This window comes from Salipiger sp. 1_MG-2023 (assembly GCF_030547555.1).
Classification (GTDB): domain Bacteria; phylum Pseudomonadota; class Alphaproteobacteria; order Rhodobacterales; family Rhodobacteraceae; genus Salipiger.
The window spans coordinates 1-56436 of the sequence record NZ_JAUOQN010000026.1 but is presented as its reverse complement, the minus strand read 5'-3'; the positions used below and the strand labels follow the sequence as shown (position 1 = coordinate 56436).

Sequence of the window (56436 nt, the reverse complement as noted above, 5' to 3'; positions counted from 1 at the left end):
TGGCATTTCGAACCCGCTCATTGCCGATTCATCCAGCGCATCGCCAGCCACAGGCCAAGCGCCGCGCCCAGCATTGTCAGCGCCGCTGACAGCATGATCCCGCTACCCAGCAGATGATCGAGCCAGTTGCCGACGATCACCCCCAGCATCATCGGCCCCACGATCACCCAGCCCAGCACGCCGATCTGGCCAAAGCGCTTTGCAAGCGACGGTTCGGGGTCGCGCAGTGCGGCGGCGTCGCGTTCGCGGCTGCGTTTCGCGGCATTGGCAATCTTCTCCCGTCCGGGTTCGCTCATCGGAAATCCTCCGCAAGGGGGCGTCCCGCGTGAGAGGTGCCCAGTTGCCGTATCAGGCTGCGGATGGCAGTGGCGTGCAGGCGGGTCTGCTCGGATCGGGCCTGACGCGCCGCGTCGATCTCATCGTCGATGGTCTGCCAGACCAGCGCCTCGAGCGAGGCAAGGTCGTGGCCTCGCACCGCCTCGCGGCAGGCCACATCGACCGTCGTGCCGCCGTGCATTTGCAACACGCCCCCGCGCAAGGCGCAGTATTCCCACGGCCCGGAAGATTTGCGCCAACGCAGAACCGACGCCCCCAGTATCGTGAGAAAATCGGCGTGCCCCGGCAGCAGGCCGAAGCCGCCGCTGCGATCCTCGGCGCGGATCGAGGTCACATCGGTTTCACAAACCGCAACGGCAAGCGGCGTGGTCACTGTCAATGTGACGGCCTGTGTCATGCCGGGGCCTCCTTGCGCTTTGCTTCGCGGGCGCGCGCCTCGTCGAGGGTGCCGATCATGTAGAGCGATCCTTCGTCCCAGTCGTCACACTCGCCCGCAAGGATGGCGGCGCAGCCAGCCACGGTTTCCTTGAGTGGCACAGAGCGGCCTTCCATCCCGGTAAAGGCGGCGGCGACAAAGAACGGCTGCGTCAGGAAGCGCTGCAAGCGCCGGGCGCGCCCGACGAGCAGGCGTTCCTCACGGCCCAGTTCCTCGACCCCCAGCAGCGCGATCACGTCGCGCAGTTCCTGATAATGCTCGATCAGTTCGCGCACTTGGCCCGCCACGCGGGCGTGCTCTTCGCCCACCACCAGCTTGTCGAGCAGTACCGAGGTGGTGGCGATCGGGTCGATGGCGGGATAGATGCCCTCGGAGGCCAGTTGCCGCGACAGAACCACCGTGCTGTCGACATGCGCGCTGATCGCGGCGACGGCAGGGTCGGTGAAATCGTCGGCGGGGACATAGACCGCCTCGATTGCGGTCACCGAGGCGCGCCCGACCGAGGCAATGCGTTCCTGCAGATCCGCCACCTCGGTTTCCAGCGTCGGCTGGTAGCCCACGCGTGAGGGCATGCGGCCCAGCAGCCCCGACACCTCGGCCCCGGCCTGCACAAAACGGAACACGTTGTCCATCAGCATCAGCACGTTGCGGCCCTGCTCGTCACGGAAATACTCGGCGATGCTCATCGCGGCCAAGGGCACGCGCCAGCGCGCGCCGGGCGGCTCGTTCATCTGGCCATAGACCAGCACGGTCTGGTCCAGAACGCCGCTGTCACGCATTTCGTTCAGCATCTCGTGGCCCTCGCGCGAGCGCTCTCCGACGCCCGCAAACACCGAGATGCCGTCATAGCCCGACACCATCGAGCGGATCAGTTCGGTCACCAGAACCGTCTTGCCGACGCCCGCACCGCCGAACATCGCCGATTTGCCGCCACGGGCCAGCGGCGCCAGAAGGTCCAGGACCTTGATCCCGGTGGAAAAGATCTCTGTCTGGCTGCGCTGCTCGGCCAGAGACGGCGCTGCGTGGTGGATCGGGCGGCGCGGCGTGTCCGCCGGAAGGGCGCCCCTGTCGTCGCCGATCCGGCCCATCACATCAAGAAGTCGGCCCAGCACCGCCGGGCCAACCGGAACGCTGAGCGGAGCGCCGGTCAGCCGCACGGGGGTGCCGCGCGCGATGCCTTGGGTGGATTGCAAGGCGATGACGCGGGCGTGATGCGCATCCAGATGCGCCTGAACCTCGGCAAAGACGACATGGTCATCTGTGCCGATTTCCACGGCGTCATGGATGGCCGGCAACGCCCCGTCGACGTGCAGGTCCAGAACCGGCCCGCGCACTGCGGTGATGGTTGCCCGGTCAGTCAAGGTGAATGCTCTCGTGCATCTTGGGGCAGCGCGTCGCCAGCCCCTTTGCCTCCAGCGCCTTTTGCAGATGGCTCATGCCGCGGTCAGGGTCTCCATGGACGATGAAAGTTTGTTTTGGGCGGCCAGTATGCGCATGCCACGCCAGAAGCTCTGCCTGATCCGCATGGGCCGAGAAGCCGTTGATGGTGAAGATCTCGGCCTTCACCGCAACGGTTTGCCCGTAGATCTTCACGCTTTGCGCCCCGTCGACAAGGCGGCGGGCCAATGTGCCCTCGGCTGCATAGCCGACAAGGATAATGCCGCAGTCCTCACGCCATAGATTGCGTTTCAGATGATGCACGACCCGCCCGCCTGTGCACATCCCTGATCCCGCGATGATCACGGCCCCCGAGGGAATCTGGTTGATTGCCATCGACTCGTCGGCCCCGCGGGTGAACCGCAAGCCTTCGAGGCCAAAGGGATCGCGCGCCGCCATGGTGTCGCGGAACTGCGGCTGAAAGGCATCTGGATAGCGCCCGAAAATCTCGGTCGCGGATATGGCCATGGGCGAGTCCAGAAACACCGCAAGGTTTCTCGGAAGCTCTTCGTGTCGCACCGCCTCGGACAGGACGAAGAGGATTTCCTGTGTCCGCTCCAGAGCAAAGCTTGGAATGATGGCGTTTCCGCCGCGACTGTGAATTTTCCGGATGGCCTCGACGATCTCGGTCCGCGACTCGTCGAAACTGCGGTGCTCACGGTCGCCGTAAGTGCTTTCGATCACGACGTAATCTGCCTCTGGCGGGGGGGCTGGGTCGGGCAGAACCGGCCGCCCGCCGTTGCCGAGATCGCCGGAAAACACGATCCGGCGGGCATCTGGGCCAGACCCCGCCTCGATCACGATCGACGCCGAGCCAAGGATGTGGCCGGCCTCGATGAAGGTTGCCCGGATGTCGCCGCCAAGATCGATCGGCTCGTCAAGCCGGGCGACCCGGCCAAAGGCATCCAGCGCCCGCAGCGCATCCGGGATGCCGTACAGCCGGGGCAGGGGGGGTTGCCCGCGTCGGCGCTGGTATCGGGCTTGGCGTTTTGCGTCCTCTTCCTGAATATTGGCTGAATCGAGCATGACGATGCGGGCAAGTTCGCGGGTGGCGGCGGTGGCAATGATCTCGCCCCGGAACCCCCGCCGGATCAGAAGCGGAATGCGCCCGCAGTGGTCCAGATGGGCATGGGTGAGCAGCAGGACGTCGATCTCTGACGCATCGAAGCCAAACGCGCCGGCGTTGTCTTCGGCGGCGTCGTGCGAGCCTTGGAACAGGCCGCAGTCGATCAGGATGCGCTGGCCGTCATGTTCGAACAGATGGCATGATCCGGTCACCTGCCCGGCGGCGCCGTGAAATGAAATCTGCATGAACGCACTCCCATTCGTAGGGGTCAGCCAAAAAGCGGCGTGCCCAGATTGCGGTACCAGTTTGCGATGTGGTCAAAGGCCTCGTCGGCGGTCTCGACAAAGGAGAACAACGCGCGGTCGCCGCGCGAAATCACGCCCTGCTCTTGCAGAAACCCGAAATCCACCGCGCGCGACCAGAAGTCGCGACCGACCAGAAGGATTGGCAAAGGGGCGATCTTGCGGGTCTGAACCAGCACCAGCGTCTCGAACAATTCATCGAAAGTGCCGAACCCGCCGGGAAACGCGACCAGCGCCCGCGCGCGCAGCAAGAAGTGCAGTTTGCGCATCGCGAAGTAGTGAAGCTGGAAACACAGCCCTTCGGTCAGATAGGGGTTGGGGGCCTGCTCTTGCGGCAGCGCGATATTCAGCCCGACCGACTGCGAGCTCAGATCCATGGCGCCGCGATTTGCGGCCTCCATCAGCCCCGGGCCACCCCCCGTCATGATGGCGATCTTATCGCCGTTCTGGCCATCGCCCGCTTCGGCGATCCGGCGCGCAAAGGCGCGTGCAATTACGTAATAGCGGCTGTTCACGGCGATGCGCTCTGCGAGGGCATGGGCGGCTTGCAGATCCGCATCCTGCGGGGCGGCATCCCGCGCCTGTCGCGCGGCGTCAAGCGCCCGCTGCGCGGCGGCGGGCTCGGGAATGCGGGTCGATCCGAACACGACGACGGTATGGGCGATCTCATGCGCGGCAAGCCCATGTTCGGTTTTCAGATAATCGAGCTCCAGACGAACGGCGCGCAAATCCTGACCCCCAACGAAATCGGGATCGGCCTCGGCAAGGCGATAGCTTGGATGGGTCACGGCGCTGCGAACGCGCTCGCGGGCGTCGGGATGCGCCTGGCCGCTGGCAGGGGTGTTGGGCGTCATGTAAGCCATCCTTTCAAACCCCGGGCCGGCGCTGTGCCCATCCCGGCATGCCGGACGGCCCGCGCCGGAGGGAACATCGGCGCGATGGCTCTTGCGGCGCGGCGACGACGCCAGCGACAGGGGGGCGAACCTTGGGCGCCCCCGGCACGGGCGGCAGAGCGTCTCGTGAGCCGTGATCCGGGGGTTGGTGTCAGTCTCTGCCGCGACCTTTCGGGCGCAAGACAGCGGCCTGTCGCCGCGATCGCATACCGGGATCATGCGGGCGTCTTTCCCGGGTAAAGACCGCAGCCGTGTAGCGCCGGAGCTGTTGCCTCGCCGGAGCTCCGTCGCGCAAACCCGATCAAGGGGGAGGCCAAGGCAGCGTGGAGCGTTGCTGTCTTGATCAAGGATGACAAAACGTTCTGGTGCTGCTGCATTCCTGTTCAACCATTGCCAAGATCGGCCCTGCGACGTCGCGCAAAAAGCGCCCTTTCGCTGGCGTGAAACCGTTGTCCTGAGTCCGGACTATCCTTGCGCGCGCCGGGTTTCCTTGATCTCGCTCATGTGCCAGCATTTGCCGAGTGCATCGCCTCGCTGCCCGGCGCGCCTTGCTGAATCTTTTCACAGCTGCACTGCGAGAAAGAGCCGTTTGCGTGTTCCGTTGTCTGCGCCGGGCAGCACCCCTGCCTTGAGATCAGCACCTGACCCTGATGCCTAGCCTTTGGCGAGTGCTCTAGCGCTCGAGAACGTAGGACCCCGGCGCGGCTCCAAGCACCGGGAAGCCCTTGTCAGGCGCAGCCATCCGGGGTGGGTCGGTCTTGTCGCTGCTGTGCATGGCCAGCCAATCGATCCATTGCGGCCACCACGAGCCCTCGGTCCGGGAGGTTCGGGAAAACCACGTATCCGGATCGACATACAGATCGTCCGGCGCGCGATGGCCGATCCGGTAGTGACGGCCCGGATGGCCGGGTTCGGACAGGATGCCGCCGTTATGCCCGCCCTTGGTCAACACGAAGGTCAGGTCCGCGTCGGTGAACAGCCGTGTCTTGTAAACAGATTTCCACGGCGCGATGTGATCGGATTCGGTGGCGATCACGAACAGCGGCACGTCGATGTCCTTGAGCACGATGACCCGTCCCTCGACGGCGAAGCGCCCGGCTGAAAGGCGGTTCTCCAGAAACAGGCCGCGCAGGTATTCGGAATGCATCAAGGCCGGCATCCGGGTCGTATCGGCGTTCCAGACCCCGATATCGCTTGGCAGGTCGTCCTGGCCCAGGAAATAGCGGCGCACGGCCCGGGTCCAGATCAGGTCTTCGGCGCGGATGGATGCGAAGGCGCGGGCCATTTGCGGGCGATCAAGATAACCCTGCGCCCACATCATGTCTTCAAGGAAGGCCACCTGACTCTCATCGAGGAACAGCAGCAGTTCGCCTGCTTCGGAAAAGTCCAGCTGCGCCGCCATCAGCGTCACCGAGGCGAGCCTGTCATCGCTGTCCCGCGCCATTGTCGCCGCCGCAATGGCCAGAATCGTGCCGCCCAGACAATAGCCGTTGGCGTGGATCTTCTGCCCCGGAACGATCGCGTTGATCGCATCGATTGCCGCCATGACGCCGCGAAGGCGGTAATCTTCAAGCGACAGGTCGCGCTGGGCGGCGCTAGGATTGCACCACGAGATGGCGAAGACGGTAAAGCCCTGACCGACAAGGTAATTGATCAGCGAATTCTTCGGCGACAGATCGAGTATGTAGTATTTCATGATCCATGCGGGCACGATCAGCACCGGTTCGGCCTGCACCCGATCTGTCTGTGGGCTGTATTGCAGCAATTCGCAGATATCGTTGCGATAGACCACTTTGCCCGGAGTGCAGGCCAGATCGGTGCCGATCTTGTAGCCGTCGGGCGGTGGCGCGCGGGTCTGGGTCACGGTGCGCAATACATCCTCGGCAACATGGGACAGGCCCTCAAGCAGATTGCGTCCGCTCGTCCTGACGGTCTCGTCGATGATCTCGGGATTTGTCGCCGGGAAATTCGACGGCGATGCCATGTCCAGCATCTGGCGCACAAGAAACCGGGCGCGGTCTGAATCCTGCGGGTGCAGACCGCGCAGCCCTTCTGTCGCGTGATCCCACCAGTCCTGAGTCGCAAGGAAAGACTGCTGCCACAAGCAGAAGGGGGGCTTCTTCCAACCCGGATCGGTGAAGCGGTGATCGTAGGCTTTCGGGGCAAAGGGCGGCTCTGGCGCTGTTCCCGAGACTGTCCTTGCGGCAAAGCCCATCAGCTTTGCGGCGTTCTTGCCCGCGTGTTCGGCAAGCTCGAGCTGCCGTCCGGGGGCGCGGGCCATATGAAGGGCCCAGTCCGTCCATGTCTGCATCATGGCAAGAGGCGACACGCCGCCTGTCGCAACGGCATAGGCCCCGCGCAGCGCACGGTCGAGATCGGCGTAGGGATGCGGGTCAGACTGGGGCACGACGGCAGGAAGCATTGGCTTGGCCAAAGGCTCCGGCGGCACGTCTGGCCTGATTGGTCGCTTGGGCATTCGGAACCGGTTCTTTCTGCGCATCACGCCGGGGGCGCGTCCCGCGATCCCAGTATGGAGGTAGAACCCCGCGATCGCCTTGACCTGTCTCAATTGCGCAGTTCGGGGGGCTGCAACGGAGTCCTTGCCTTGGCAATCCGCGCGGCAAGTCGCGTATGCGGTTCGCTCCGGTCTCATGCCAAGCCGGTATGCCGGTGTCTGGCGGGCCGCGACCTGCCGTTTTATTGATCGACGATGGCGGCCTTTTCCCGGATGGCCTTCTGGATGCGCAGACGCACGTTTTCGGGTTCGCGCTCCACTGCGTCCAATACCGCCCGCAGGCTTCCTCGCACGCCATGCAATTGATCGATCAGCGAGATGACGATCCCGAGGGCATCGAGATGCAGGTCGAAATCCTCCGAAAGCTCGCAGAGCAACTCGATCCGGGCAAGATCGACCTGACGAAATACCGGCCCGGTGTCGGTTTGCGTTGGCGTGATGACTTCGGCCTCGACAAAGGATCGAAGCTGGACGATCGTCAGCCTGTCAACGGACGCGATCGCTTCGGCTTCGGTGTATTTCCGGCTCATGGCATCAGTCCCTCCCGCGGGTTGTATGGGTGGCTCTTGCGCCAGCTCTGCATAAACGCCGCCAGCTCGCTGTCGATCTTCTCCGGCGCGACGATCCTCAGCTCAACCCGCTGATCGCCTGCGTTTGCCTGTCCTGCCGGTTTCACGCCGCGACCGCGCAGCCGCAGGATCTGGCCGCCGCTGGCCCCCTTGGGAATGCTGAGTTTGACCGGCCCGTCAATTGTCGGCGCCTCGACCTTGCCGCCGAGGATGGCCTCGTCGAAGGTGATCGGCAGGGTGATGATGATGTCATTGCCCTCGCGGCGAAAGACCGGATGGGCCTTGACCGTCAGCGTCACCAGCGCGTCGCCCGGTGGGCCATCGCCCATCCCGGGGCCCCCTTTGCCGCGCAGGCGAATGGTCTGGCCATCCTGCACGCCTTGCGGAATTTTCACATCCAGCGTGTCGCCGTCGGGCAGGGTGATCCGCGTCGTGCCGCCCTTGACCGCGTCCATGAACATCACCTCGAGCGCATAGCGCCGGTCGGGGCCGGGGGCATGGAAACCGCCGTGTCGTCCACCATGGGTCCCTTGGCGCTGACCTTGCTGGCGCATGAACTCGGCGAACAGGTCCGACGCATCGCCAAACCCTTCGAAGCCGCGTCCCGACTGGTAAGGGTTCTGTGAAGCCTCGGCATAATCGCGATAATATTGCCGGTCCGGACGCTCTGCGCCGGTGGCATCGATGTCTCCGCGATCAAATTTGGCGCGGGTCTCGGGATCTTTCAGCAGCTCATAGGCCTGTGATGCGGCCTTGAAACGCGCCTCTGCGGCTTTGTCGTCAGGGTTCAGGTCGGGATGGCACGATCTTGCCAGCTTGCGATAGGCTGACTTGATCTCGTCTGCGCTCGCCGTTTTCGCAAGGCCGAGAATGTCATAGGGATCGTCGCTCATTGGTTTTGGCTCGGTCTGACATCGCCTGAGGCAGACCCGGCCCGGACCCGCAGAGCACGGCGCGCCGTGAGCCTGACACGGCCCGCCAAACCTCTGGTGCGCGCCCGTGCGATCTGGTCTGCCAGCCATCCCAAGTCATCATATCTGATCATTGCTGTCCTGCTCCTGTTCTGGCTGCGATGGCACGGCGTCTCGGCTTGGGCGTGCGAGGCGTTTTCCTGATCGACTATACAGCAAGAGGTGCCCGACGATTTGATCCTGCTCATTTGGATCGGGTCACAGCGGGCTATCGTTCGGTTGAGAGAAAAGGGTGGCCGCGGATTGGACACGGATGTCTTGTCATATGGAACACGGGGGCCGTGCAGTTCGATATTCATCGCCTGGCGTAGGGGTCTGGGCGCGGGACCCCTTGATTTACTCGGGATGGCGCGATTCACGTTCCGAAAACGGGCGGTGAACATGTTTGATCTGTTCTGGCTGACCGACGCCCAGATGGCGCGTCTTGAGCCATTCTTACCCAAGTCCCACGGCAAGCCTCGCGTTCACTGCCCCGCAGGGCAGTGCGCGGCACTGTCCCGAGAGAGATGATCGCCACGTGCAGATCGGTATTATTTTGTTCAATGGCAACGTCTTAATAGTTCTGGTTGCGACCATTTGGACGTTGTTGCACAAATTCAGCGAAATCAAATCAGGTGGCCGACAAAAGGTGATGTGGGTAGCCACGTCCAAGTTCGCGCGTCGCTTCCTGATCTATGTTCTGCTCGGCGGGTTTCGCCGCATCCGCCACTACGGCCTGCTGTCCAGTTCGACCCGCAAGGCCAGCATCACACAGATCCTCGCCTTGCAGTGCCTCCGACGCCTTCAACAGGTCAAGGCGAGATCATACCACTAAACCTGCGCGAACCATGCCCCTGCTGCGATGGCCCCGTTCGCATCATCGCAATCTATCGATGAGAGCAGCAACCAATGTTGCGGGCGCCAACGAGGGAACAGGCCGCATGATAAATCGCCTGTCATCGACTCTCTTTTACAGAATGGCACCGGATGCTCCCTGCAAACCCAGATCGCGCCGGCCGTCACTGGCCAGACTGCGTGGGTATTTTTTCCCACAATCTCTCCACGCAGTTGGGGCGATCAGCGAAGGGATCGGTCGCACATCACGCTGCCAGCCGTGCTCGGATCCAATGGTCGCTCCGACGGGCCGCACACTTTACTCATAGCCTGAGCCAAGCCCTCCGCGGCTTCCTCATTCCGAGGTTTGTCGACGCGGGCCGCCACCCCGGGATGGTCACCGGTGTGCCACAGCCAGCTTTGGAAAACCTTCAGGAGAGAACCAAGTCCGGATCACGGTCATGAACGGTTACACCGCCCTCGGCTTTTCTTTGGCGTTGCTGCGCAAATCCAGAGAAATTCATCTGGACCGCAATATTTGATCCTGACAAGCCCTTCAGGAACGCGGGGCTTTTGGTTTTCCGGGGCTTTTCCTTCAGAGGCTGGTCATTGATCCATTGGAAAGAGGTGTGACCTGCTGGGCTGCGCAGGTCTGCAAGCCTCGGGCGACACACCGAGGCGAGGGGCCTTGGCTGACTGCCCGGAGGCAGCGCCTTGGTGCCGCATTTAAACCTAGGCTTGGGCGCGACTGACGCCGCCCCATCGCTCACTGTGTGTGTTCGAGAAGCAGATCGAGGAACACCTTTCCGGGCTGCGACAGAACCTGCGACGCCGGAAGCACCAGCTTCAATTCGCAAGGAATGCTCGGGCTGAAAGGTCGGATGTCGATCGCTAGCCCCGAATAGGCATCAGCGGTCAGTTTATCCATGATCGACACGCCCATGCCATTGGCGACAAGACTGCAGATCGGGCCGGTATATGTGGAGTTTAGGATGACATTGGGGGTGACGTCTGCGTCCTTGAACGCCTGTAGCAAACGCTTCCGCATCAGACTGCTTTCAGAGATCAGCAGCAGGGGAACCTGCGCCAGATCGCCGGGCGTGACGGTGGCGAGTTTTCCCAGAGGGTGAGCCTGCGGCATGACGCAGACAAGGTTGGTCTCTGGCAACTCCCGGATGTCGACGCCGTGCACGTCCAGCGGCAGAAGCGCCAGACCGATGTCGGACCGGCCCTTTTCGATCTGCTCCACGACCTCGGGAGAGGTGCCGCTGAACAAGTTGATGATCACATCCGGACAGAGATCGTGGAACCGCCGGATCACTTCGGGCAGCAGGAAATAGGAATGCCCCACGGTCGAGGCGACCCGCAGCCGCTTGCGGCGGAACTCTCCGAGGTTGGTCGCGAATTTGACCAGCTGCTCCAGCTCGCCATAGCATCGCTCGACTTCGACATGCAGGGCAATGGCATCCTTGGTGGGCTCGATCCGCCCGGCCTGACGGACGAACAGCTGCAAGCCGTATTCCTCTTCGAGATCGCGGATCAGGCGGCTGATCGCCGGTTGCGTGACGCCAAGAACCTCGCCGGCATGGGTCATGTTTCCGGTTTCGATCACGGCTCGAAACGCTTCGATCTGGCGCAGATTGAACCGCAGCATCGCTTGGCACCCCCCATCAGTTTTCGGTATGGCCTGATGATAATTAAGAATTTGCTTTATAGCTAGGCCGAAGCGACACTCGCTTCAACACGGATCACCCAGCCGAAACGCCGGTGGTCATGGCGGCACAATCGAATTAATCGCGGGGAGGCGATTTTCGATAGAAAATACGTGCTGAAGCGTGTCAAGGAGGAGAGAACTCATGAAATCTATTCAGATTTCCCTGTTGGTTGGTCTGTTGGCCTCGACGGCTTTGCCAGTCATGGCCGGGAAGGCGGACGACACGCTGAACTGGGCAACGGACAAGGAAGTCGCCGTTGTTGATCCCTATTTCAGCGTGACCCGCGAGCTGGTGATCATGGGCCATATGGGCTGGGACGGGCTGGTTCTTTTCAACAATGAAACCGGCGATTTCGACCCGCTTCTGGCCACCGGATGGGAGTGGAAGAGCAACACCGTGGTCGAGTTCGATCTGCGCCGGGGTGTGGTGTTCCACGATGGCAGCACGTTTGATGCCGATGACGTGGTCTATACCATCAACTTCCTCGCGGATGAGGCAAACGGCGTTCCCGCGCAGTCCGTGGTGAACTGGATGAAATCAGCCACCAAGATCGATCAGTACAAGGTGCGCCTTGAACTGGTTCAGCCGTTCCCCAACGCCTTTGCCTATCTGGCCAATGAAATCTCGATCATGCCCGAAGGCTATTACGATGGCTCGACCATCGGAGCCGATGGCACCCGCGATCTGTCGGGCGTCACGCCGAATGGCACCGGCCCCTATCGCGTCAGCGACGTGCGGACCGGCAAATACGTCAACTGGGACAAGAACGAAAATTACTTCGCGGACGGCCCCAAGGGCACCCCGCAAATTGGCCACATCAATTTCCGCACGATCGGTGAAACCAACACCCAGCTGGCCGAACTGATGACCGGCGGTCTGGATTGGGCCTGGGACGTTCCCAAGGAACAGGCCCTGCGTCTTGAAGACAGCGGACAGGTGCAGGTGGTCAACGAAAAGACCCTGCGGATTTCCTATCTGACCTTCGACGTCACCGGCAGTTCGGGGCAGGATTATTTCACCGATCAAAAGGTCCGCGCCGCCGTCGCCCATGCGATCAACCGCGAAGCCATCGCCAAGGAACTGGTCGGCCCGGCCTCTGTGGTCATTCATTCGGCCTGCCATCCCGAACAGTTCGGCTGCACCGAAGACGTGCCGAAGTATGATTACGATCCGGAAAAGGCCAAGGCGCTTCTCGCCGAAGCCGGATACCCGGACGGGTTCGATTTTGATCTCTACGGCTATCGCGAGCGGGAATTCACCGAGGCGGTCATTGGGGATCTGGCCGCTGTCGGCATTCGGCCCAAGCTCAACTGGCTGCAATACAGCTCGCTGCTTCAGGCGCTTCAGAACGGCAAGACCCCGGTTGCCCAGATGACATGGGGGTCAAGCTCGATCCCGGATGTTGCAGCGATCACCAGCCACTTCTTTTCGGGCGGCGCTGACGATCCGGCCAAGGATCCGCGCACAGCCGAGGCCCTGCATCGCGGTGATACCTCTGTCGATCCCGAGGTGCGCAAAGAGGCATATGCCGAGGCGCTCAACATCATCTCGGAAGAATTGTACTGGCTGCCGATGTTCACCTACACCAAGTACTATGCCTTCTCGAACGATCTCAACTTCACGCCGACGGCGGATGAGATCCCGCGCCTTTACGAGGCCAGCTGGAAGTAGCATCGCCATCTGACGAAAGACCTTTGTCGCGGACCTTTGGGGCCGCGCGGGGCCCCCCGTCTGCGCGCCGCCCTGAAATCCGGCTAAGCGCGATGGCACTGACCCTTCCATGGACATCCTAACAACGAACGAGGTTGACCGGTGCTTGCATTCTTACTGAAGCGACTATCGATGGCGGTGCTTGTCGCCCTGACGGTGTCGTCGCTCACGTTCTCACTCAATTTCCTGTCTGGCGACCCGGCGATCGCGCTGGGCGGTGAGAGCGCCACCGAAGCCGATCTGCAAACCATCCGTGAGACCTATGGTTACGACAAGCCGATCCCGGTGCAGTATATCAACTGGCTGACACGGGCGGTGCAGGGCGATCTCGGCCAGTCGCATTATCTCAACCAGCCGGTGTCAGAGGAAATCTTTCAGCGCCTGCCCACGACGATGACGCTGGGCCTGTGCGCGCTGGTGTTCGCGCTGGCGCTGTCGATTCCTCTGGGGGTTCTGGCGGCGATCCGGCCCAACAGCCTGCTCGACCGGTTTGCCCTGACCATCGCCGTTGTCGGTCAGGCGATGCCAAGCTTCTGGTTCGGGCTGACGATGATGCTCTGGTTTGCCATCAACTGGCGGATCCTGCCGGTGTCGGGCAGCGATAGCTGGAAACATTTCGTCATGCCGTCGATTGCACTGGGTTACTACATCACCCCCGGTGTCATGCGCCTGACCCGCGCCGGGATGCTCGAGGTGCTGCGCTCGGACTACATCCGCACGGCGCGAGCCAAGGGCGTTAGCAAGTTCTCGCTGTTGTTCAAGCACGCCTTGCGCAACGCGATCATCCCGGTGGTGTCGCTGGCGGCGGTGCAGTTCGGCTTCATGCTGGGTGGCTCGATCGTGATCGAGACGATCTTTGCCATCAACGGGCTGGGTTTCCTCGCTTGGGAATCGATCCAGCGGGCGGACCTGCCGATGATGCAGGCGATCGTGCTGGTACTCAGCTTCTTTTACATCGCGCTGACCTTCTTTGCCGACGTGCTGAACGCCTGGCTGGACCCGCGCATCAGGATCGGATGACATGAGCACGCTGGAAAACAACAGTCTTGAGCCGATGGCCGACGCGCCCGTTCTGTCCCCTGGCAAGGTGATGCTCTCGCACGCCAAATCGCACCGAGGCCTGATGCTGGGCGGTCTGGTCATCCTGACCATCGTGCTGGTGGCGATCTTTGCACCGCTGCTGGCCCCGCATGATCCCTATGCGCAGGTGCTGTCGCGCAAGCTGGTCCCGCCGGTCTGGTTCGACAGTTCCAAGGCAACGTGGGACCATATTCTGGGCACCGATCATCTAGGCCGCGATTACCTGTCGCGCCTGATCTACGGCGCGCGGATCTCGCTGCTGATCGGCTTCTCGGCAATGCTGATTTCGGGTGTGATCGGCACCGTACTGGGAATTTGCGCCGGCTATTTCGGCGGCCGGGTGGACATGGTGATCAGCTTCCTCATCACCACGCGCCTGTCGATGCCGGTGGTTCTGGTGGCGCTGGCGGTGATCAGCATCGTGGGCTCGTCACTGACCGTGGTGATCTGGGTGATCGGGCTGCTGATCTGGGATCGCTTTGCAGTGGTGGTGCGCAGTGCCACGCAACAGGTGAGGGGGCTGGATTTCGTCGCCTCGGCGCGCGCCTTGGGAAGTTCCACCCCGCGCATCCTGTTCTCCGAGGTGATGCCGAATATCTCCAACCATATCATCGTCATCGCCACGCTTGAAATGGCCCATGCCATTCTGCTCGAAGCGGCGCTGTCCTTCCTTGGGCTGGGGGTGCAGCCGCCGACACCCAGCTGGGGGCTGATGATCTCGGATGCCAAGGGGCTGATGTTCTTTGATGGCTGGCTGATTGCCGTGCCCGGCACCGCGCTGTTCCTGCTGGTTCTGGCCATCAACCTTGTTGGCGACGGGCTGCGCGATGTCACCGCCCCCGAGGATCGCAACTGATGCGCCCCTGGACACTCACTCTGGCAAGATCGGCAAGCACATGACCAATACGACCAAGCCAATCCTTTCGATCCGCAATCTCACCGTGGCCCTGCCGGTCAAGATCGAACGGGCCAACGCGGTGCAGAACCTGACCTTCGACGTCCGCCCCAAGGAGATCCTGTGCGTGGTGGGCGAATCCGGCTCCGGCAAGTCGATCACCTCGCTGGCGACCATGGGGTTGCTGGCCTCGAGCCTGCGCGTCACCGGCGGTGAGATCGAATTTGATGGCCGGGATGTTCTGACGCTGGACCCGACCGAACACAACGCCCTGCGCGGCGACCGCATGGCGATGATCTTTCAGGAACCGATGACGGCGCTGAACCCGGCCTATACCGTTGGCGACCAGATTGCCGAAGTGTTCCGCGTGCATCGCGACTATGACGCCGCCGAACGGCGCAAGCGCACGCTCAAGCTGCTTGAAGAGGTGCGTCTGCCCGACCCCGAGCGGCTGTTCAATTCCTATCCGCACCAGCTGTCCGGCGGGCAGCGGCAGCGGATCATGATCGCCATGGCCCTCGCGCTGGATCCCAAGCTGCTGATCGCCGACGAGCCGACCACGGCGCTGGACGTTACGACGCAAAAGCAGATCCTGCACCTGCTCAAGCAGCTCAATGCCAACCACGATGCTGGCATCATGTTCATCACCCATGATTTCAGCGTCGTGGCCGAAATCGCCGACCGCGTGGTGGTGATGCGCCACGGGCAGATCGTCGAACAGGGCACCGCGCAAGAGGTGCTGAACAACCCCCAGCACCCCTATACCCGCGCACTGATCGACGCCGTGCCGCGCCGCGCCGAAGACCGCGAGCATGTGGTGTCGGAAAACCCGGTGGTGATCGACGTTCAGAACCTGAACAAGACCTTTCACACCGCCGGAAGCATGTTCAAGAAAAGCCGCACGGTGAGTGCGGTAAAGGACATCTCGTTTCAGGTCCGGCGCGGCGAAACGCTGGGCATCGTCGGGGAATCCGGCTCTGGCAAGACCACGCTGGTGCGCTGCCTGATGCGGCTGATCGACCCCGACAGCGGCGCGATCAACATCTCTGGCGTCGATTTCGCCAGCCAGACCTCTGCCGCGCTGCGTCAGCACCGCAAGGACATCCAGATCGTGTTTCAGGACCCGTATGGCTCGCTAAATCCGCGCCGCACCATCGGCAGCCAGCTGATCCAGGGCGCGATCAATTTCGGCGTCCCGCGCGAGGAAGCGTGGGACCGGGTCTACAAGCTTCTGGAAATCGTGCAGATGCCGAAATATTCGGTGCACCGCTATCCCAGCCAGTTTTCCGGTGGCCAGCGCCAGCGGCTGTGCATCGCCCGCGCGCTGGTGGTCAACCCCAAGGTGCTGATCGCGGATGAGGCGGTGTCGGCGCTGGATGTGTCGATCCAGCGCGAGGTGCTCAAGCTGATCAACGACATCCGCGACCGGCTCGGCCTGACCGTGATCTTCATCACCCACGACCTGCGCGTCGCGGCGCAGATCTGCGACGAGGTGCTGGTGATGAAGCACGGCGAAGTGGTCGAACGCGGCGGCGTCGGGCGGATCTTTACCGCGCCAGAGCACGACTACACCAAGGCTCTGATCGCCGCGCAGCCGGGGCAGGACTGGGAGATCCCGATGATGGCCGAATTCGCGCCGCAGGCCGCCGCACGAAAGGTGGGCACGCTATGACCGAGGCGACCTTTGATTTCATCATCATCGGGGCGGGGTCCACGGGATGCGTGCTCGCCAACCGGCTGTCGGCGAAACCGGGGCTGCGGGTGCTGCTGCTTGAGGCGGGGCCGCGCGATCTCAACCCGTGGATTCACATCCCCATCGGCTATTACCGCACGATGGATGATGCGCGCATCAACTGGAGCTACCAGACCGAAGACGTGCCGGAAACTGCCGGTCGGCGTTTCGACTGGCCGCGCGGCAAGGTGCTGGGCGGGTGCAGCTCGATCAACGGGCTGGTCTATGCGCGCGGGCAGGCCGAGGATTTCGACCACTGGCGCCAGCTTGGCAACACGGGCTGGGCCTATTCCGACGTGCTGCCGTATTTCCGTCGGGCCGAGGGCGCGTCGATCGACAATATCGACGAGGATTGCCATGGCCGCGACGGGCCTCTGGGCGTCAGCCGCGCCAGTCCGAACCCGCTGTGCGATGCCTATATCGCCGCCGCGGCGCAGGCAGGGATTCCCACCAACCCCGACTACAACGGCCACGAGCAAGAGGGCGCGGGCTATTTCCAGGTCACCACACGCAACGGGTGGCGCAGCAGCGCGGCAACCGCCTATCTCAAACCGGCGCGCAAACGGCCCAACCTGAAGGTGCAGACCGACACCATGGTGCGCCGCCTGATCATCGACGGCACCCGCGTTGTCGGGGTCGAGGTCGAGCGGGGCGGTACGGTCGAAATCCTGCGCGCCGGGCGCGAGGTGTTGCTGGCGGCGGGGGCGATCAACTCGCCGCAGATTTTGCAGCTGTCGGGCATCGGCAACGCCTCCCTCCTGCGCGAGCATGGGATCGAGGTGGCGCACCATCTGCCCGAAGTCGGTGAGAACCTTCAGGATCATTACACCTGCCGTAGCACCTATCGCTGCGCGCAACCCGTCACCGTCAATGACGAAGTGCGCAGCTGGCCCCGCAAGATCGGTGTGGCGCTGCAATGGCTCAAGGATCGCAGCGGGCCAATGTCGCTGAGCGCCGGGCAGGTGGGTGTCTTTGCCAAGACCCGCCCCGATTGCGCCACGCCCGACGTGCAGTTCCATTTTCTGCGCTACACCGCGCAGAAACGTGGCCGCACGCTGGACCCGTTTTCCGGATTTACCGTCACCATGTGCCAGCTGCGGCCAGAAAGCCGGGGCCATGTGCGGATCACCTCGCCAGATCACACGGCAAAACCGCTGATCCAGCCCAATTACCTGAACACCCACACCGACCGGGAAACCATGGTGGCGGGCATGAAACTGGTGCGTAAGGTCGCCGCCCAACCGGCGCTGTCCGATTACATCAGCGCTGAGATGATGCCGGGAGCGGATGTGGCCGACGATGCCGCGCTGCTGGAGTACGTGCGCGCCAATGGCGGGTCGATCTTTCACCCCAGTTCCACCTGCCGCATGGGCGCCGATGACGGCGCGGTGGTCGATCCTCAGCTGCGGGTGCGCGGGCTCACGGGGCTGCGCGTGGCCGATGCGTCGATCATGCCGACGCTGGTGTCGGCCAACACCAACGCCGCCTGCATCATGATCGGTGAAAAAGCTGCCGACATGATCCTGCAAGACATCGCCTGACATGGCCAGACCCACAAAAAAGAAGCGAACACCAAGATGAAGATCAAGGATATCAAGACCTTTGTGGTCGGCAATAAATCCATCCACCGGGGCGGGCCGTATTGGGTCTTTGTGAAGGTCACCACCGATTGCGGCACTGTGGGGTACGGCGAGGTCTACGGCGTCGCTTTTCACCCCAAGGCGCTGGTGGCGATGATCGACGACATGTTCGACCGCCATTTCGCGGGGGCCGATCCGTTCAAGATCGAACGCCATTTCCGCCACGTCTATTCCGCCGGATTCTCGCAGCGCCCCGATCCCACGGTGATGGGCATTTTCAGCGGCATCGAGATGGCGCTGTGGGACATCATCGGCAAGGCATTGGACAAGCCGGTGTACGAGTTGCTCGGCGGCAAGGTGCACGAGCGGCTGCGCAGCTACACCTATCTCAACGCCCCGGCCGATGCCGCGTCGAACAAAAAGGTCTATGACGACCCCGATGCCGCCGCCGAACGGGCGCTGGAATACATCGCCCAAGGCTTCACCGCGCTGAAATTCGACCCCGCGCGCCCCTATACCGCGTTCGATCCGCGCCAGCTGTCGATGGAAACGCTGGATTTCGCCGACCGCTACACCGCCCGCGTGCGCGAAGCGGTGGGCACCAGCTGCGATATCCTGATCGGCACCCATGGCGAGATGTCACCCTCGGGCGCGCTGCGTCTGGCGCGGCGGTTGGAGGCGCATGATCCGCTTTGGTTCGAGGAACCGACCCCTCCCGACAACATTGCCGGCATGGCGCGGGTGGCTGCGGGCACGCGCATTCCAGTGGCGACGGGCGAGCGGCTGACCACCAAGTACGAATTTGCAGATCTGCTGCGGCAGGATGCGGCCTCGATCCTGCAGATGAACCTTGGCCGTGTGGGCGGCATTCTTGAGGCGAAAAAGATCGCGTCGATGGGCGAGGCCTTTCACGCCCAGATCGCGCCGCATCTGTTCTGCGGCCCGGTCGTCGGCGCAGCCAATATCCAGGTGTCGGCCTGTAGCCCGAACTTCTTGATCATGGAAGGGATCGAGCAATGGGGCGGCTTCCACGCGGAGATCCTGACCACCCCGATCCGCTGGGAGGATGGCTACATCATTCCGCCCACCGCGCCGGGGCTTGGGGTCGAACTGAACGAAGCGGTGGCCGAGGCCAACCCCTACACCGGCGAGCGGCTGCAACTGCGGATGGGCGATGAGCCGGCATGTGCGATTTTAGCGGAGACAACCCCATGAAGAACCCATTTTCCCTGGACGGCAAAGTCGCCATCGTCACCGGCGGCAGCAAGGGCATCGGCCTGTCCATCGCCCATCATCTGGCCGCGATGGGCGCCAAGGTCGCCATCGCCAGCCGCAAGATCGACGCCTGCGAAGCGGCCGCCGAAGAAATCCGCGCCGCCGGGGGCGAGGCCATGGCCATCGCCTGCAACATCTCGCGCCGAGAGGACTGCGAGGCGCTGGTGGCGCAAACCCATGCGGCGTGGGGGAGGCTGGACATTTTCGTCGCCAATGCGGCGGTCAACCCGGTCTATGGCCCGCTGGCCGAATTGTCGGATGAAGCGTTCGACAAGGTGATGACGTCGAACGTGCACAGCGCCATCTGGTTCGCCAATGCCGCCATGCCGCATATGGCCGACGCGGGGGGCGGGGCGTTCATTATCGTCTCGTCCATCGGTGGCTTGCGCGGATCGGCGACGCTGGGGGCCTATGGCATTTCCAAGACGGCGGATGTGGGTGTGACCCGCTCGCTCGCAGTGGAATGGGGGCCGAAAAACATCACCGTCAACTGCATCATGCCGGGGCTGATCAAGACCGATTTCGCCCGCGCGCTTTGGGAAAACGACAGCCTGCGCGACGACCGGATCGCCCGCACCCCGGTGCGCCGTCTGGGCGCACCCGAAGACATCGGCGGGGTCGCCACCTTCCTTGCCGGTCCGTCGGCCCGGTTCATCACAGGGGAGGTCATCGTCGTGGATGGCGGAACCACCATCGTCGGCCCCTAGGGACGCGTCACCCGGCATGTCGGCCCCTAGGGGGGCGTCGCCCAGATAGGGCGGAAACACTGAACACCTGAACATCTCCGCAGGACGGAACGTAACGGCCGATTTCAGGCCGCGGCTTCCTGCGGCCGTAAAATGGCCCTGCGCCAGAAAATAATGGAGCAATATCAATGGATTTCGACCAAAGCCCAAAGGTGAAAGACCTGTGCGCGCGGCTGAATGCGTTCATGGAAGACCACATCTACCCCAACGAACCACTCTATGCCCAGCAGCTGCAAGAGATGGGCTATGGCGTCGAGCATTGGGAAAACTGGGGCGGTGTTCCGATCATCGAAGCGCTCAAGCCCAAGGCGCGCGAAGCGGGTCTGTGGAACCTGTTCCTGCCCGAAAGCCGCAAGGGCGGCGGGCTGACCAACCTCGAATACGCGCCGCTGTGCGAAATCATGGGGCGTGCGCCGTGGTCGGCCGAGGTGTTCAACTGTTCGGCCCCCGACACCGGCAACATGGAAACGCTGGAACGCTTCGGCACCGAAGAGCAGAAAAAACAATGGATGGAGCCGCTTCTGGCGGGCGAAATCCGCTCGTGCTTTTCCATGACCGAACCGGATGTGGCGTCATCGGATGCGCGCAACATCAGCCTGACCATCACCCGCGACGGCGACGAATATGTCATCAACGGGCGCAAATGGTGGACCTCCGGCTCTGGCGATAGCCGCTGCAAACTGTTCATCGTGATGGGCAAGACCGACCCCGACGGCGCAGACCCCTATCGCCAGCAAAGCATGATCCTTGTGCCGCGCGACACGCCCGGCCTGACAATCAAGCGGATGATTCCAGTGTTCGGCTTTTCCGATGCGCCGCACGGGCATGGCGAAATCATCTATGACAACGTGCGGGTTCCGGTGTCCAACATCCTGCTTGGCGAAGGGCGTGGATTTGAAATCGCGCAGGGTCGCCTGGGGCCGGGGCGCATCCACCACTGCATGCGGATGATCGGGCAGGCCGAGGTCGCGCTGGAAAAGATGTGCAAGCGGGTGCTCGACCGGCATCCCTTTGGCAAGCCGCTGTCGGATCAGGGCGTGACGCGCGAGCGTATCGCCAATGCGCGCATCCTGATCGATCAGGCGCGGCTGCTGACGCTGAACGCCGCCGACCGCATGGACAAGGTCGGCAACAAGGAAGCCCGCAAGGACATCGGCATGATCAAGGTCGTTGCCCCCAACATGGCCGCGCAGGTCATCGACTGGGCGATCCAGGCCCATGGCGCCGCCGGCGTGTCGAACGATTTCGGCCTGTCCTACGCCTATGCCCGCGCCCGCGCGATCCGTCTGGCCGATGGCCCGGACGAGGTTCACCAGAACCAGATCGCTCGGCTTGAACTGAAAAAATACACAAACAAGAAGGTGTGACATGACTGCTCCCAAAACCATCGGTTTCGTCGGGTTGGGCCAGATGGGCGAACCCATGTGCGCCTTTATCTGCAAGGGCGATGCGCCCGTTCTGTGCCATGACCGCACGCCGGGCCTTGCCCCCAAGGGCGGCATTGAGGTCGATAGCCTTGCCGCCGTCGTAGCGGGGGCGGACACGGTTTTCCTGTCGCTGCCCGATGGCAAGATCGTCAACGCGGTTGCGGGCGAAATCGCCGCCCTGCCGGATGTCGCGGGCAAGGTCATTATCGATATGTCCACCATCGGCCCGGCCGCTGCCAAACAGGCCGCCGCCACCATTCAGGGCGCGGGCATGACCTATATCGACGCCCCGGTCAGCGGCGGGCGACAAGGCGCGCTCAAGGCGGCGATCACCATCATCTGGTCCGGGTCGCGCGCAGAAATGGACCGCCACCAGCCGATCCTTGACCTGTTTTCCAAGAACACCTTTCACGTCGGCGACACGCCGGGGCAGGGGCAGGCGGTCAAGCTGCTGAACAACTTCCTGTCGGCCACCGCGATGGCGGCCAGCTCCGAGGCGGTGCTGTTCGGGCTGGCGCATGGGGTCGAGATGAAAACCATCATCGACGTGGTGAAGGTTTCGACCGGCAACAATACCGCGATCGAGGATAAATTCCCCAACCGCGTGCTGCCCGGCACCTATGATGCCGGCTTCTTTGCCGAGCTGTTGAACAAGGATGTGCGGCTTTACAACGAATTCGTGCGCGAGGCGGGTACCTCCAACCTCATGGGCGAGCGGGTGGCCGAGGTGTGGAACCTCGTCGAACAGACCCTACCGCCGCAATCCGATTTCACCCGCGTGTTCGAAGTTCTCGAAAACAGGGGGAAATCATGAGCTTTGAGCGCCCATACGAGGGGTTGAAGGTCGTCGACCTTTCTCAAGGGCTCGCCGGGCCGTATTGCGCCATGTTGCTGGCCCAGCAGGGGGCCGATGTGGTCAAGGTCGAACCGGCGGGGGGCGACTGGGCGCGTCTGATCGGCGGGGTCTACGGCGATCACACCGCCTATTCCATTGTCGCGAACATGGGCAAACGCGCCATCAGCCTGAACCTCAAACAACCCGAGGCCAAAGAGATCACCGACAAGATGATCGGGCAGGCCGATGTGTTCATCGAAGGCTATCGCCCCGGCGTGGCTGAGCGGCTCGGTTATGGCTATGAGCGGCTGGCCGAGATGAATCCGGGGCTGCTCTATGTGTCGATCTCGGGCTATGGCCAGTCGGGGCCGATGCGCGACCGCCCGGCGATGGACCCGATGTTGCAGGCCTTCAGCGGCTTCGTGGATGAGAACACCGGGCTTGACGGTATCTCGCATCACACGCCGGTCAGCTATTTCGACATGGCGACGGGGCTGTTTGCCACGCAATCGCTTGCCGGGGCGCTCTATGCGCGGCGCGATCACAACCGGGGCCGCAAGATCGAGATCAGCCTGATGGAAGGCGCCGCCGCCATTCAGGCCGTGCGTCTGCTCAGCGGGTTTCGCGGCGGGGCGCGCAAGGCATCCACCGCACCCTCGGGCACGTTCAAAACCAAGGACGGCTACATCCAGATCAACATCGTGCGCGACCGTGAATTCGCCACCTTCTGCGATCTGATGGATCTGCCCGAGCTTTGGGCCGAAGAACGTTTTCACACCATCGCGGGGCGGCTGGCCGATATCGATTACCTCAACGACTATGTACGCGGGATCACCGCCACATGGGACGCCGCCGCGCTGTCGGATCGGCTCAGCAAGGCGGGGCTGCAAAACGAGGTCGTGCAGTCTTATCGCGATTTCGTCCACCACCCTCAGGCCAAGGAAATCGGCGTGTTCAGCTGGCTGGAACAGGCGGGCAGCGACGATCCTTGGCCGGTGCCCAACATCCCCGGTCTGCCCGATTTCACCGTGGGCGAGGTGCTGTCGCAATCCCCCACCATCGGCCAGCACACCCGGCAGATCATGACCGAGCTCGGCTATGCCGCCGAGCAGATCGACACGCTTTATGCCCAAGGCGTGGTGGCCTGATCCCCCAATTTAAGGAATTGAACAGATGAACAACGATCTTTTTGAACACGGCCTGAAACAGCGCAAGGCGGTTGTCGGCGCAGAGTATGTGGAACGCAACCTTGCCGCCGCAGATGAGTTCACCCGCCCGTTTCAAGAGGCGATGACCGCGTGGTGCTGGGGGTTTGGCTGGGGCGATGACACGATCGATCACAAGACCCGCTCGATGCTCAACCTCGTGATGCTGGCCGCGCTGGGCAAGATGCACGAGTGGGAAATCCACTGCAACGGCGCCATCAACAACGGCGTCACCAAGGAAGAGATCCGCTCGATTATCCACATCATCGGCATCTACTGCGGCGTGCCGCAATCGCTGGAATGCTTCCGCCATGCCCGCAAGGTGCTGGAAGACCGCGGGCTGCTGGACGCGGCCGACAAGTGACCCACAGGAAGCGGAGCGCAACGACGTGACCATACTCGACAAGCATTACATCGACGGCGTCTGGACCAGCGGGCAGGGCGGGCGGGATTTCCCCATTCTGAACCCGGCGAGCGAGGCGCAGATCGGCACCGTCACCCTTGGTACGGCGGCGGATGTGGATCGCGCCGTCGCCGCCGCTGCCCGGTCCTTTGAAAGCTATTCGCGCACGACCAAAACCGAGCGGCTGGGCTATCTGCGTGCGCTGCAGGCGGCGCTTGAGGCGCGCATCAATGATATGGGCGACGCCATAAGCGCCGAGATGGGGGCGCCGATCACCCTTGCGCGCAACGCGCAGGCCGGCTGCGGTCCGCGCCACGCCGCCGCTTATGTCGCCGCGCTCGAGGCCCATTCCGAAGAATACAGCCTGCCGAACGGTGACATCATCCGAAAGGACCCCATCGGGGTCTGCGGTCTGATCACGCCGTGGAACTGGCCGATCAACCAGATCGCGCAAAAGGTCATGCCAGCGCTTGCGGTAGGCGCGACCTGCGTGCTCAAGCCCTCGGAACACACGCCGCTGTCTGCGGCGATCTTTGCGCAATGCGTGCATGAGGCGGGCCTGCCTGCGGGCGTGTTCAACCTTGTGTTCGGGGATGGCCCCGGCGTGGGCAGCGCCATGTCGCGCCACCCGGATTTGGCGATGATGTCCTTTACCGGCTCGACCCGCGCCGGGGCGATGGTGTCGCGCGACAGCGCCGAAACAGTCAAACGCGTGGCGCTGGAACTGGGCGGCAAATCCGCCAACCTGATCTTTGCTGATGCCGATCTGGAAACCTGCGTGGCCGCCTCGGTGCAGCGCTGCTTTCTCAACACCGGGCAGGGCTGCAACGCGCCGACTCGGATGCTGGTCGAACGCAGCTGCTATGACGCGGTGCTCGACCTTGCGCGCAAGGCAGCCGAGGCGCAGGCCGTCGACGATCCCGCCAAAGAGGGCGGCCATATCGGCCCGCTGTTTGATAAGATGCAGTTCGAGCGGGTTCAGGCGATGATCCAGCTGGGCCTTGACGAGGGCGCCCGGCTTCTGGCCGGTGGGCCGGGGCGGCCCGAAGGCTTTGACAAGGGCTGGTTCGTAAGGCCGACGATCTTTGCCGATGTCAGCAATGACATGCGCATCGCCCGCGAAGAGATCTTTGGCCCGGTGCTGTGCATCATCCCGTTCGACACCGAAGAAGACGCGATCCGCATCGCCAATGACAGCGATTACGGCCTTGCTGCCTACGTCCAGACCGGCAGCGCCGGGCGGGCGCGGCGCGTCGCCCGACAGCTGCGCGCTGGGGTGGTGGCGATCAACGGGCAGGGTGCCAGCTATGGCTCGCCCTTCGGGGGGTACAAACACTCCGGAAACGGGCGTGAGGGCGGGGCTTTCGGGCTCGAGGAATATCTCGAGGTCAAGGTGATGCCGTCGATCGACGCAATGGCCGACGCAGGCCGGTTCACCACCGACTGAGCCGGACAGGAAAAGGAAGACACCATGCTGGATGCCTATATCTACGACGGGCTGCGTAGCCCTTTTGGCCGCCACGGCGGCGCGCTGGCCGCGATCCGCCCCGATGATCTGATGGCGCAGGTCATCACCGCGCTAATGGCTCGCACAGAGCTTTCGGGCGATCAGATCGAAGACGTGGTGCTGGGCAATGTCTGCCAGTCCGGCGAAGACAGCCGCAATATCGCGCGGTTTTCCGCACTACTGGCCGGACTGCCCGAGGGGGTGGGCGCGCAGACGGTCAACCGGCTTTGCGGGTCCAGCATGGCGGCGGCGCTGGATGTGGCACGGGCGGTGGCGGTGGGCGAGGGCGATCTGTTCGTCGCCGGCGGCGTGGAAAGCATGACCCGTGCGCCCTTCGTGATGGGCAAATCGGCGACGGCCTGGTCACGCCAGAGCGAAATCCACGATGCCACCGCCGGCAAGCCCTTTCCCAATCCTCGGTTTCAGGAAGCGTTTGGCCACGAGTCCATGCCGCAGACCGCCGACAATCTGGCGGCTGACTTCGGCCTGTCGCGCGAGGCCTGCGATCTGTTCGCCGAGGCCAGCCAGCGGCGCTATGAAACCGCGCGCGAGGCCGGGTTTTATGACGGCGAGATAACTCCGATCTCGATTGCCGGGCGCAAGGGGGCCGTCACGAGGGTCTCGCAGGACGAACATCCGCGCCCCGACACGACCCTTGAAAAGATGGCGGCGATGCGCCCGCTCGATCCCAAGGGGGTGGTCACGGCGGCCAATGCTTCGGGCATCAACGATGGGGCAGGCGCGCTGCTGATCGGGCGGGCGGGTCTTGGGCCTGCACCGCGCGGGCGCATTCTTGCCGGGGCGGTGTCCGGGGTGGCGCCGCGGGTGATGGGGATCGGCCCGGCCCATGCCATTCCCAAGGCGCTGACCCGCGCGGGGCTGAGCCTTGCGGATATGGATGTGATCGAAATCAACGAAGCCTTTGCCTCGCAGGTCATCGCCTGCTGCGCCGCGCTCAAGATCGCGCCCGATGATGCGCGGCTGAACCCGAATGGCGGCGCCATCGCCATCGGTCATCCGCTGGGCGCATCCGGCGCGCGGCTGATCCTGACCGGGCTGCGCCAGCTCGAGGCCAGTGGTGGCCGCTATGGCTGCCTGTCGATGTGCATCGGTTTCGGGCAGGGCATCGCGGTGATCATCGAGCGTTTGCAATGAAGGGCGAGGAGGCTGAGGCCATGAAAGACGACGTGACGGCAATCGCAAGGATCGAAACCGAAGGCGAGATCGGTCTGATCTGCCTTGCCAAACCACCGGTCAACGCGGTGGGGCTGGCGCTGCGCAGTGCTATCCATGACGCTTTTCAGACCCTGAGCCGCGATCCGGCGATCCGCGCCATCGTGCTTTACGGCGAGGGGCGGTATTTCTCGGCGGGCGCGGATATCAAGGATTTTGGCAAGGCGGATGTGCAACCGACCCTGCCACAGGTTCTCAAGGCGCTGAACGACAGCGACAAGCCGGTGATCGCTGCGCTGCACGGCGTTGCCTTTGGCGGCGCGCTGGAACTGGCGCTGTCGACGCATCTGCGGGTCGGTGTGGCGGGACTGCGGATCGCCTTGCCAGAGGTGAAGCTGGGGCTGCTTCCGGGGGCTGGCGGCGCGCAGCGCCTGCCACGGCTGACCGGGTTGGCAAGCGCCATCGATATCATCTGCTCGGGGCGCGATGTGCTGGCGGACGAGGCGCTGTCGCTTGGCATTCTCGATCGGCTGGTCGAAGGCCCGGCGCGCGCGGCCGGGATTGCAGCGGCCCGCGATGTGCTGGCCGGAACGCTGGCACACCGGCAGACCGACGCGCGAGTGGTTGCCGATGATCCGGCCGCTGTAGACGCTGCACGCAGCCGCCTAGAGGCCAAGCGCCCGGCGCTGATGGCGCCTTTGAAGGCACTGGAGGCAGTCTGCGCCGCGACCCTGCCCATTGACGAGGGGCTTGCGGGTGAACGCGCGCTGTTCATGGAGCTGATGGCCGGTGACGAACGCGCCGGGCTGGTGCACGCTTTCTTTGCTGAGCGGGCCACTGGTCAGATCCCGGAAAAATCCGCCACCCCGCGCACGATACAGCGCATCGCCGTGATCGGTGGCGGCACGATGGGGGTGGGTATTGCCACCTCCGTACTGATCGGCGGCTATCAGACCGACCTGATCGAAGCGCAAAGCGCCCGTGTCGCTCAGGCCCGCAGCGGCATCGAAAAGAACCTCGCAGGTGCTCTGAAACGCGGCAAACTGACCGCAGAGTCGCACAAGGCCGCGCTTGACGGGCTGGGGTGCACCGACAGTCTGGATGTTGCCGCCGAGGCCGATCTGGTCATCGAGGCGATCTTCGAGAATATGGAGGCCAAGATCGGGGTGTTTGCCAAGCTTGATGCGATCTGCAAGCCGGGTGCGATCCTTGCCACCAATACCTCGTATCTTGACGTCAACCAGATCGCTGCAGCCACCGCCCGGCCCGAAGACGTGATCGGCCTGCACTTCTTTTCGCCAGCCCATATCATGCGGCTGATCGAGGTGGTCGTCGCCGACAATACCGCGCCAAGCTGTGTTGCATCGGCTTTTGCGCTGGCGCGCAAGCTTGGCAAGGTGCCGGTGCGCGCCGGGAACTGCGACGGCTTCATCGGCAACCGCATCCTGACGCAGTATCGCCGCGCCGCCGATTACCTGCTGCTTGACGGGGCCGATTTCGCCGAGATCGACGCTGCGCTCGAGGAGTTCGGCTTTGCCATGGGGCCCTTTGCGGTCAACGATCTGGCCGGGCTGGATATTGCGAGGGCCACCCGGGATCGCAAGGCCGCGACCCGCCCGCCGCAAGAGCGCTATTCCCGCGTCGCCGATCTGATCTGCGATCAGGGCTGGTTCGGGCGCAAGACCGGACAGGGCTATTACCTCTACGAGGCCGGCAAGAAACCCGTCGCCAATCCCGGCGCAGTGGCGATCGTCGAGACCGAACGCCGGGCGCTGGGCCTCGCCCCGCGTGCCTTCAGCCGCGAGACCATCGTCGCCCGCTGCCTGACAGCGATGATCGCCGAAGCGGTGCGGGTGCTCGAAGAGGGCGTCGCCCTGCGTCCGGTGGATATCGATGCGGTCGAACTGTTCGGCTACGGCTTTCCCCGCCATCGCGGCGGGCCGATGCATCAGGCCGATCTGATCGGCCCGGCAGAGCTGATCCGGCGCATCGAAGATTACGCCGCCGAAGACCCGCATTTCTGGCAGGTGCCCGATCTGCTTCGCAAGATGCAGCGCGACGGGCGCAGCTTTGCGGATCTGAACGGATGAGCCGGACGGACAACATAAAAGGACCCACCCCATGAGTGAGAACGGCGGCCCGCCCCTGATCGACGTCAGTGAGGCGCTCAGTTTCGATGAAAACGCTCTGCGAACCTATCTGGCGGATCATTTGCCGGGCTTTTCCGGCGACTTGACGGTGCGCCAGTTCAACGCCGGGCAAAGCAACCCGACCTATCAGCTGGACGCGGGGGGGCGCAAATACGTCCTGCGCAAGAAGCCGCCGGGAACGCTTCTGCCGTCGGCCCACGCGGTGGACCGGGAATACCGGGTGATGCACGCGCTGCGCGACACCTCGGTTCCGGTGCCGAAAATGCTGCACCTGTGCACCGATGCTTCGGTGATCGGAACCGACTTCTACGTCATGGAAATGGTCGAGGGTCGGGTGTTTCACGATCCCAGCCTGCCGGGGCTGACACCGCCAGAGCGGCGCGCCTTTTACGACAGTTTCATCAAGGCATTGGCGGCGCTGCATGCGGTTCGCCCCGAGGCCGTGGGCCTGGGCGATTTCGGCCGACCTCAGGGCTATCTGTCGCGTCAGGTGGCGCGCTGGAGCAAGCAGTACAAGGCGACGGAAACCGAGACCATCACCGCAATGAACAAGCTGATGGACTGGCTGCCCGCCAACCTGCCAGAGGATGACGAGGCCGCCATCGTGCACGGTGACTTCCGCCCCGGCAATGCCATCGTGGCGGCGGGCTCTCCCGAGGTGATCGCGCTGCTCGACTGGGAGCTGTGCACCCTTGGTCACCCGTTGGCCGATCTGGGCTATGTCTGCGCCAATTACCACGCCGACAACTTGCCCACCGGGCAGTTCAAGGGGCTGGATTTTCAAAGCTTGGGCATCCCGACCGAGGCGGAATTCCTTGACCTTTACTGCCGCTATTCTGGTCGCGAGTCTGTCGACAACCACTTGTTTTTCGTGGTGTTTTCATTCTTTCGTAGCGCCGCGATCATTCAGGGCGTCTATAAGCGCGGGCTTGACGGCAACGCCTCGTCGCAAAAGGCGCTCACGCTGGGGCATCTGGCGCGGGTGCGGGCCGAAAACGCCTGGCGCATCGTCGAAGAGAATCTTTGAGCCATGGTTCGGGCGGGCGCGTCAGGCACCCGCCTGGCCTGAGCCTCTGGCCAGTTTCGGCGATGCCAGCGGGTTTGCATGGCGCGCAAGGGCGTTTCCACCTTGACGTGTGCACCCTATCCGTCAGCATCCATCGCGTGTTCATGGTGGAGGGGCGGGAATGGCAAGGCTGGTGGTGTGCTGCGACGGAACCTGGAACAGTCCGGGGCAGGAGGCGAACGGGCTGCCCTCGCCCACCAACGTGGTGCGGCTGCGGGCCTGTCTTGCCGCCGCGGGGGCTGATGGGCAGGCGCAGCACAGCTATTACCGGCTGGGCGTAGGCGCATCTGGCGGGCCGCTGCGCCGCGCCGCCGAGGGCGGTCTGGGCATCGGGCTGGGCGAGGACATCAAGAGCGCCTTTTACTGGCTTGCCACCCGCTGGCAACCGGGGGACGAGATCTTCCTGTTCGGCTTTTCGCGCGGGGCCTACGCGGTGCGCAGCCTTGCCGGGATGATCGGGCGCTGCGGGCTTGTCGATCTGTCGGGTGTGCAAGATGAGGCGCAGCGGTGGCAGCGGGTGGATGCGGTCTATGCCGCCTACCGCAAGCTGTCGGCGGATGCGCCGTTTGACAGCGCCGTGCCCTGCCACCGTGATGTGCCGATCCGCTTTCTTGGCGTGTGGGATACCGTCGGTGCACTGGGCATTCCGCAGGATTTCGGCATCAACCTGCTGGGCCGGGTGGGGCGGCTGCGCTTTCACGACACCCGGCTGGGCGACAATGTTGCAACTGCGCGGCACGCGCTGGCCATCGACGAGCGGCGGCAGAGCTTTGCGCCAACGCTGTGGCAGGGTCACGGCGCGGGGCGCGATATCCGGCAAGTCTGGTTTGCAGGGGTGCATTCCGACATTGGCGGCGGCTACCGCGAACGTGGGCTGGGCGACATCGCGCTGCGCTGGATGATCGACGAGGCGGCGGCCTGCGGGCTGGGGTTTGCGCCCGCTGCGCTCGAGCAGATCGCGCCGGACCCGCGCGGGGTGATGCATCGCTCGGTGCGCGGGGTGTTTGCGCTGCTGGGGCGTCGGCGGCCACGCGCGGTGCCTCGGCTGGCGGAGGAGACCGAGGCTGTGCATCCCGGCGTGGCGGCGCGGCGCCTGACACCGCCGCTTGATCAGGCGGGATACTGGCCCGAGACGGCGCTGGCGCCAGGGGAGGCGGTGCGCCTCGATGTGTTTGCGCGCAGCCGCTGGAATGCGACCGGGATCTGGCTGCAGGCCGGGGCACGCTATCGTTTCGACGCAGACGGCGAATGGCTCGACGCCGGTATCCGCTGCAGCGCTGCCGGGCCGAAACCCGGTCTGCACCTTGGCAAGGCGCTCTGGCTTGCGGCAGCGCCGGCATCAAAGCTTCAGGGTTGGCTCCGTCGCAAGCCGGGAAATGGCAGCGCCGTGGTCTGGGCGGCGCGCCGGGCCGAGGCGCTGCCGTGGATGTCGCTGGTCGGAATCGTCGCCAGCGGGCAGGGCGCCAGCGAGACGCGCGGGCGGATCTGCCCGCATGAGACGCTGGCCATCGGCGCCGGGGGCACGCTGACCCCGCGCAGCAGTGGCTACCTCTATTGTTTCGCCAATGACGTCTGGGGCGCTTATTTCAACAATCGCGGCAAGGTGTCGCTGAGCGTTACGCGGCTTTAACGAACGCGAAAGATCAGCAGCCCGCTTTCGGAATCGCCATGCGCAACCGGGTCCAGAAACGCCGGAACCGCGCCCCGTTCCACCTCGTAGCCAAAGCCCGAATAGCCGTGACGGTGCAGCGAGACCAGCTCGGGGTCGTCCGGGCACAGCACCAGATAGTCGATGCCGGTCGCGGTCAGCAGGCTGTGGGCCTCTGCCGGGGACTGCGCCAGAGTGATCTCGAGCTGGCGGCGCATTCCGCCCTGATTGCGGTGATAGGGGGCCGACAAGGTCCGGTGCGCGCTGTGCAGCAGGATCTGCGTGCCAAGGTTCGACGGCGCCGACACCACGCCCGTCGGCAGCGCCGCCAGCGCGGCGGTGGACTTGGCGGTAAAACAGGCGCGCGTGTCGGTTTTCGCAGAGGTGGCGGCATGGGCCGGACCTGCAACCTGACTGATCACGCGTTCGGTGCCGTCCAGAATCTCGCCCCATGTCATCGGCACCGCGAGCAGAAAGCAGGCAAAGGCCGCAAGCGCGGCGATCGGGCGGCGGTCGCGTTGCCAGATCTGGTGCAGCCGGGTGATCAGCACGCCAAGCACCGGCGCGCAGAGCGTCAGCAACGCCGATGCGCCGCGCAGCTGGTAGATTGTCAGCGCCAGCGCGCCGATCAGCAGCAGCGTCATCAACAGCCAGCTGGCGCTGCGCTGGTTCCAGGCAAACCACGCGGACAGGATGATTGTCGCGAGGCCAACCAGATAGTAGCCATAGAGAAACAGCAGGCCAGAGCTGCGCAGCAGGTCGCCAAGCCCGCGCGCCTCGGTGACGAAGGCCAGCCAATGCTGCGCAAGATAGGGGTCAAGCGCGTCAAGCGGGTTGTTCAGGCAAGAGGGCAGCGCCGCCAGCGTCCCCCCGGCAACCCCGGCGAACAGCGCGCCGAGCACCGCGCCGCGCAGTGCCAGCCCGCGCCCAGACACCGTCAGCGCCGCCAGCGCCATCGCGCCAAGCCCCAACGCCACCGGCACTGCGAGGTCGATCGACAGCGCGTCGCAAAATCCCCCCCGGTAGGCCGAGGCCGGGGCGAGGGCCACAAACAGCACCAGCAGCCCGCCGATACCCCCGGCGGCAAAGCCCAGCACCGGCGCACGTTCCGGCGCGCCAAGCGCCAGCCAGAACCCGGCCAGCCCCAGCGTGCCCATCGCCAGCAGCGGCAGCGTCTCGACACCAACGGCAAGCGACGCGGCCAGCGCGACCCCCGCCAGCACCGGCAGCCAGCGGCTTTCGCGGCGCCCGAGAATGCCCAGCAACATCGTCAGGAACAGCGCGATCTGCACGTTGTGATGGTCGATGGACCCCGGCAGAAAACGCACCTCCAGCCACAGCATGAACCCGGCCAGCGCGGCGGCAAAGGGCGCAGCGCTGCGCCCGCCCAGCGTTGCGGCAATGCGCCCCACCAGCCACATGGTCAGCGCCAGCAGGATCAGCGGCCAGCAGAAGATCGCCAGATATTCCGCCTGCGCCCGCGTGGTGACTAGATCGAACAGCAGGATCAGCCCGGCAATCGGTGCATCGACCAGCCGCGACCAGTGCATCTCGAAGCCGCCATCGAGGCCAAGCCTTGGCTGCGTCAGATCGAACCATGGCTGGCCGTTCAGCAGATCGCGCACCTCGACCAGACGCAGGGCGGAATCATTGTACATGTCGAACATGAAATCCGGCAGGCCCTTGGCCCTGCTTACGCTCATCAAGAAAAGATAGGCAAAGACAGCGACCGGAATCCATCGCATCGGGCTTGGGGCTTGGCGCGCCTGGGTCATCTGGACTGCTCTTGCTTGTTGCCGTCGTCGGCATGGTGTTCGCCGCGCCACAGCGGCGCAATGGGGGCTTGATCACGGCGGCAGGCTGCGTCCATCAAGAGGGGCGCATCAACCCGAAGGTTCCACCCATGCCCCGCCAAGACCCCGCCGAGACCCGCCGCCATTTTGGCGGTTTCCTCGTGGCGGGCGGGCTGGGGTTTCTGGCCGACGCTGGGGTTTTGACGCTGGGCACCATGGCCGGGCTGCCCCCGGCGCTGGCACGGGTGCCGTCTTTCCTTGTGGCGGTGCTGCTCACATGGGCGGTGAACCGCAAGCTGACCTTCCGCACAAGCGCCGCGCCGGGGCTGCGCGAATTCCTGCACTACCTCGCGGCGATGGCGCTGGGGCTTGGCATCAACTACGCGGTGTTCGTGGCGGTGCTGGCCGCCGCGCCGCTGGCGCAGGGCTGGCCGGTGCTGGCGCTGATCCCCGCCACGGCGGCAGGGATGATCGCCAATTTCCTCTCGGCGCGACATGTTCTGAACCGCTGATGTCATCGCCGCCCCCGCAGCCCTCAGCCCCGAGGGCCGGGGATCTGAAGATAGGTCATGTAGCGCGCCTCGCGTCGTCCGCGCGCCACGGTTTCAAGGATCACCGCGCAGACCAGCGACAGCGCCGCCAGCCCAATGCCGGTCAGCGACACGAACAGCGAGGGAAAGCGCGCCACCAGCCCGGTTTCCATGAACTCGGCAAAGATCGACGCAAACACCGCCAGCGAGGGCAGCGCCATCAGCCCGGCGAGCCCGGCAAAGAACTGCAGCGGCTTTTCCTCTTTCACCAGCAGGCCGATCATCCGCAGGATGCGCCAGCCATCGCGATAGGTGCTCAGTTTGGAATTGCTGTTCTCGGGGCGGGCGGAATAGGGGGTCGGCACTTCTCCGGCGGGCATCCGCAGTTGCAGCGAATGCACCGTCAGTTCGGTTTCGATCTCGAAGCCTTGGCTGAGGGCGGGAAAGCTTTTGACGAAGCGGCGCGAAAACACCCGGTAGCCTGACAGCATGTCGTTGAAATCGCGCGCGAACAGGGTCTGCACGAGGCCACTCAGCAGCCTGTTGCCGAACCTGTGTCCGGCACGATAGGCGGCGGCGTCGGTGCTGATCCGCGCGCCGTTCACCATATCGAGCTTGCCGTCGGTCAGCATGGTGATCATCGCGGGGGCCGAGGCCGCGTCATAGGTCGCATCGCCATCGGCCATGACATAGATGTCGGCTTCGACATCGGCGAACATGCGGCGCACCACGTTGCCCTTGCCCTTGCGCGGCTCGAAGCGAACGATGGCCCCGGCGTCGCGGGCAATGCGGGCGGTGTCGTCGGTGGAATTGTTGTCATAGACATAGATCCGCGCCTGCGGCAGCGCGGCGCGAAACTGGTGCACGGTCTGCGCAATGGCGGCGGCCTCGTTGTGGCAGGGCAGGATCACCGCGATTTGCGGATCTGGCCCGGCGCGCCGCGCGCGGCTTGCAAACGCGTCGAGCAGGTCAAGGCCATCGGCGTAATCGCCCGCGACGGGGGCTGCGTAATCCTTCATTCCCGTGCCCTTTTCCGGCTGCGTTTATCGGCATTCTTCCGGCGGCAAAATGCCGGACAGATGCGCGTTGTTCAGCAGGGTTACAGGGGCAATCGGGCAGGCTTTGGCCGCGAATGTGGCACAAGCGGCGCTTTTTCGCGGGAGGCGCGGGGCTTGCCAAGGCGCAGAAACGAAAACGGCCCTGCCAATGGCAGGGCCGTTCCAGTCGATAGCGCGCGAGGATTACTCCTCGGTGGCTTCTTCGCCTTCTTCATCATCCGCTGCCTTCAGGCCGCGCGGCGCCGAGATGTTGGCGATGACGAAATCACGGTCGATGGTCGGCTTGGCGCCTTCCGGCAGCACCACATCGGAGATGTGGATCACGTCGCCGATCTGGCGGCCGGCGAGGTCGACGGTGATGTGGTCGGGGATGTCACCGGCCAGCACGTTCAGTTCGACTTCCTGACGCACGATGGTCAGCACGCCGCCCTTCTTGATGCCGGGGGCCGTTTCCACGTTGATGAAATCGACGTGGATGAACAGGTTGATCCGGCTGGTGCGGCGCAGGCGCATCAGGTCGAAGTGGGTGGGCAGGTCTTTGACGACATCGCGCTGCACGTCGCGGCAGATCACGCGCACGTCTTCGTGGCCTTCAACCTTGAGGTTGAACAGCGTCGACTTGAAGCGGCCCTGCTTGAGGCGCTTGAGCAGCACGTTGAACGGCATCTGAACCGCAAGCGGTTCGGCTTCGCCGCCAAAAACAATGCCCGGAACCATGCCATCGCGGCGTACCTGCCGAGCGGCGCCCTTGCCCGTCCCCGGCCGTTCCAGAGCTTCGAGATCAGGAATCTCACCAGCCATGTTGTATCTCCATATATAAGGGCAGGGTGCCTCCAAGGCTGTCACCCCGCGTAAGAGCGCCCCTTTAGACCGGATCGCGGCATTTCTCAACCGGTTTCTGCACGGCTGGTGCGGCGCATGAAAAACCCCCGGCAAGCATCTGCTCGCCGGGGGCCAGAGCCGCGCAAGGAGGGGGCGTTTCAACGCGGCCCTGTTTGCGGTGGGCTTACATCGCTGGCAGCAGCACCCGGTCGATGACGTGGATCACGCCGTTCGATTGGCGCACGTCGGCGATGGTGACGGTGGCGGTGCGGCCCTGCTCGTCGGTCAGTTCGATCTTGTCGCCGTCCATCTTGGCCTGAAGCGTGCAGCCGCCGACGGTCGGCACCGGGTGGACGCCGCCGTCATCGGCGATCATGCCAGCGATGGCATCGGACATGGCCGAGGCTGCCACCACGTGGCAAGTGAGGATCTTGGCAAGCTGCGCCTTGTTCTCGTCCATCATCAGCTGCGACAGGCTGTCCTCCGAGATCATCGCGAAGGCGTCGTTGGTGGGGGCGAACACGGTGAACGGGCCTTCGCCGCTAAGCGTATCGACCAGCCCTGCCTGCTTGACAGCCGCCACCAGCGTGGTGTGATCGGCCGAGTTCAGGGCGTTCTCGACGATGGTCTTGTCGGCATACATCGCCGCGCCCCCGACCATCGGGTTATCCATCGGATCGGCGGCCAGCAGCGGGGCGGCAAAGGTGGCGGAGGCAAGAGCGGCTATAGCGGTGGTCTTGAAAAACATCTGGTCTCTCCCGTAGCGCCGGGCGGTTGTCGCCCGGATCTGCACGAAGACACGCAAGACCCCGGTGTCGCAGTTTCAGAAAAGGAAATCACAGCTTCGTGAAGGCGCCGAAAGTCGCCCTTAGGCGGGCACCATGACGATGCCCGCCGCGACGATCAGTCCTGCCAATCGCCGGAAAAATTGCGCGGAATCATCAGGATGTCGCGATCAAGCGCTGTGACATCCGTGCGCCCGCACAGCCCCATGGAAGTGTCGAGTTCCTTGTGGATCACCCGCAGCGCCTCCGAAACTCCGGTTTCGCCCATGGCGCCCAGCCCATAGATATAGGCACGCCCGATCCAGCAGCCCTTGGCGCCCATGGCAACGGCCTTCAGAACGTCCTGACCCGAGCGCACGCCGCTGTCGAGATGCACCTCGATACGATCCCCGACCGCGTCCATGATCGGCCCCAGCGCCCGAATCGAGCTAAGCGCGCCATCCAATTGTCGCCCGCCGTGGTTGCTGACCACGATGGCATCGGCGCCGACGTTGCATGCCTCAAGCGCATCGCGCGGGTCCATGATGCCCTTGATGATCAGCGGGCCATCCCACATCTTGCGGAACTGCCGGATGCGATCCCAGTCCAGCGCCTGATCGAAATTGTTATGCGTCCAGTCGGTGAGGCTGGCCGCATCCCCGACGCCCTTTGCATGGCCGACGATATTGCCAAAGAATCGCCGCTTGGTTTTCAGCATGTCCAGCCCCCAAGCGACACGGTAGCTCATGTCGGCGATGGATTTCGCGGTCAGCTTGGGCGGGGCGGACAGCCCGTTCTTGATATCCTTGTGGCGCTGACCCAGCATCTGCAGATCCACCGTGATCACCGCCGCCGAGCATTTGGCGTCTTTCGCCCGGTCGAACAGGCGCTGGGTGAAATCGTCGTCCTTCATGGTATAGACCTGCAACCAGAACGGTTTCGAGCTGTTTTCGGCGACATCCTCGATCGAACAGATCGACATCGTCGATAGGCAATAGGGCACGCCGAATTTCTCGGCGGCGCGCGCGGCGTGAATTTCGCCATCCGCATGCTGCATCCCGGTCATGCCCACCGGGGCCAGCGCCACTGGCATCGCCACATCCTGCCCGACCATCTGCGATTTCGTCGTGCGGCCGGTCATGTCGATGGCGACTCGCTGGCGCAGCTTGATCTCGCTGAAATCCGAGACATTCTCGCGGAAGGTCTGTTCGGTCCAGCTGCCGCTTTCGCAATAATCGTAGAACATCTTCGGCACACGCCGTTTGTAGATGCGCTTGAGGTCCTCGATCTCGGTGATCACGGGCATTGCGCCCTCCTTTATGCTGAAAGCGGTCAGATTTTCTTACCGCTCAAGCGCGCGGCGCGCAATGTTCTCGGGAAAAACTTGCTGCGGCTGCAAGATCGACATCTGGCGATAGCTGATGACGCAATGAGGTTCGGAGCAAACCGAGCCCATGGGGCCAAGCCTGAACGAGGCGTTCCAGGCCGTGACGGGCATCGCGATTGCCGACATCGCCGAAGCACTGGCAGGGCCGGGGTGAGTCATTTCCTTCAATCTCAAGCCATGTTATAGCCACGCACGTAGAAAAAGGAGGCACGCATGGCCTGGAAAGTGTTCATCGACGGCGAAGCCGGTACCACGGGATTGCAGATTCGCGAGCGTCTTGAGGCGCGCGCGGATATCGCCCTGGTCCAGGTGCCGCATGAACTCCGAAAGGATGCGGGGGCGCGCTCCGAGGCGCTGGCCGAGGCCGACGTGGCGATCCTGTGCCTGCCGGATGACGCGGCAAAGGAAACCGTCGCATTGGCCGCACCGCACGGCACGCGGATCATCGATGCCTCGACGGCGCATCGGGTCGCAGACGGCTGGACCTTCGGTTTCCCCGAAATGTCCAAGGACCAGCGCGCTGCAATTGCCTCGGCGCGGCTGGTGTCGAACCCCGGCTGCTGGTCGACCTGCGCCATCGCGCTGATCCGCCCGCTGGTCGAGGCAGGAGTGCTGGCCGCAGACGCCGCGCCGGCGATCTCGGGCGTGTCCGGCTATACCGGCGGCGGCAAGGCAATGATCGCCGAGTTCGAAAGCGGCGAGACCGGCGGAGGATTCCTTTATGCCGTAAGTCAGGGCCACAAGCACCTGCCCGAGATTTCGAAGCACGGGCTGCTAAGTGCGCCTGCGGTGTTCGTGCCGACTGTCGGGCATTATGCGCAGGGCATGGCGGTGGCAGTGCAACTGCCGGGGCTTGGCGCCGATGGCGCTGAGGCGGCCGAAGCGGCGCTCAAGGCGGCCTATGCGGGCGAGCGGTTTGTGTCGGTGGTGGCAGCTTCGGTGCACGAGCCGCGCGTCATGCCGCAACGGCTGAACGGCACCAACGGGCTGGAGCTGTCGGTGCATGGCAACCCAGAATCGGGTGCGGTGGTGCTGGTGGCGGTGCTCGACAACCTCGGGAAAGGGGCGTCGGGGGCGGCGGTTCAGAACCTCAACATCATGCTTGGCTGCGACGAAGGCGCCGGGCTTGAGGGCGCGGAGCGCGCTGCGGCGGAGTAAAAGCAGGGGGGCGCTGCCCCCCTCGGCGCCTGCGCGCCTTCCCCCCGGAGTTTACCTGCAAGATGAAGCCGGGGCGCGGTGCCTCATCTTCATCTTGCTGAATAAACTCCCGCCGGAGGCAGGCATGACATGGCGGTCAGGCGCGCGCTCAGGCCCGATGCGCGCCGTCTGCCAGCGATTTAACAAAGGCAAGCACCTCCGCGACGGGTTTGCCTTCGGCTTGGGCAGCCACGATCGCCGAGCCCACGACGCAGCCGTCGGCCACGCTTGCGATGCTCTGCGAGGTTTCCGGCGTGCGGATGCCAAAGCCGACGATGACAGGCAGAGCGGACGCGGCCTTGATGCGGGCCACTTCGGGGGCGACATCGGTGGCCTCTGCGGCGGCCGCGCCGGTGATGCCGGTGATCGACACGTAATAGACGAAGCCCGAAGTATTCTGCAGTACCTTTGGCAGGCGGTTGTCATCGGTGGTGGGCGTGGCGAGGCGGATGAAGTTCAGCCCGGCCTTCTGGGCGGGAATGCACAGTTCATCGTCTTCCTCGGGGGGCAGGTCGACCACGATCAGCCCGTCGATCCCGGCCTCTTTTGCATCGACCAGGAACTTGTCGACGCCGCGATTGTAGATCGGATTGTAATAGCCCATCAGCACGATCGGGGTGGTGTTGTCGCCCGCGCGGAAATCGCGCACGAACTGAAGCGTGCGCTCCAGCGTCATGCCTGCTTCGAGTGCGCGCTGCCCGGCCAGCTGGATCGTCGGTCCGTCTGCCATCGGGTCGGTGAAGGGCAAGCCAAGCTCGATGATGTCGACGCCCGCGCCGGGCAGGCCGCGCACCAGCTCGAGAGAGGCGTCATAATCCGGGTCTCCGGCCATGACATAGGCGACGAAGGCCTTTTTCCCCTCGGCTTTCAGGGCGGCGAACTTGGCGTCGATGCGGGTCATGGTCTTCCCTTCACTTGTCTCGGGCGCAGGTCTGCCGGATCGGCGGGGGGAAATCAATGGGCAGCGCGCCGGTTGACACGTGTCAAGGCGGCGCTCTCGCTTGGCCTGTACCGTCGCGTCAGCCCACAGGAAGGACCGACATGACAGACATTCCCGAGCCGAGCCAACCGCTTCAGGCCTCCGAGCCTTCGCAAGTCTTGCCGCAAGGCGCCGAGGTTGAGGTTCCCGCGCCCGCTGCGAACCACTCGCCTCAGGCGCGCATCCGCCGCCATGCGCCGACTCCGGACGACATCCGCCGCGCCTTCGAGACTGGCGAATACCCGTATGACGTCAAGCTGTCGCGCCGCAGCTACGAGCGGCAGAAGGCACAGCTTCAGGCGGAATTGCTCAAGGCCCAGCTTTGGGTGCAGCAATCCGGGCAGAAGCTGGTCTTGCTGTTCGAGGGCCGCGACGCCGCCGGCAAGGGCGGCACCATCAAGCGCTTTACCGAACATCTCAACCCGCGCGGGGCCCGCGTTGTGGCGCTGAACAAACCCAGTGACGAAGAGCGCGGCCAATGGTATTTTCAACGATATATCAATCATCTGCCGACCGCAGGTGAGATCGTGCTGTATGACCGCTCTTGGTACAACCGGGCCGGGGTCGAGCGGGTGATGGGGTTTTGCGAGCCCAATGAATACCTTGAATTCATGCGCCAGACGCCGGATCTGGAACGGATGCTCGTACGCTCGGGGGTGAAGCTGTACAAATATTGGTTCTCGGTCACGCAGGACGAGCAAAAGCGCCGCTTTGCCAGCCGCGAGACCGATCCGCTGAAGCAATGGAAGCTGTCGCCGATCGACAAGGCCAGTCTCGACAAATGGGAAGATTACACCGAGGCCAAGGAGGCGATGTTCTTTTACACCGACACCGCCGATGCGCCGTGGATCGTGGTCAAGTCGAACGACAAGAAGCGGGCGCGGCTGAACTGCATGCGGCATTTCCTGTCGACGCTGGAGTATCCGGGCAAGGACCGTCGCATCGCGACCCCGCCGGACCCGCTGATCGTTGGCGGTGCGGCGCATGTGATCCACAAGTCAGAGCATATTCTGGGCACCGCGCTACATCCCGACAGCCGGCACGTCACCTAGCGACGTTTCGCGCCAGCCAGTCCTGCAGCGGCGCAAGGCGGTCGAACGTGTCGATAAGCGCTGCCTCGGCATCGACGCACAACGAGTGGTACAGATCGTCGATCCAGACAAGGCAGCCGGTGTGGCGCAGCAGCTCTGCGTGGGGGTGAGCGCTGTCATAGGGGGCGGGCGGGCTGACGAGGGGCGGCGAATCCATGCGGCCCTTCAGTTCCGGCAGCAGCGCCGCAAGCTTGCCGCCTTCGGGACTGTCGAGGGCGGCGCGCCAATCCTGCGTCTGTGCCTCGTCGAACACCATCACCCCCGCCGCCGCCGTGGCGTAGTCTGGCGACAGGCCGAAGTACCAGCCGCGCCCGTCAGGCAGGGTCCAGGCGGCGTGAAGATGGGTGAAGAACGGCGTCTTGTCGTTGGAAAACCGCACGTCGCGGTGCAGGCGGAACAGTTTGGGGCGCACCCGTTGCCGTGTCCGTTGCGACAGGCGCAGCGCGATCCGGTCGACCAGCATCTCGGCGGGGCGGCGGACTTCGGCGTCATAGCGGGGCTTTTCAGCGCGAAACCACCCGCGATTGTTGTTGGCGGCGAGATCTTCGAGAAACGCCCTGACCCTTGGAGCGAAAGCGGTTTTCTCGATCGCCTGGGTCATGTCGGTGTCCTTCTGACAAAGTGACTCGAATTAGGGAGGGCCAAACCTTAGGATGGCGCGCGGCGGCGCGGTCGGTGCCGTATTGACCAACCCCCTTGTCCCGTGACGGTTCCCATATGATTCGCGTTCTGAGCTTTCTGCCCCTGCTGTTGCCTGCTTCGGGTGCGTTTGCGCATCCGCACATCTTTGTCGACACCGCGCTGGAGGTTGCGCTGAACGAGGCGCAGCAGGTGACCGGGGTTACGGTCAGCTGGGCCTATGACGAGTTTTTCACGCTGCTGCTGTTCGAAGACATGGGGCTCGACCCTGACGGCGACGGTGTGCTGAGCGATGCCGAGATGGAGGAGCTGCAGGGCTTTGAGCTGGCCAACTGGCCGCTTGATTATGCCGGAGATCTCTACCTGTTCGCGGGGGATGAGGCTGTCGAGCTTGGCAGGCCCGAGGCCCGCGGCGTGACGCTGACAGACGGGCGCATCCAGTCCGATCACTACCGCCCGTTGCTGGCGCCAAGCCCCGCCGACGGGCTGCGCATCGCGCAATATGATCCGACATATTACATCGCCTACACGCTGTCGCGCGGGGTGACGGTGCAGGGCGCATGCGAGGCCATCGTGACCGACCCCGATCTTGATGAAACCGCGCGCGCCATGCAGCAGGAACTTGCCAATATCCCCGAGGATGGCTTTACCGAGCTGCTGGCCGGGCATCTCTATGCTCAGGATGTGAGGATCGTATGCGCAGCGTCGGAGTGATCGGGGCGGCGCTGGTGGCGGCCTTGGCACTGTGGCTTTGGGCCGGGGATGGCGCCGCGCAGGTGGCGCGGCTGGCGGCCGCCGGGCAGCACGAGGCGCAGGTGGCCATGGCCCGCGCGCTGAGGGCATTGCGCGCGGGCGATCCCGGCGCGCTGTCGTGGCTGCTGGCGATGTGCTTTGCCTATGGCGTGCTGCATGCGGCGGGGCCGGGGCATGGCAAGCTGCTGGTCGGCGGCTATGGTGTCGGGCGGCGGGTGCCGCTGGCACGGCTGTCGGCGCTGGCGCTGGTGTCGAGCCTTGCGCAGGCCGGGGTGGCGATTGCCGTGGTCTATACCGGGGCGGCGCTGCTGGGGCTGGGCCGCGTGGCGCTGACCGATGCCGCCGAGGATTATCTGGCCCCTGCCAGCTATGCCGCCATCGGCTGCATCGGTCTGTGGCTGCTGCTGCGCGGCCTGCGCAAGCTGCCCGCGCCGAAGGCCCATGTGCACGATCATCACTGTGACTGCGGCCATGCCCATGCCCCGACGACCGAACAGGTGGAAACCCTGCACGGGCTGCGCGACGCCGCATTGCTGGTGGCGGCCATCGCCATCCGCCCCTGCACCGGCGCGTTGTTTCTGCTGATCCTGACATGGCGGATGAACCTTGATCTTGCCGGGATCCTTGGCGTGACCGCGATGGGGCTGGGCACGGGGGCGGTGACGGTGGCCGTGGCGGCGGCGTCGGTGACCTTTCGCGAAGGCGCGCTGATGCGCCTTGCCAGCGGCGCGCAGGCCCGCCGGGTCATGGGCGGGATCGAGGCCACGGCGGGCGCGCTGATCGCCATGATTGCCTTTGAGGTGACGCTGCGCACAGTGCTCTGAGCGCTGGCGCAGTACGCGCCGCCTTGCCGGGGCGCTTTGCCCAAGATATGGGCGTTTGCATGACAGCCCCTCTTTCATATCCCGCCCACGCCCGGGCGATCCTGCTGCTTGGCCTGCCGCTGATCGGCGGGCACCTCGCGCAGATGGCGATCAGCTTCACCGATGCGGCGATGATCGGGCGCTATGGCGTGCCGGAACTGGCGGCGCTGACGCTCAGCTCGATGGTGTTTGCGGTGTTCTTCCTGTTCGGCTCGGGCTTTGCATGGGCGGTGATGCCGATGGTGGCGCAGGCCGAAACCGAAGGCGATCACACCCAGATCCGCCGCGTCACCCGCATGGGGCTGTGGCTGTCGACGGCATTCTTTGCGCTGGCCATGCCGGTGATGTGGTTCTCCGAGCCGTTGCTGATCGCGCTGGGGCAGGAGCCGCAGGTTGCCAAGGGCGCAGGGGCCTATCTGCGCATCGCGGGCGTCGGCCTGCTGCCGGCGCTGGGCACTATGGTGCTGAAAAGCTATCTCGCTGCGCTGGAACACACCCGCGTGGTGTTCTGGATCACCGTCTTGGCCGCCATCGCCAACGCGCTGGCCAATTACGCGCTGATCTTCGGCCATTGGGGTGCGCCGGAACTGGGCATTCGCGGCGCGGCCATTGCCTCGCTGGCATCGCATGGCACGGCGCTGGTGGCGGTGATCGCCTATGCCCGGATGCGGCTGCCGCAATACCCGCTGTGGCAGCGCTTCTGGCGGCCCGATCCCGAGGCGCTGCGCGATGTCTTTGCCCTTGGCTGGCCGATTGGGTTGACCACGCTGGCCGAGGTCGGCCTGTTCGCCGCCACCTCGGTGTTCATGGGCTGGTTCGGCACCGAGGCGCTGGCCGCGCATGGCATCGTGCTTCAGATCGCCTCGGCGACCTTTATGGTGCATCTCGGTCTGGCCAATGCGGCGACGGTCCGGGCCGGGCAGGCGCGCGGGCGCCGCAATGCCGCGTTTCTGGTGCGCGATGCGCGCACCGTGCTGGCGCTGTCGGTTGCCGCTGTGGCGATCACGATCGTGCTGTTCCTTGCTATCCCCGAACCGCTGATACGGATCTTCCTGTCGCGCGACGATCCTGCCTACGCGCAGATCCTGCAGATCGGCGTGGGGCTGCTGCTGATGGCAACGGTGTTTCAGCTGGTGGATGCGTTGCAGGTGGTCACCCTTGGCCTGCTGCGCGGGCTGCGCGATACCAGCGCCCCGATGCGGATCGCCGGGCTGTCTTACTGGGGCATCGGCCTGCCTGCGGCCTGGGGGCTGGGGATCGCGCTCGGGGTCGGCCCGGTCGGCATCTGGGCCGGGCTTTGCCTTGGGCTGGCCTTGGCGGCGGTGCTGCTGCTGCGCCGTTTCTGGCGCAGCGCGGTGCCGGCGCTCAGGGCTGCATCGCGGCCATGATCATCCAGCGGATGCCATAGCGGTCGGTCAACGTGCCAAAGGCCGGGGACCAGAAGGTTGGCTCCAGCGCCATCCGCACCTCGCCGCCCTCGGCCAGCGCCTCGAACACCCGCTTGGCCTCATCGGCGTCGGGCAGGGTCAGAGTCAGCGAACACCCCGCCATCGGCCCTGCTTCGGCGTCGTCCGATCCCATGATCACCGAGTCCTCGAAGCTGATCATGCAATTCATCACCGCATCGGCGGGCAAGCCCGGCATCTTGGCCTGCTCGTCGGGCGGCAGGTCGGACAGGCTCAGGAATTGTGGCGCGGGCAGGTTCAGGATCTGCGCATAGCGGCTCATCGCCTCGCGGCAGGTCCCATCAAAGAACAGGTAGGTGGAAAAGGGCATCCGTGGTCTCCTCGATGAAGGTTGATATCAACATGACGCCCCTGCGCCCATCGGTCAAGCCAGCAAGCTTGCGCTTGCGCGCATCCCCGCCTAGAAGGCGCGAAACCTCGGATATCAGGAGCGTCACATGGGCTTTCGCATGGGCATCGTGGGTCTGCCGAACGTCGGCAAATCGACCCTCTTCAACGCGCTGACCAAGACCGCCGCGGCGCAGGCGGCGAACTTTCCCTTCTGCACCATCGAGCCCAACGTGGGCGAGGTCGCAGTCCCCGACGCCCGGCTCGACAAGCTGGCCGAGATCGCGCAGTCGAAATCCATCATCCCGACCCGGATGACCTTTGTCGACATCGCCGGTCTGGTAAAGGGCGCCTCCAAGGGCGAGGGCCTCGGCAACCAGTTCCTTGCCAACATCCGCGAGACCGATGCCATCGCCCATGTGCTGCGCTGCTTCGAAGACGATGACGTCACCCATGTGGATGGCCGCGTCGATCCGGTGAGCGATGCCGAAACCATCGAAACCGAGCTGATCATCGCCGACATGGAGAGCCTTGAAAAGCGGCTTGCCAACATCACCCGCAAGGTGCGCGGCGGCGACAAGGACGCGGTGCAGCAGGAACGGCTGATGCGCACCGCGCTGGCGGCGCTTGAAACCGGCCAGCCCGCCCGCACCGTCACCATCGACGCCGACGATCTCAAGCAGTGGAAGATGCTGCAGCTGCTGACCGCCAAGCCAGTGCTCTATGTCTGCAACGTCGATGAATCCGAGGCGGCAACCGGCAACGCCCTGTCGGCAAAGGTCGCAGAAATGGCGGCGGCGCAGGGCAACAGTCATGTGGTGATCTCGGCCAAGATCGAAGAGGAAATCAGCCAGCTCGACCCAGAGGAGGCCGAGATGTTCCTGTCCGAGCTCGGCCTCGAAGAAGCCGGTCTCGACCGACTGATCCGCGCCGGCTACGAGCTGCTGCACCTCGAGACCTACTTCACCGTTGGCCCCAAGGAAGCCCGCGCCTGGACGATCCGCAAAGGCACGATGGCGCCGCAGGCGGCCGGGGTGATCCATGGCGATTTCGAAAAGGGCTTCATCCGCGCCGAAACCATCGCCTTTGACGATTTCATCGGCAATGGCGGCGAACAGGGCGCCAAGGAAGCCGGCAAGATGCGCGCCGAAGGCAAGACCTACATGGTCAAGGACGGCGACGTGCTGCACTTCCTGTTCAACACCTGAACCCTCGCTGGGCGCGGCGGCCTGCCGCGCCCAGTCGCACGCGCAGGCCTCGCTCCGGCTTGAAACATCGCCGATGCCGATCTCTGCGACTCTCGGATTTGTTTACCTCGATCGGCCTCTGCCAGCCCGCATCCGCGCCGGATGGCGCCTAATGCCATGTCCCCCAAGACACGCCTCGCGCCCCCTGCGCTGCGCGGATTCTAGCACTCAAAACCGCGCCAGGCACCCGCGAACAGGGCCACGCTGCCGCGCCGCTCGGGCAGCCATGTCTCAGGCCACCATCCGTCCCGCCGTCATCTAAACTCGTGCAGACCCAGGTGCTCCGGGCGCCGCGCCCTGGTTTCTTCTGGCCGGAAATATCCCGGGGGTCCGGGGGCTGGCCCCCGGCCGGTCTCACAGCCTCAACGGCCCTTACAGCCCGCTCACCGCCTCGGGCACAAGCGCACCCGGAGCCTGAATGACCCGCGAGGCTAGCTGCATCGCCTGTCCCGCGCTGTCGGCCAGGGTCTTGCCGCAGGCTAGGCCCGCAAGCAGACCGGCGGCGAAACTGTCACCCGCAGCGGTTGTGTCGACAATCGACTCGACCTTTTGCGCCTGCACACGGCTCTCTCCGGCCTGCGCCTGCCACAGCACCAGATCGCCGCCGCCCTGCTTGATCGCCACCAGATCCGCGCCATGGTCGCGATAGCGCCTCAGCGTCTGCGCCGGATCGGTATCGCCCCACAGCACCTCTTCCTCGTCAAAGGACGGCAGCACGATATCCGCCGTCCGTGCGCCCATGGTCAGCCCGGCGCGCATCGCCTCGGGGCTTTCCCACAGCTTCGGGCGCAGGTTGGTGTCAAAGGCCACGATCGCGCCCCGCTTGCGCGCCTTGGCCAGCGCACCGCAGAACACCTCGCGGCTTTTCGGCGGCAGGATCGCCAGCGTGATGGCCGAGAAATGGATCATCTCGCGGCCCTTCAGGGCGCCGTCGAGCCATTTGAGATCCTCCGCCAGCATCCGCGCCGCCGACTGGCCGCGCCAATAGGAAAAGCTGCGCTCGCCCTCCTCGACGGTGATCATGTAGAGGCCCACGGTGCGCTCGGGCACCCGGCGGATCGCGCCGGTGTCGATGCCTTCGCCATCCAGAAACGACACCATCGCATCGGAAATCGCGTCGGTGCCGACACAGGTGGCGTATCCCACGGTCCAGTCCTGCGGCAGCAGGCGGCGCATGTACCATGCGGTGTTCAGCGTATCGCCCGCAAAGCCGCGCCGATACAGCCCGTCTCCTGCGCTCGACAGTTCCACCATGCATTCACCAAGGGCCAGAAAGGCGCTCATTCGTCTTACTCCAGTCGTGCCCCGCAGGGGATCATTGGGCCGGGGGCAGAATCTTGCCGGGGTTGAGGATGCCCTTCGGATCAAAGGCTGCCTTCACCCGCGCCATCCAGTCAAGCGCCGGGCCATGTTCGGCGGCCATGTATTTCTGTTTGCCGATGCCGATGCCATGTTCACCCGAAACCGTTCCGCCAAGCCGCAGCGCGGTCTCGGCCAGAATGCCCGAAAAGTCCATCACCTTTGCAACCATCGCCGCATCGGCAGGATCGTAGCGCAGCCCGCAATGGAAATTGCCATCCCCGACATGGCCGACGATGGTGCACAGCAGACTGCGCGCCTCGGCCTCGGTGCGGGCCACGCTGACCGCCTCGGCAAGACGCGAGATCGGTACGCAGACATCAGTCGACAGGGTTTTCTTTCCCGCGCCGGGATCGAGCGCCGAAATCGCCGGCAGCGCGCCATGGCGCAACGCCCAGAGCGCGCTGCGCTCTTCTTGCGTCTGCGCCTCTTGCCAGTTGTCTGCGTTCGCATCCGACGCAATCTCGCGGAACCGCTCCAGCTGTTCGCGCACAGCTTCGGGCGTTCCATGCAATTCTATGAAAAGATGTGGTTTCTCTGGAAGACCGGCGTTTTGCGCGAGGTTGAAACCGCGCACCATCATCTCGTCGACCAGTTCGATCCGGGCCATGGGCAGCCCGCACTGGATGGTCAGGATCACCGCGTTGACCGCATCGTCGATGCTGTCGAAATGGCAGGTGGCCGAAGCCAGAGCCTCAGGTTGCCCGTGCAGTTTCAGCGTCAACTCTGTGATCAGGCCCAGCGTGCCTTCGGAGCCGACAAGCAGATGCGTCAGGTCATACCCGGTCGAGGATTTGCGTGCCGCTGTCCCGGTGCGGATCACCGAACCGTCGGCCATCACCGCCTCCAGCGCCAGCACGTTCTCGCGCATGGTGCCGTAGCGCACCGCGGTGGTGCCGCTGGCCCGCGTTGCCGCCATGCCACCCAGCGAGGCATCGGCGCCGGGGTCGATGGGAAAGAACAGTCCGGTGGCGCGCAACTCTTCGTTCAGCTGCTTGCGGGTGACGCCGGGCTGAATCACCACGTTCATGTCTTCGGCCCGCACGTCGAGCACCTTGTTCATCCGGCTGAAATCGACGCTGATTCCGCCAAGATGCGCCAGATGTTGGCCTTCCAGGGAGGTGCCCGTGCCGAAAGCTACCACCGGAACACCATGCGCCGCGCAGATCGACACGATCTGCGACACCTCATCGGTGGTCTCGGGCTGGGCCACCGCGTCGGGCAGGATCTCGGGGTAATGGCCGTCGTTCTGGCCATTCTGGCGGCGCGCGGCCTCGGTGGTCGAAAAGCGGGGGCCGAGCAGGTCGGCAAGAGCCTCGAAGGCAGACATGGGGGCCTCTCGGGTTGGGACTTGCAATCGGGTATACCAACCAACAAGAGTGGTGCAAGCAGGCAGCAAGGGGGAGCCATGGCGCAGAATATCGTAATCACCGGGGCGGGCAGCGGAATCGGGCGCGCTTGTGCGCAGGCGTTCCTTGGCGCGGGATGGCAGGTGGCGCTTGTCGGGCGGCGCGAAGAGACGCTGCGCAACACCGCCAATGGCGATCCGGGCGCGCTGGTGGTGCCGTTCGATGTGTCGCAACCCGCTGAGGTCGAGGCCGGATTCGCGCAGATCGCCAACGCGTGGGGCCGCATCGACGTGCTGTTCAACAACGCCGGGATCTTTACCCCCGGCGCGCCGATCGACGAAATTCCGGTGGCCGACTGGACGGCGCTGTGCGGGGTGAACATCACCGGCATGTTCCTGTGTGCTCGCGCCGCCTTTGGTCAGATGCGCCGGCAAGCGCCGCAAGGTGGGCGCATCATCAACAACGGCTCGATCTCCGCGCATGTGCCGCGCCCCGGCTCGGCCCCCTATACCATGTCGAAACATGCGGTGAGCGGGCTGACCCGGTCGGTGAGCCTTGACGGGCGGCCTTTTGGTATCGCCTGCGGGCAGATCGACGTCGGCAATGCGCTGACCGAGATGGCCGCGCCCATGGCGAAGGGCGTAAAACAGGCCGATGGCAGCATCGCGCCCGAGGCGGTGATGGATGTGGCCCATGTGGCCAGCACGGTGCTGCACATGGCCAGCTTGCCGCCCGAGGCGAATGTGCAATTCGTCACGGTGATGGCGACGACGATGCCGTTTGTCGGGCGGGGCTGAGCCTTGAACGAGCCGATCCTTGCCGAGCAGATCGCCGATGAGCTGCGCCGCCGCATCCTGCGCGGCAGCCTGCCGCCCGGCGCGCCGCTCAAGGAGCGCGACACGGCGCTGTTGATGGGCGTGTCGCGCACCCCGATGCGCGAGGCAATCCGCATGCTGGCGCAGGAAGGGCTGGTCGATCTGCGCCCGGCGCGCAGCCCGGTCATCGCCAAGCCGACCCTCAAGCAGGTGCAGGATCAGATTGTCGTGCTGCAGGCGCTCGAGCTGCTGTCGGCGCGGCTGGCCTGCGCTGCCGCCAGCGACGAGGATCTGCAAGACATCGCCCGCCTGCACCGCGCCGTGGCGGAAAACTACGATGCGCTCGATGCGCTGGATGCGTTCGAGCTGGACATGAGCTTTCACCGCCGCATCGCGCAGGCCTCGGGCAATGCCGCGCTGGCGGAAACCCACGGAGCCTATCTGGCCCGGCTGTGGCGGGCGCGGTACCTGTCGGCGCGGATGCGCCGCAACCGCGCGCGGGTGGTGGGCAATCACGAGATTATCCTTGCGGCGCTGATGGCCCGCGACGAGGCCGCCGTGGCGGTTGCGACGCAGGCGCATATGGCCAGCATGGAAGACGACATCGCGGCGGCGCTGCGCGCCGAGGAACACAAGGAGAGCAAGCCATGAAACTGATGCGCATTGGCGAAAAGGGGCAGGAGCTGCCCGTGGTGATCGACCAGAACGGCGGGCTGCGCGATCTGTCCGGCGTGGTACCGGATTTCGCCGGGCAGGGGGTGTCTCTGGCGGCGCTGGATGCGATCCGCGCGCTGGATCTGACCACGTTGCCGCTGCTGCCCGAGGGCGCGCGCATTGGCGCCTGCCTTGCCTCGGTGCCCAATTTCTACTGCATTGGGCTGAATTATACGGGCCATGCCGCGGAAACCGGCGCCAAGATCCCCGCCGAGCCGATCATGTTCACCAAGGCCAGCTCGGCGCTGTCGGGTCCCAATGACGATGTGATCATCCCGCCGGGGTCGGAAAAATCCGACTGGGAGGTCGAGCTGGGCGTGGTCATCGGTGCGCCGTGCTGGCAGGTGCCGCAGGCGCAGGCGCTGGCCCATGTCGCGGGGTACTGCGTGGTCAACGACCTGTCGGAACGCGAATGGCAGATGGAGCGCGGCGGCCAGTGGATCAAGGGCAAATCCGCGCCCGGGTTCGGCCCCTGCGGGCCGATGCTGGTCACCGCCGACGAGATCCCCGATCCGCAGGCGTTGGCCCTGTCGCTGGATCTGAACGGCACGCGGGTGCAGGACAGCCATACCTCGGACATGATCTTTGGCGTGGATGAGATCGTCTCGTATCTCAGCCGGTTCATGGAGCTGCTGCCGGGCGACATCATCTCGACCGGCACGCCGTCGGGCGTGGGGCTTGGCATGAAACCGCCACGCTACCTGCGCGCGGGCGATACCATGACGCTGCGCATCGATGGTCTGGGTGAGCAACACCAGAAAGCGGTCGCGGCCTGATCGGCGGCCGGGTGGCCCGCAAGGGTCGCCCGCCTGCGCATTATGGCGGCTTGCATGGGCCGCCTGACTGCGCGGCTTGGGGCGGCCCGCGCGGGCCGACCGTTTACGCGGCGTCGCTGCGTTTTTCCGCAAGCGCGGTGAACAGCGCCGTCTCCAGCTCTTTTTCCAGCTCGCGGGCGCGTTTGACATAGGCCTCGTTCTCGGCCGAGGGGATATTGGGATCCCACAGCCCGGCCAGTTCGGCCACGGTTTCGCGGTCGTGGTGGTAAAAGGTCTCTTCGGCGATGGCCGCCTCGTATTCGGTCATGCCGCTTTCCTCGAGCACATAGCGCCCGGCGCGCAGCGAGCTGTCGAACATCTCGCGCACGATTTTGTTGGCCCCGGCCTGATACAGCTCGTAGACATGGGTGCGGTCATGGGCGCGGGCCACGATGAACAGATCCTCGCGCACGCGCCGGGCAAAGCGCACCAGCTTGGTCGTGGCCTTGGGATCGTCAAGCGCCGCCACCAGCACCTTGGCATCCTTGATGCCCGCCGCGTGCAGCAGTTCGGGCCGGGTCGGATCGCCAAAGAAGCCGCGATAGCCAAAGCGGCGCATCAGCTCGATGGTCTGCATGTCGTGGTCGATCACCACGGTGCGCATCCCCGAGCTTTGCACCAGACGGTTGACGATCTGCCCAAAGCGCCCGATGCCCGCGATGATGATCGGCCCGTCCGCCTCGACATGATCGTCGGGCTGGGGCTCTCCGGTCTCCTTGAGCCGCGAGGCGAGCACGTCGAACAGGATGAACAGCAGCGGCGTGATTAGCATCGACAGCGCCACCACCAGCAGCAGCCGCTGCCCCATGTTCTGGGTGAAAATTCCCAGCTGCAACGAGAAAGAGATCAGCACGAAGCCGAATTCCCCCGCCTGCGCCAACGCCAGCGTGAACAGCCAACGCCCACGGATGCGCAGCCTGAAGATGTGGCTGAGCAGGTGCAGGATCGCACCCTTGATGACGATCAGCCCCACCGCCAACCCGACAATCACAAACGGTTCGCGCATGAAGGAGTCAATGCTGACGCCCGCGCCCACGGTGATGAAGAACATCCCCAGCAGCAGACCCTTGAACGGCTCGATGTCGGATTCCAGCTGGTGGCGGAACTCCGAGTTCGCCAGCACCACCCCGGCGAGAAAGGTGCCAAGGGCAGGCGACAGGCCGACCAGCTCCATCAGAAAGGCGATGCCCGCGACGATCAACAGGGCGACGGCGGTGAACATCTCGGGCAGGCGGGCGGAATTGATATGCCGGAACAGCGGGCGCGCGCCAAAGATCCCGGCGACGATGATCGAGGCCACGGCGGTCAGCGTTACCAGCGCCACGCCCCAGCCGGGCAGCCCGTCAACGAGGCTCATGGCGTGATGCGCCTCGGTATCGGCGGGGAGCAGGATCGAGCCATCGGGCGCCAGCGAGGCTGCCACCGGAACCGCCAGCAGCGGCAGCGCGATCAGCATCGGGATCACTGCGATATCCTGCGTCAGCAGCACGCTGAAGGCCGATCTCCCGCCGCCTGACTGCATCAACCCCTTTTCGCTGAGCGTCTGCAACACGATGGCGGTCGAGGACAGCGCGAAGATCATGCCGACTGCCAGCGCCGGTGCCCAGGCCATGCCCAGGATCATCGCCCCCGCCATGATCGCCAGCGTGGTCAGCACGATCTGCGAGCCACCAAGCCCGACAAGGCGGTGCCGCATGTCCCACAGCGCGCGCGGCTCTAGTTCGAGCCCGATGATGAACAGCATCATCACCACACCGAATTCGGCAAAATGCAGCAGATCTTCGGTGGCTGAGACCAGATGCAGCACCGGGCCGATGATGATGCCAGCCAGAAGGTAGCCGAGTACCGAGCCAAGCCCCAGCCGCGCCGCTATGGGAACCGCGATCACCGCGGCCAGAAGATAGATTGACGCTTGGAATAGAAATCCGTCCATGATGGGTCCTGTGCTGCTCGCCGGCATCTTGGGGCACCGCGCGGGCAGGGGCAACAGGGCATGGCGGGCACGCGCTATCATGGCGTCGTGATCGCCATGCCCCGGTGGCGCGACTTGACGGGGCAGGGGCGCCGGGTATATGCGAGCGCCCGTGGCGCTTTGTTACCGGATTGCGGGCCACGTTAAACAAACCGCTAAAGAGGTCGGACGAAAGCCCCTTTCGCTTGACCGCGACGGGGCTTTTTTCATTTGGGCGCATGGCCCGGAAGGACGAGACAGATGAGCGACACCAAATCCCGCACCGCACTGGTTCACGGCGGAACGAAGCGCAGCCAGTGGAACGAGGTTTCCGAGGCAATTTTCCTGACCCAGGGATTTGTCTACGACAGCGCCGAGGCGGCCGAGCAGCGCTTCGTCAAGGCGGGCGAGAACGAGTTCATCTATGCCCGCTACGGCAACCCGACCATGCGCATGTTCGAGGATCGGCTCTCGCACTATCTGGGCTACGAGGATGGCTTTGCCTGCACCAGCGGCATGGCGGCGGTGTCGGGCGCGCTGATGGCGCTGTGCAAGGCGGGCGACCGGGTGGTGGCCTCGCGGGCGCTGTTCGGCTCGTGTCTCTTCGTGCTCGAGGAAATCCTCGGCAAGTTCGGGGTCGAGATCGTGCTGGTCGACGGGCGCGACACCGCGGCATGGGATGCGGCGCTGAGCAAAGACACGCGGGCGGTGTTCCTTGAATCGATCTCGAACCCGACGCTGGAAGTGATCGACCTGAAATACGTGTGCGAGGCGGCGCACAAGGTCGGCGCGCTGGTCATTGTCGATGATGCCATGGCGACGCCGGTGTTTTCCTACGCGCAGGCGTGCGGCGCCGATCTGTGCGTAATCTCGACCACCAAGCATGTCGACGGGCAGGGCCGGATGCTGGGCGGGATGATCTGCGGCAGTAAGGAGCTGATCCGCGGCCCCATCGAAACCTACATGAAGCACACCGGCGGTGCGATGAACCCGTTCACGGCGTGGTCACATCTCAAGGCGCTTGAAACGCTGGAGCTGCGGGTGCGCGCGCAGGCCGATGCCGTGCTCAAGGTCTGTGATGCGCTGTCGGGCCATGACAAGATCGCCTTCGTGCATTACCCGACCCACAAGGACCACCCGCAGCAGGCGCTGGCGCTGAGCCAGGCCCCGTTTGGCGGCACCGTGCTGGCCTTTGAGGTGAAGGGCGGCAAGGAGGCCTGCTTCCGCTTCCTCAACGCGTTGGAAACCATCCTGATTTCCAATAATTTTGCGGATGCGAAATCCATCGCGACCCATCCGGCGACCACCACCCACCAGCGCCTGCCGCAGGATCAGAAAGATCTGCTGGGCATCACGCCCGGCCTCGTGCGCCTGTCGATCGGGCTGGAGGACCCCGCCGATCTGATCGCCGATCTGCTGGCCGCGCTGGAACAGGCCTGAACAGGCCCGATCGGGACAATCGCGGGAAATAGGAAACCATCCTGACGGAAAATCTTGGAAAAGGGCGCGGATCATCTTATCTGTTCCCTTGACCATCCAACCCCGAAGGGTGCCGAAAGATGAACGTTCACACGCCCGACCTGAGCATCGACCCGAGCCGCGAAGAGGCCGCCGCCGCGCTGGCCCTGCTGCGCCGCTATATCGCCAGCGCTGGCGAGGGGGATCTGGCGGCGGTGGACCCGGGTTTGTCGGCCCTGCGCGAGGGCGTGAGCTATCCGGATCTGGCCTGCGAGTATCCCGCAGATTTCGATGCCAACGCGGCCTATCGGGCCACGCTGCCCGATCTTCAGAACGGTCCTGCCTCTCTGATCAAGGGCGAAAACCGGGCGATCCAGCATGTCGGGATTTCCAACTTCCGCCTGCCGATCCGCTATCGCACCCGCGATGCCGGTGATCTGATGCTGGAAACATCGGTGACTGGCACCGTCAGCCTTGATGCCGGTAAGAAGGGCATCAACATGTCGCGCATCATGCGCAGCTTTTATGTCCATGCCGACAAGACCTTTTCCTTTGACGTGATCGAGGCGGCGCTGGACGATTACAAGAGCGACCTTGGCAGTTTCGACGCCCGCATCCAGATGCGCCTGTCGTTTCCGCTGCGGGTGGGCAGCCTGCGCTCTGGCCTGTCGGGTTATCAGTATTACGATATCGCGCTGGAACTGGTCGAGGTTGCGGGCGTGCGCCGCCGCATGCTGCATCTCGATTACGTCTACAGCTCGACCTGCCCATGCTCGCTGGAGCTGTCGGAACACGCTCGGCGCACCCGTGGGCAACTGGCAACGCCGCATTCGCAGCGCTCTGTGGCGCGGATTTCGGTGCAGATGAAGCCGGGGCGCTGCCTGTGGTTCGAAGATGTCATCGAGCTGTGCCGCGCCGCGGTGCCGACCGAAACGCAGGTGATGGTCAAACGTGAGGACGAGCAGGCCTTTGCCGAGCTCAACGCCGCCAACCCGATCTTTGTCGAAGACGCGGCGCGCCTGTTCGCCGAGCAGCTGCACGCCGATCCGCGCATCGGCGATTTCCGCGTGCTTGCGAGCCATCAGGAAAGCCTGCATTCGCATGATGCGGTGTCCGTGCTGACCGAAGGCCCAACATTTGCCGCGCAAAGCCTCGATCCAAAGCTGCTCGCGAGCCTGCATCACGCTGGCTGATCCGCCCTTTCCCGCGCCAACCTGCCCAAAGCCCGTGCGTTTCGCGCGGGCTTTTCTGCGTTGCAGCAAAACGTGAACGCTGGGTTCGGGATATTTTCAGAAACAGGCCTAATATTTGCCGTGGGGGGAAACCAAACCACTCGAAAGGGTTTCCGAATGCACAGCAACAATGTTGCGATCACGCTGGGGCACGGCTCGCTCAGGCACAAGATCGACACTTATTTCACCAATGTCGGCCTCGGGGTGAACCCCTATGGGCTGCGCCGGTCGCGGATGGCCGAGATCATCCGGCTGGAAATGAAAAGGGTAGTGTCCCAACGCTTGGTGTAGGAGGCCGCGCGCGGAGCCCCCGGCGTAGCGCAGCGCGCGGCCGGGTGTGAC

At 64.4% G+C, this 56436-nt stretch carries 51 protein-coding genes, 1 pseudogene and 1 riboswitch (1 of these 53 only partly in view); of the genes and pseudogenes, 31 read left to right on the top strand and 21 right to left on the bottom strand.

Annotated elements, in window-relative coordinates; translation table 11 throughout:
• The 9 genes from Q4543_RS13630 to Q4543_RS13590 form a co-directional block, all read right to left on the bottom strand.
• Window positions 1–21, bottom strand: partial view of an ATP synthase subunit I gene (locus Q4543_RS13630; RefSeq protein ID WP_303439027.1) — the 5' end (the start) only. It extends 258 nt beyond the left edge of the window; the window shows 21 of its 279 coding nt (coding positions 1–21); the start codon lies at window positions 19–21; its stop codon lies off the left edge, out of view.
• Window positions 18–296, bottom strand: a complete 279-nt coding sequence (locus Q4543_RS13625) for an AtpZ/AtpI family protein (RefSeq protein ID WP_216005692.1) — start codon at window positions 294–296, stop codon at window positions 18–20. The genes Q4543_RS13630 and Q4543_RS13625 overlap by 4 nt, the downstream gene beginning before the upstream one ends.
• Window positions 293–733, bottom strand: a complete 441-nt coding sequence (locus Q4543_RS13620) for a F0F1 ATP synthase subunit epsilon (protein ID WP_216005691.1) — start codon at window positions 731–733, stop codon at window positions 293–295. Before Q4543_RS13620 ends, Q4543_RS13625 begins: the two co-directional genes overlap by 4 nt.
• Entirely contained in the window at window positions 730–2133 is a 1404-nt protein-coding gene (gene atpD, locus Q4543_RS13615; protein ID WP_303439026.1) for a F0F1 ATP synthase subunit beta, read from the bottom strand. The genes Q4543_RS13620 and atpD overlap by 4 nt, the downstream gene beginning before the upstream one ends.
• Window positions 2126–3520, bottom strand: a complete 1395-nt coding sequence (locus Q4543_RS13610) for an MBL fold metallo-hydrolase (protein ID WP_303439025.1) — start codon at window positions 3518–3520, stop codon at window positions 2126–2128. The genes atpD and Q4543_RS13610 overlap by 8 nt, the downstream gene beginning before the upstream one ends.
• Before the next feature lie 23 nt (window positions 3521–3543).
• Window positions 3544–4431, bottom strand: a complete 888-nt coding sequence (locus Q4543_RS13605; RefSeq protein WP_303439024.1) for an LOG family protein — start codon at window positions 4429–4431, stop codon at window positions 3544–3546.
• Window positions 4432–5143: 712 nt separating this feature from the next.
• The gene (locus Q4543_RS13600) at window positions 5144–6892 is read right to left on the bottom strand and encodes an alpha/beta hydrolase (protein WP_303439023.1); all 1749 of its coding nucleotides are present in this window, start codon (window positions 6890–6892) and stop codon (window positions 5144–5146) included.
• 275 nt (window positions 6893–7167) lie between these two features.
• Window positions 7168–7515 (bottom strand): chaperone modulator CbpM, encoded by a 348-nt coding sequence (locus Q4543_RS13595; RefSeq protein ID WP_303439022.1) that lies wholly within the window; start codon window positions 7513–7515, stop codon window positions 7168–7170.
• Window positions 7512–8447: a J domain-containing protein gene (locus tag Q4543_RS13590; protein ID WP_303439021.1), complete on the bottom strand. Its 936-nt coding sequence runs from the start codon at window positions 8445–8447 to the stop codon at window positions 7512–7514. The genes Q4543_RS13595 and Q4543_RS13590 overlap by 4 nt, the downstream gene beginning before the upstream one ends.
• A gap of 459 nt (window positions 8448–8906) precedes the next feature.
• Here Q4543_RS13590 and Q4543_RS13585 point away from each other — a divergent pair.
• Both Q4543_RS13585 and Q4543_RS13580 read left to right on the top strand, forming a co-directional pair.
• Window positions 8907–8990 (top strand): annotated as a pseudogene (locus tag Q4543_RS13585) (IS5/IS1182 family transposase); the annotation flags it as partial.
• Window positions 8991–9042: 52 nt separating this feature from the next.
• Window positions 9043–9339 carry a transposase gene (locus tag Q4543_RS13580; RefSeq protein ID WP_303439020.1) on the top strand — a complete coding sequence of 99 codons (297 nt, stop codon included), beginning with the start codon at window positions 9043–9045 and terminating at the stop codon, window positions 9337–9339.
• A gap of 765 nt (window positions 9340–10104) precedes the next feature.
• Here the strand turns inward: Q4543_RS13580 and Q4543_RS13575 are convergent.
• Window positions 10105–10992 carry a LysR substrate-binding domain-containing protein gene (locus Q4543_RS13575; protein ID WP_303439019.1) on the bottom strand — a complete coding sequence of 296 codons (888 nt, stop codon included), beginning with the start codon at window positions 10990–10992 and terminating at the stop codon, window positions 10105–10107.
• A 202-nt stretch (window positions 10993–11194) separates the two neighbouring features.
• Here Q4543_RS13575 and Q4543_RS13570 point away from each other — a divergent pair, with 202 nt between their 5' ends.
• The 16 genes from Q4543_RS13570 to Q4543_RS13495 all read left to right on the top strand — a co-directional run bounded on the left by Q4543_RS13570 (window position 11195) and on the right by Q4543_RS13495 (window position 31467).
• Window positions 11195–12724, top strand: coding sequence for an ABC transporter substrate-binding protein (locus Q4543_RS13570; RefSeq protein WP_303439018.1), 1530 nt, complete (start codon window positions 11195–11197; stop codon window positions 12722–12724).
• Window positions 12725–12865: 141 nt separating this feature from the next.
• Complete coding sequence (locus Q4543_RS13565; protein ID WP_303439017.1) at window positions 12866–13783, top strand: ABC transporter permease; 918 nt, start codon at window positions 12866–12868, stop codon at window positions 13781–13783.
• A 1-nt stretch (window position 13784) separates the two neighbouring features.
• Window positions 13785–14699 (top strand): ABC transporter permease, encoded by a 915-nt coding sequence (locus Q4543_RS13560; protein ID WP_303439016.1) that lies wholly within the window; start codon window positions 13785–13787, stop codon window positions 14697–14699.
• Between the two features lie 40 nt (window positions 14700–14739).
• Window positions 14740–16410 (top strand): ABC transporter ATP-binding protein, encoded by a 1671-nt coding sequence (locus Q4543_RS13555; protein WP_303439015.1) that lies wholly within the window; start codon window positions 14740–14742, stop codon window positions 16408–16410.
• Window positions 16407–18011: a GMC family oxidoreductase gene (locus tag Q4543_RS13550; RefSeq protein ID WP_303439014.1), complete on the top strand. Its 1605-nt coding sequence runs from the start codon at window positions 16407–16409 to the stop codon at window positions 18009–18011. Before Q4543_RS13555 ends, Q4543_RS13550 begins: the two co-directional genes overlap by 4 nt.
• Before the next feature lie 36 nt (window positions 18012–18047).
• A complete protein-coding gene (locus tag Q4543_RS13545; RefSeq protein ID WP_303439013.1) occupies window positions 18048–19265 on the top strand; it encodes a mandelate racemase/muconate lactonizing enzyme family protein in 1218 nt (405 codons plus the stop codon).
• Window positions 19262–20032: an SDR family NAD(P)-dependent oxidoreductase gene (locus Q4543_RS13540; RefSeq protein WP_303439012.1), complete on the top strand. Its 771-nt coding sequence runs from the start codon at window positions 19262–19264 to the stop codon at window positions 20030–20032. The genes Q4543_RS13545 and Q4543_RS13540 overlap by 4 nt, the downstream gene beginning before the upstream one ends.
• A gap of 167 nt (window positions 20033–20199) precedes the next feature.
• Complete coding sequence (locus Q4543_RS13535) at window positions 20200–21438, top strand: acyl-CoA dehydrogenase family protein (protein WP_303439011.1); 1239 nt, start codon at window positions 20200–20202, stop codon at window positions 21436–21438.
• A gap of 1 nt (window position 21439) precedes the next feature.
• Window positions 21440–22312, top strand: coding sequence for an NAD(P)-dependent oxidoreductase (locus Q4543_RS13530; RefSeq protein ID WP_303439010.1), 873 nt, complete (start codon window positions 21440–21442; stop codon window positions 22310–22312).
• Complete coding sequence (locus tag Q4543_RS13525; protein WP_303439009.1) at window positions 22309–23481, top strand: CaiB/BaiF CoA-transferase family protein; 1173 nt, start codon at window positions 22309–22311, stop codon at window positions 23479–23481. Before Q4543_RS13530 ends, Q4543_RS13525 begins: the two co-directional genes overlap by 4 nt.
• Window positions 23482–23506: 25 nt before the next feature.
• A complete protein-coding gene (locus tag Q4543_RS13520) occupies window positions 23507–23902 on the top strand; it encodes a carboxymuconolactone decarboxylase family protein (protein ID WP_216005673.1) in 396 nt (131 codons plus the stop codon).
• 25 nt (window positions 23903–23927) lie between these two features.
• Window positions 23928–25388 carry an aldehyde dehydrogenase family protein gene (locus tag Q4543_RS13515; RefSeq protein WP_303439008.1) on the top strand — a complete coding sequence of 487 codons (1461 nt, stop codon included), beginning with the start codon at window positions 23928–23930 and terminating at the stop codon, window positions 25386–25388.
• A gap of 24 nt (window positions 25389–25412) precedes the next feature.
• Window positions 25413–26603 carry an acetyl-CoA C-acyltransferase gene (locus tag Q4543_RS13510; RefSeq protein WP_303439007.1) on the top strand — a complete coding sequence of 397 codons (1191 nt, stop codon included), beginning with the start codon at window positions 25413–25415 and terminating at the stop codon, window positions 26601–26603.
• A 20-nt stretch (window positions 26604–26623) separates the two neighbouring features.
• Window positions 26624–28711: a 3-hydroxyacyl-CoA dehydrogenase NAD-binding domain-containing protein gene (locus Q4543_RS13505; RefSeq protein WP_303439006.1), complete on the top strand. Its 2088-nt coding sequence runs from the start codon at window positions 26624–26626 to the stop codon at window positions 28709–28711.
• A 31-nt stretch (window positions 28712–28742) separates the two neighbouring features.
• Entirely contained in the window at window positions 28743–29798 is a 1056-nt protein-coding gene (locus Q4543_RS13500; protein WP_303439005.1) for a phosphotransferase family protein, read from the top strand.
• A 160-nt stretch (window positions 29799–29958) separates the two neighbouring features.
• Window positions 29959–31467, top strand: coding sequence for a DUF2235 domain-containing protein (locus Q4543_RS13495; protein ID WP_303439004.1), 1509 nt, complete (start codon window positions 29959–29961; stop codon window positions 31465–31467).
• Here the strand turns inward: Q4543_RS13495 and Q4543_RS13490 are convergent.
• Complete coding sequence (locus Q4543_RS13490; RefSeq protein WP_303439003.1) at window positions 31464–33260, bottom strand: hypothetical protein; 1797 nt, start codon at window positions 33258–33260, stop codon at window positions 31464–31466. The genes Q4543_RS13495 and Q4543_RS13490 overlap by 4 nt on opposite strands.
• 128 nt (window positions 33261–33388) lie before the next feature.
• Here Q4543_RS13490 and Q4543_RS13485 point away from each other — a divergent pair, with 128 nt between their 5' ends.
• Window positions 33389–33790, top strand: coding sequence for a GtrA family protein (locus Q4543_RS13485; protein ID WP_303439002.1), 402 nt, complete (start codon window positions 33389–33391; stop codon window positions 33788–33790).
• Between the two features lie 23 nt (window positions 33791–33813).
• Here the strand turns inward: Q4543_RS13485 and Q4543_RS13480 are convergent, their stop codons facing one another.
• The 4 genes from Q4543_RS13480 to Q4543_RS13465 form a co-directional block, all read right to left on the bottom strand.
• Complete coding sequence (locus tag Q4543_RS13480; RefSeq protein WP_303439001.1) at window positions 33814–34827, bottom strand: glycosyltransferase family 2 protein; 1014 nt, start codon at window positions 34825–34827, stop codon at window positions 33814–33816.
• A gap of 222 nt (window positions 34828–35049) precedes the next feature.
• Complete coding sequence (locus Q4543_RS13475) at window positions 35050–35667, bottom strand: 50S ribosomal protein L25/general stress protein Ctc (protein WP_216005664.1); 618 nt, start codon at window positions 35665–35667, stop codon at window positions 35050–35052.
• A 205-nt stretch (window positions 35668–35872) separates the two neighbouring features.
• Entirely contained in the window at window positions 35873–36436 is a 564-nt protein-coding gene (locus Q4543_RS13470; RefSeq protein WP_303439000.1) for a fasciclin domain-containing protein, read from the bottom strand.
• A gap of 155 nt (window positions 36437–36591) precedes the next feature.
• On the bottom strand, window positions 36592–37758 hold the full coding sequence (locus Q4543_RS13465; RefSeq protein WP_303438999.1) for an alpha-hydroxy acid oxidase: 1167 nt from the start codon (window positions 37756–37758) through the stop codon (window positions 36592–36594).
• 294 nt (window positions 37759–38052) lie between these two features.
• Between Q4543_RS13465 and argC the strand changes: the two genes are divergently transcribed.
• Window positions 38053–38997: an N-acetyl-gamma-glutamyl-phosphate reductase gene (gene argC, locus Q4543_RS13460; protein ID WP_303438998.1), complete on the top strand. Its 945-nt coding sequence runs from the start codon at window positions 38053–38055 to the stop codon at window positions 38995–38997.
• A 148-nt stretch (window positions 38998–39145) separates the two neighbouring features.
• On the opposite strand, the gene trpA is transcribed toward argC, so the two are convergent.
• Window positions 39146–39937, bottom strand: a complete 792-nt coding sequence (gene trpA, locus Q4543_RS13455) for a tryptophan synthase subunit alpha (RefSeq protein ID WP_303438997.1) — start codon at window positions 39935–39937, stop codon at window positions 39146–39148.
• A gap of 140 nt (window positions 39938–40077) precedes the next feature.
• Here trpA and ppk2 point away from each other — a divergent pair, with 140 nt between their 5' ends.
• Window positions 40078–41067: a polyphosphate kinase 2 gene (gene ppk2, locus Q4543_RS13450; protein ID WP_303438996.1), complete on the top strand. Its 990-nt coding sequence runs from the start codon at window positions 40078–40080 to the stop codon at window positions 41065–41067.
• On the opposite strand, the gene Q4543_RS13445 is transcribed toward ppk2, so the two are convergent.
• Complete coding sequence (locus Q4543_RS13445) at window positions 41060–41707, bottom strand: TIGR02453 family protein (RefSeq protein WP_303438995.1); 648 nt, start codon at window positions 41705–41707, stop codon at window positions 41060–41062. The two genes, ppk2 and Q4543_RS13445, sit on opposite strands and share 8 nt — an antisense overlap.
• A 116-nt stretch (window positions 41708–41823) precedes the next feature.
• On the opposite strand from Q4543_RS13445, the gene Q4543_RS13440 reads away from it, so the two are divergent.
• Genes Q4543_RS13440 through Q4543_RS13430 form a run of 3 tightly spaced genes read left to right on the top strand, consistent with a single transcriptional unit; the run spans window position 41824 to window position 44749 of the window.
• Window positions 41824–42459 (top strand): DUF1007 family protein, encoded by a 636-nt coding sequence (locus Q4543_RS13440; RefSeq protein ID WP_303438994.1) that lies wholly within the window; start codon window positions 41824–41826, stop codon window positions 42457–42459.
• The gene (locus tag Q4543_RS13435) at window positions 42441–43322 is read left to right on the top strand and encodes a nickel/cobalt transporter (RefSeq protein ID WP_303438993.1); all 882 of its coding nucleotides are present in this window, start codon (window positions 42441–42443) and stop codon (window positions 43320–43322) included. The genes Q4543_RS13440 and Q4543_RS13435 overlap by 19 nt, the downstream gene beginning before the upstream one ends.
• A gap of 59 nt (window positions 43323–43381) precedes the next feature.
• Window positions 43382–44749 (top strand): MATE family efflux transporter, encoded by a 1368-nt coding sequence (locus tag Q4543_RS13430; RefSeq protein WP_303438992.1) that lies wholly within the window; start codon window positions 43382–43384, stop codon window positions 44747–44749.
• On the opposite strand, the gene Q4543_RS13425 is transcribed toward Q4543_RS13430, so the two are convergent.
• Window positions 44727–45137 carry a VOC family protein gene (locus Q4543_RS13425; protein WP_303438991.1) on the bottom strand — a complete coding sequence of 137 codons (411 nt, stop codon included), beginning with the start codon at window positions 45135–45137 and terminating at the stop codon, window positions 44727–44729. The genes Q4543_RS13430 and Q4543_RS13425 overlap by 23 nt on opposite strands.
• A gap of 127 nt (window positions 45138–45264) precedes the next feature.
• On the opposite strand from Q4543_RS13425, the gene ychF reads away from it, so the two are divergent.
• Window positions 45265–46362 (top strand): redox-regulated ATPase YchF, encoded by a 1098-nt coding sequence (gene ychF, locus Q4543_RS13420; protein WP_303438990.1) that lies wholly within the window; start codon window positions 45265–45267, stop codon window positions 46360–46362.
• A gap of 411 nt (window positions 46363–46773) precedes the next feature.
• Here the strand turns inward: ychF and Q4543_RS13415 are convergent, their stop codons facing one another.
• Window positions 46774–47685, bottom strand: a complete 912-nt coding sequence (locus tag Q4543_RS13415) for a sugar kinase (protein ID WP_216005651.1) — start codon at window positions 47683–47685, stop codon at window positions 46774–46776.
• A 31-nt stretch (window positions 47686–47716) separates the two neighbouring features.
• Window positions 47717–49090, bottom strand: a complete 1374-nt coding sequence (locus Q4543_RS13410) for an FAD-binding oxidoreductase (RefSeq protein ID WP_303438989.1) — start codon at window positions 49088–49090, stop codon at window positions 47717–47719.
• Between the two features lie 78 nt (window positions 49091–49168).
• Between Q4543_RS13410 and Q4543_RS13405 the strand changes: the two genes are divergently transcribed.
• The 3 genes from Q4543_RS13405 to Q4543_RS13395 are packed head-to-tail and all read left to right on the top strand — an operon-like array spanning window position 49169 to window position 51414.
• Window positions 49169–49906, top strand: a complete 738-nt coding sequence (locus Q4543_RS13405) for an SDR family oxidoreductase (RefSeq protein WP_303438988.1) — start codon at window positions 49169–49171, stop codon at window positions 49904–49906.
• A 3-nt stretch (window positions 49907–49909) separates the two neighbouring features.
• Window positions 49910–50575, top strand: a complete 666-nt coding sequence (locus tag Q4543_RS13400; protein WP_216005648.1) for a GntR family transcriptional regulator — start codon at window positions 49910–49912, stop codon at window positions 50573–50575.
• Entirely contained in the window at window positions 50572–51414 is an 843-nt protein-coding gene (locus Q4543_RS13395; RefSeq protein ID WP_303438987.1) for a fumarylacetoacetate hydrolase family protein, read from the top strand. The genes Q4543_RS13400 and Q4543_RS13395 overlap by 4 nt, the downstream gene beginning before the upstream one ends.
• Before the next feature lie 103 nt (window positions 51415–51517).
• Here Q4543_RS13395 and Q4543_RS13390 read toward each other — a convergent pair whose 3' ends face one another.
• Window positions 51518–53386, bottom strand: a complete 1869-nt coding sequence (locus tag Q4543_RS13390; RefSeq protein WP_303438986.1) for a cation:proton antiporter — start codon at window positions 53384–53386, stop codon at window positions 51518–51520.
• A 141-nt stretch (window positions 53387–53527) separates the two neighbouring features.
• Window positions 53528–53605: riboswitch (SAM riboswitch) on the top strand.
• A gap of 60 nt (window positions 53606–53665) precedes the next feature.
• Between Q4543_RS13390 and Q4543_RS13385 the strand changes: the two genes are divergently transcribed.
• The 3 genes from Q4543_RS13385 (at window position 53666) to Q4543_RS13375 (ending at window position 56385) form a co-directional block, all read left to right on the top strand.
• Entirely contained in the window at window positions 53666–54844 is a 1179-nt protein-coding gene (locus tag Q4543_RS13385) for an aminotransferase class I/II-fold pyridoxal phosphate-dependent enzyme (protein ID WP_303438985.1), read from the top strand.
• A 119-nt stretch (window positions 54845–54963) separates the two neighbouring features.
• Window positions 54964–56055 (top strand): GTP cyclohydrolase FolE2, encoded by a 1092-nt coding sequence (gene folE2 / locus Q4543_RS13380; RefSeq protein WP_303438984.1) that lies wholly within the window; start codon window positions 54964–54966, stop codon window positions 56053–56055.
• Window positions 56056–56211: 156 nt separating this feature from the next.
• Window positions 56212–56385 carry a hypothetical protein gene (locus Q4543_RS13375; protein ID WP_303438983.1) on the top strand — a complete coding sequence of 58 codons (174 nt, stop codon included), beginning with the start codon at window positions 56212–56214 and terminating at the stop codon, window positions 56383–56385.
• Window positions 56386–56436: the final 51 nt, after the last annotated feature.

Excerpts from the sequence above, each read along its gene's own strand:
- Q4543_RS13625 (WP_216005692.1), bottom strand. The coding sequence starts at position 296 with ATGAGCGAACCCGGACGGGAGAAGATTGCCAATGCCGCGAAACGCAGC.
- Q4543_RS13620 (WP_216005691.1), bottom strand. The coding sequence starts at position 733 with ATGACACAGGCCGTCACATTGACAGTGACCACGCCGCTTGCCGTTGCG.
- Q4543_RS13610 (WP_303439025.1), bottom strand. The coding sequence starts at position 3,520 with ATGCAGATTTCATTTCACGGCGCCGCCGGGCAGGTGACCGGATCATGC.
- Q4543_RS13605 (WP_303439024.1), bottom strand. The coding sequence starts at position 4,431 with ATGACGCCCAACACCCCTGCCAGCGGCCAGGCGCATCCCGACGCCCGC.
- Q4543_RS13600 (WP_303439023.1), bottom strand. The coding sequence starts at position 6,892 with ATGCTTCCTGCCGTCGTGCCCCAGTCTGACCCGCATCCCTACGCCGAT.
- Q4543_RS13595 (WP_303439022.1), bottom strand. The coding sequence starts at position 7,515 with ATGAGCCGGAAATACACCGAAGCCGAAGCGATCGCGTCCGTTGACAGG.
- Q4543_RS13590 (WP_303439021.1), bottom strand. The coding sequence starts at position 8,447 with ATGAGCGACGATCCCTATGACATTCTCGGCCTTGCGAAAACGGCGAGC.
- Q4543_RS13575 (WP_303439019.1), bottom strand. The coding sequence starts at position 10,992 with ATGCTGCGGTTCAATCTGCGCCAGATCGAAGCGTTTCGAGCCGTGATC.
- Q4543_RS13570 (WP_303439018.1), top strand. The coding sequence starts at position 11,195 with ATGAAATCTATTCAGATTTCCCTGTTGGTTGGTCTGTTGGCCTCGACG.
- Q4543_RS13560 (WP_303439016.1), top strand. The coding sequence starts at position 13,785 with ATGAGCACGCTGGAAAACAACAGTCTTGAGCCGATGGCCGACGCGCCC.
- Q4543_RS13555 (WP_303439015.1), top strand. The coding sequence starts at position 14,740 with ATGACCAATACGACCAAGCCAATCCTTTCGATCCGCAATCTCACCGTG.
- Q4543_RS13550 (WP_303439014.1), top strand. The coding sequence starts at position 16,407 with ATGACCGAGGCGACCTTTGATTTCATCATCATCGGGGCGGGGTCCACG.
- Q4543_RS13545 (WP_303439013.1), top strand. The coding sequence starts at position 18,048 with ATGAAGATCAAGGATATCAAGACCTTTGTGGTCGGCAATAAATCCATC.
- Q4543_RS13540 (WP_303439012.1), top strand. The coding sequence starts at position 19,262 with ATGAAGAACCCATTTTCCCTGGACGGCAAAGTCGCCATCGTCACCGGC.
- Q4543_RS13535 (WP_303439011.1), top strand. The coding sequence starts at position 20,200 with ATGGATTTCGACCAAAGCCCAAAGGTGAAAGACCTGTGCGCGCGGCTG.
- Q4543_RS13530 (WP_303439010.1), top strand. The coding sequence starts at position 21,440 with ATGACTGCTCCCAAAACCATCGGTTTCGTCGGGTTGGGCCAGATGGGC.
- Q4543_RS13525 (WP_303439009.1), top strand. The coding sequence starts at position 22,309 with ATGAGCTTTGAGCGCCCATACGAGGGGTTGAAGGTCGTCGACCTTTCT.
- Q4543_RS13520 (WP_216005673.1), top strand. The coding sequence starts at position 23,507 with ATGAACAACGATCTTTTTGAACACGGCCTGAAACAGCGCAAGGCGGTT.
- Q4543_RS13510 (WP_303439007.1), top strand. The coding sequence starts at position 25,413 with ATGCTGGATGCCTATATCTACGACGGGCTGCGTAGCCCTTTTGGCCGC.
- Q4543_RS13505 (WP_303439006.1), top strand. The coding sequence starts at position 26,624 with ATGAAAGACGACGTGACGGCAATCGCAAGGATCGAAACCGAAGGCGAG.
- Q4543_RS13500 (WP_303439005.1), top strand. The coding sequence starts at position 28,743 with ATGAGTGAGAACGGCGGCCCGCCCCTGATCGACGTCAGTGAGGCGCTC.
- Q4543_RS13495 (WP_303439004.1), top strand. The coding sequence starts at position 29,959 with ATGGCAAGGCTGGTGGTGTGCTGCGACGGAACCTGGAACAGTCCGGGG.
- Q4543_RS13490 (WP_303439003.1), bottom strand. The coding sequence starts at position 33,260 with ATGACCCAGGCGCGCCAAGCCCCAAGCCCGATGCGATGGATTCCGGTC.
- Q4543_RS13485 (WP_303439002.1), top strand. The coding sequence starts at position 33,389 with ATGCCCCGCCAAGACCCCGCCGAGACCCGCCGCCATTTTGGCGGTTTC.
- Q4543_RS13480 (WP_303439001.1), bottom strand. The coding sequence starts at position 34,827 with ATGAAGGATTACGCAGCCCCCGTCGCGGGCGATTACGCCGATGGCCTT.
- Q4543_RS13475 (WP_216005664.1), bottom strand. The coding sequence starts at position 35,667 with ATGGCTGGTGAGATTCCTGATCTCGAAGCTCTGGAACGGCCGGGGACG.
- Q4543_RS13470 (WP_303439000.1), bottom strand. The coding sequence starts at position 36,436 with ATGTTTTTCAAGACCACCGCTATAGCCGCTCTTGCCTCCGCCACCTTT.
- Q4543_RS13465 (WP_303438999.1), bottom strand. The coding sequence starts at position 37,758 with ATGCCCGTGATCACCGAGATCGAGGACCTCAAGCGCATCTACAAACGG.
- argC (WP_303438998.1), top strand. The coding sequence starts at position 38,053 with ATGGCCTGGAAAGTGTTCATCGACGGCGAAGCCGGTACCACGGGATTG.
- trpA (WP_303438997.1), bottom strand. The coding sequence starts at position 39,937 with ATGACCCGCATCGACGCCAAGTTCGCCGCCCTGAAAGCCGAGGGGAAA.
- ppk2 (WP_303438996.1), top strand. The coding sequence starts at position 40,078 with ATGACAGACATTCCCGAGCCGAGCCAACCGCTTCAGGCCTCCGAGCCT.
- Q4543_RS13445 (WP_303438995.1), bottom strand. The coding sequence starts at position 41,707 with ATGACCCAGGCGATCGAGAAAACCGCTTTCGCTCCAAGGGTCAGGGCG.
- Q4543_RS13440 (WP_303438994.1), top strand. The coding sequence starts at position 41,824 with ATGATTCGCGTTCTGAGCTTTCTGCCCCTGCTGTTGCCTGCTTCGGGT.
- Q4543_RS13435 (WP_303438993.1), top strand. The coding sequence starts at position 42,441 with ATGCGCAGCGTCGGAGTGATCGGGGCGGCGCTGGTGGCGGCCTTGGCA.
- Q4543_RS13430 (WP_303438992.1), top strand. The coding sequence starts at position 43,382 with ATGACAGCCCCTCTTTCATATCCCGCCCACGCCCGGGCGATCCTGCTG.
- Q4543_RS13425 (WP_303438991.1), bottom strand. The coding sequence starts at position 45,137 with ATGCCCTTTTCCACCTACCTGTTCTTTGATGGGACCTGCCGCGAGGCG.
- ychF (WP_303438990.1), top strand. The coding sequence starts at position 45,265 with ATGGGCTTTCGCATGGGCATCGTGGGTCTGCCGAACGTCGGCAAATCG.
- Q4543_RS13415 (WP_216005651.1), bottom strand. The coding sequence starts at position 47,685 with ATGAGCGCCTTTCTGGCCCTTGGTGAATGCATGGTGGAACTGTCGAGC.
- Q4543_RS13410 (WP_303438989.1), bottom strand. The coding sequence starts at position 49,090 with ATGTCTGCCTTCGAGGCTCTTGCCGACCTGCTCGGCCCCCGCTTTTCG.
- Q4543_RS13405 (WP_303438988.1), top strand. The coding sequence starts at position 49,169 with ATGGCGCAGAATATCGTAATCACCGGGGCGGGCAGCGGAATCGGGCGC.
- Q4543_RS13395 (WP_303438987.1), top strand. The coding sequence starts at position 50,572 with ATGAAACTGATGCGCATTGGCGAAAAGGGGCAGGAGCTGCCCGTGGTG.
- Q4543_RS13390 (WP_303438986.1), bottom strand. The coding sequence starts at position 53,386 with ATGGACGGATTTCTATTCCAAGCGTCAATCTATCTTCTGGCCGCGGTG.
- Q4543_RS13385 (WP_303438985.1), top strand. The coding sequence starts at position 53,666 with ATGAGCGACACCAAATCCCGCACCGCACTGGTTCACGGCGGAACGAAG.
- folE2 (WP_303438984.1), top strand. The coding sequence starts at position 54,964 with ATGAACGTTCACACGCCCGACCTGAGCATCGACCCGAGCCGCGAAGAG.
- Q4543_RS13375 (WP_303438983.1), top strand. The coding sequence starts at position 56,212 with ATGCACAGCAACAATGTTGCGATCACGCTGGGGCACGGCTCGCTCAGG.